This is a genomic window from Mycobacterium sp. NTMscope_MAC_12 (assembly GCF_976985675.1).
The window spans coordinates 5,303,423-5,361,093 of the sequence record NZ_CDRJYY010000001.1 but is presented as its reverse complement, the minus strand read 5'-3'; the positions used below and the strand labels follow the sequence as shown (position 1 = coordinate 5,361,093).

Below are 57,671 nucleotides of genomic sequence, written 5' to 3'. Positions count from 1 at the left end.
GCGCCCCTCCAGCTAGATCATTCGCGGTATTCGGTTTCTGGACAGCACCATCCGTGATGTCACCCCAAACGGCCGTGTGCGATGGGGGTTCGTCGACAGGAACTGATGCCGTGACGATGTCAGTTGACAGCACCCCAGTTTTCGTACCGTGGCCCGTCTGAGGCGGGCGGGGCCAGGGGCCTGCTCACGTGGACGCTGACAGGAACTGGAAAATCAACACCCATGAGAATTGCTTCTCCGGGGACTAGCCCTGGCAGTAGCCTCGTGGCTGAGTGATCAAGTTCAGCCGCGGCCTGCTCAACCCGCTGACGGTCACGCCCGTCAGCGAGTCGATGCACGACGGTCATGCCCACCTGACTAAGTACACCGGCAGGAAGATCTCCCGGCCGCTGCGTGGCGAGACAAACGGTGAGGCCATACTTCCGCCCCTCCTTGGCAATCGAGTCAAAGGCGTTCAACCGTGTGTTGGCGAACTCGTCACCGACAGTGACATCAAAAAACTGGTGAGCCTCATCGATGGCTACCACGACCGGAATGGCGCGAAAGACGCCGCTTCTTGCCCATCCGATCAAGGCCTGGCCAAGGATGTTCACCACGATCTCGCGTAGGTGGTTAGCGAATGTCAAGTTGCGCAACGAAATCCGAAGCAAGTGGCCGTTTGGCGCGTCAATCCAGGTCTTAATTTCTTCGAGGGCATCCAAGGTGCCGGGTTGCGGGTCGATGACGCCCATCACTTCCGGAGTTTGGATCAAATCATTCATTCTGCTGACGAGGGTGCTGACGTAACCAATTTGGGTGAAATCCATCGTCCCGAATTGGTCCGCAGCGTTCCGGTCCGTCGGCCAAACGCACTCCCACTGGATCTGCTTGGACAGGAGTTTTAGATCGAAAGGAGCATGTGAATCTTCCATCACCTCAACGTATTTACGGCAGGCGCTCCCGAAACGGGCAATTCGCACGCCAGCCTTGCTGATAGTGCCGTCAGGGGCCACGAGACTCGCGTGATCCGCCTCGGCCCCGTTGTCCTCTTGTATCGCTCTGGCGAGACGTAGGCTTCTGATCGCTTCGCGAAGTTTGGGCAGCTGTGTACCGCTTGATGGGTTCAGAAAGGCGTTACGATCAGACTCGCGCATCATGTGATGCGACAGCCCCACGAGTTTGGTTCCGTCGGGCTCGTCTGTGTCCGCCCCCAATGCGATATGGGCAGCTTGCGTTCCTAGGGTATGGAATTCACCAGTCGCATCGATCAGGATCATCTTGCCCCGCAGGCGGCCTACACACTCGGCAAGATGGCCGAGCGTCCAACTCTTGCCCGATCCGGTGGCTCCCACAATCGCGAGGTGACGTCCGAATAGACGCGCCAACGGCACAGCCACCTCGACGGACTCGTCAACCGAGAGTCGCCCCAAGACGAGCTGTGCCTGCGGGTCTGCGACGCTTGTCCCGAGAACGGCCATGATCGACTCTGAGCTCGCCGCGTAAACGGGGTCGCTGACTTTCGGGTACTTGAGAATCCCCCGAGTAGCGGTTCCGTCAAGACGCAACGTCGACAGAAGCTGAATGCGCCCGTCAACTGCAAGACGTCGCTCGGCGCGTGTGAGGGCATCGAAACTATCCGTCGCCGATCCCACACGCATGAGCCGCCCGAATACGCCGGCTCCCCCGACATCAACGACGACGAATTCGCCCACCTCGCCACGCCCGAGGTATTCCCCATGATGGGACCGCGGCAATTTGGCCGCAGCGGAGAACGTCACATCTGCAAACGATCCTTCTACCTGAAAGATGGCGCCTATTTGCCGTTCGGGCGCGAATGGGTGCAGTTTCACTACGCTTCTCCAGGCTGGCGAGGCGCCATCCGCTCAGCGTGTGCGTCTCGTTCTTCCTGCGGAGGGACATCCGGTAGGTGGCGCACAAGATCGTCAAAGGTGCCGCTGAAGATGGACAGTCGCCGGTCGCCCCGGGTAATGAGGTCTTCAATCCAAGCAATCGACGGTGCGCGCTCAGGATCCCGTGCACCGGGTGTGATGACGACTGCTCGAAGTCCAATATTGCTCCTCACTGAAGCAGCGATCGGTGCGTTGAGGTGCTCGTCGTTGAATCCGAAGCCGACTACGAGAAGACCGATATCCGGCTGACGCAACGCGATTTGGAAGCGGGACATGAACTCCAAATACGGTTGCTGGTAGGACATTTGGTACTTGGCTGCGGAAGGATAAATCAAAACCGGGTTGTCGGGCCTCCCGACGGTCTTATGCACCGTCGATCCGTTGGCTGTCCAATCGACGGATCCATGTAGCTTGAGTAGCTGAAATACGCTGGGCTCCAGTATCAGCTGCTCATTCGGCCGTCGCCGAACGTAATCGAGGTCAAATGACCCGCCGTCAAATTCACGCCCTCCGTATCCGAATCCATCAATCACGTTGAACCGCGCACGGCGGGCTGCCGTCTCGAACGCCAGGTCGTAGTTCGTCGTGAAGATTTGAGAACGTTGTAGCCGGGTCGAACGGCGCGCCACCTTCCTGAGGAATAGCTCGTGGGCGCCAACATCGGAGCTCTCGTCTATAAAGTTGCACCGTTCCCAGACGATGGCTTCGGCTTCAGCGACGAAGGCCTCCAGTTCCTTATCGGACGGTGTCAGGGCGAGGCGCGCTTGGGCGTCGGAAAGCACATGCTCAAGGTTCTTCGCTGCGACTACATCGGCGCTTAGCTTGCTTTCGACGTCCTTGAAGGCGGCGATGCCTGAAACCGCGGTCCACAAATCTGACATCCGGGGCGGAAGATGCTCCGCTACCTTTGAGGTGATTCCCAGGGACGTTCCTGACCCTGCCAGGACAACTAGCGTTTCGGCATTGACGACCGACCCCAACTCGTCACGAAGACTCGACTTCGCTGCTGCGCTGGCAGCCTTTGTGTCGTCATCCGCATTGCCGTCTGCCTCGAGGCTTTGCCAGGAACCGCCAGTGAAGCCGCTCAAGACTTCAGGCGTCGCGGCGGCGCTGTTCCCGCTAGACCCGTTCGTCACGGCCCGTCCTCCTCTTCACAGCGACGTCGGAGGGGAGCCACTGCTGCGCCTCCGCGACTTCGGAGAATCCGGTTCGCTTCCGTACTGTCGCAAAAGAGCACCGCTTACGCGCCACACTCATAGATTCGCCAATTGCAAACCTGCCGGAGGGCGTCGTACTGCTCTGCCGACAGATGTCTCATCGTTGCAGCAAGTGGGGAGAGTGTCTGGCGATACGCGCTCTTACACGGTCCCGACTTCGGTCACAGGGGAAGCCCATCGCTAACAGCGTCGCCGGCGCTTTGGGGATTTATTAATCGAAGTCCCCGGTACAGGTTCATCCAGCCCACAAAGCGGGCTGTCAACCCGAAACACAAAGGTCACGAACCCTTTCGAGTTCGTGACCTTTCGTGCTGCAGTTCGTAGAACCGCTCAATGTGGGCGAAGGGGGACTTGAACCCCCACGTCCCGAAGGACACTGGCACCTGAAGCCAGCGCGTCTGCCATTCCGCCACTCGCCCGGGAAAAACAACCGATGGACCATACCACTGTAATGGCCCGATTCCCGAACCGCCGAAGCGGGCCTCGAAGCCTTCCGGCGCCCTGGGCCTGACCGCGTGCACCCATCTGAGCTGCAGGGACGCAGTTCTCACGATTTCGAGAGTCCCGCACCGTCGCGATGTCCCGCTAGCATGCGGGAGTGAACCAGCACGCAGGTGATTCGTTTGCCGCGCACCGGCAATACCTTCTGGCAAGTGCAGGCGAACGGTAGGACATGAGTAGCCAACGGGGGCTGGCCGCGCGGATCGAGCGCAAGCTCGAAGCGACGGTGGACAATGCTTTCGCCCGCGTGTTCGGCGGATCAATCGTCCCGCAAGAGGTAGAAGCCCTGTTATGCCGCGAGGCTCGCGACGGAGTTCAGAAGCTTCACGGAAATCGCCTTTTGGCCCCCAACGAATACATCATTACCCTCGGTATGCACGACTTCGGAAAGGTGAGCGCCGATCCGGATCTCACGTCGAGCTCATTCGCGAGGTACTTGGCTGACTACATCCACGAACAGGGGTGGCAAACGTATGGTGAGGTGGTCGTCCGGTTCGAGCAGTCGTCGAACCTGCGTACCGGCCAGTACCGCGCCCGTGGTGCTGTCAACCCCGATGTCCAGCCCCGCCCGACGGTCGAAGACGCCGTCCGGCCACAATCAAATAACGCGTTCGGCGATGAACGAGGAGTAGCACCAATGACTGACAACTCGAGCTACCGCGGGGATCAGGGGCCCGGCCGGCCCGGCGACGAGTACTACGACGACCGCTACCGGCGTCCCCAGGACGACGCGCGCGGTGGCCCGGACCCGCAGGGTGCGCCCGACCCGCGGGGGGGATATCCGCCTGAGCAGGGCGGCTACCCACCTCAGCAGGGATATCCGCCGCCGCGCCAACCCGAGCAGGGCGGCTACCCCGAGCAGGGCGCCTACCCGGAACAAGGCGGCTATCCGCCCCCGCAGGGATACCCAGACCAGGGCGGTTACCAGGGCCAGGGCGGTTACCCCGACCAGGGACAGGGCGGCTACCCGCCTCAGCAGGGTTACCAGGACCAGCGCGGCTACCCCGACCAGGGGCAGGGCGGCTACCCGCAGTCGTATGAGCAGCGCCCGCCCGCGCCCACCGGGTACGGCGGCGGCCAAGGTTACGACCAGGGCTATCGCCAGGGCGGCGGCTATGGCCCACCCGGCGGTGGCCCCCAGGGCTACGGCGGCGGATACGGCGACTACGGTCGCGGGCCGGCGCGCCAGGATGAGGGCGGCTATGCGCCACCGGAACAACGTCCCGCCTACCCCGAGCAGGGCGCTGGGTATGACCAGGGCTACCAGCAGGGCGGCGGATACGGCCGCCAGGACTACGGCTCCTCCGAATACACCCAGTACGGCGAGCACGCGCAGGGTGCGACGTACGGCGGCCAGGCCGGGGGATACCCCGAAGCCGCCAGCCCCGAGTACGACTACGGCCAGCAGCCCGACTACGGCCAGCAGGCGGAGTACGGCCAGCCCGCCGACTACGGTCAACAGGCCGGGTACGGCGGATACGGTCAGGGCGGCTACGGCGCCGCGGGCACCACGATCACCCTTCAGCTCGACGACGGCAGCGGCCGCACCTATCAGCTGCGCGAGGGCTCCAACATCGTGGGCCGCGGGCAAGACGCCCAGTTCCGGTTGCCCGATACCGGCGTGTCACGGCGTCACCTGGAGATCCGCTGGGATGGGCAGGTCGCGCTGCTGTCGGACCTGAACTCCACCAACGGCACCACCGTGAACAACGCGCCGGTCCAGGAGTGGCAGTTGGCCGACGGCGACGTCATCCGTTTGGGCCATTCGGAAATCATCGTCCGAATCCACTAAGTCGCTGGGCTCAACGCTGCCGTGCTTCGCCCCGTGTCGACCACCGTCCAAGTATCGTGACGTAGCCGATGTGCTCGGAGTCACGGGCGCCGGGGACACGACGCTAGGACGGAAAGGACGCCAGATGCAGGGATTGGTACTGCAGCTGACGCGCGCCGGATTTTTGATGTTGCTCTGGGTATTCATCTGGTCCGTGCTGCGAATCCTGCGGACCGATATCTATGCGCCGACCGGTGCCGTGATGGTGCGTCGGGGTTTGGCGCTGCGCAGTACCCTGCTGCCTTCGCGCCAGCGCCGGCACGCGGCCCGCTACCTGGTGGTGACCGAAGGCGCGCTGGCGGGTGGGCGCATCACCCTCAGCGGTCAACCGGTATTGATCGGACGAGCTGACGACTCCACCCTGGTGCTCACCGACGACTACGCCTCAACCCGGCACGCCCGGCTATCTCAGCGCGGCTCGGAGTGGTACGTCGAAGATCTAGGATCGACCAACGGTACTTACCTTGACAGGGCGAAAGTGACGACTGCGGTACGAGTCCCGATAGGAACGCCAATTCGAATCGGTAAAACGGCGATCGAGTTACGCCCGTGACCCGCGCCAATGACAATGGTCCCGGCTTGGCCGATTTTCCAGCCGGGATCGAGGAGTGGCGCCCGTGACCCTGGTCCTGCGATACGCCGCCCGGAGTGACCGCGGGCTGGTGCGCTCCAACAACGAAGATTCGGTCTATGCCGGCGCCCGGCTGCTGGCTCTGGCCGACGGCATGGGCGGTCATGCAGCCGGCGAGGTGGCGTCCCAGTTGGTGATCGCCGCGCTGGCGCACCTCGATGACGACGAGCCGGGCGGCGACCTGTTGGCCAAGCTCGACAACGCGGTGCGCTCCGGCAACGCCGCCATCGCCGCGCAGGTGGAGGCGGAGCCCGAACTCGAAGGGATGGGCACCACCCTTACCGCGATCCTGTTCGCGGGCGACCGAATTGGGTTGGTGCACATCGGCGATTCGCGCGGTTACCTGCTGCGCGACGGCGAACTGAGCCAGATCACCAAGGACGACACGTTCGTCCAGACCTTGGTCGACGAGGGCCGGATCACCCGGGAGGAGGCACACAGCCATCCGCAGCGATCGTTGATCATGCGGGCGCTCACCGGCCACGAGGTCGAGCCGACGCTGACCATGCGAGAAGCGCGCGCCGGCGATCGCTACCTGCTGTGCTCCGACGGGCTTTCGGATCCGGTGAGCGACGAGACCATCCTCGAGGCGTTGCAGATTCCCGACGTCGCCGAGGCCGCCTATCGCCTCATCGAGTTGGCGCTGCGCGGCGGCGGGCCGGACAACGTCACCGTCGTGGTCGCCGACGTTGTCGACTACGACTACGGGCAAACCCAGCCGATTCTGGCCGGCGCGGTGTCGGGCGACGAGGATCAGATGACGCTGCCCAACACCTCGGCCGGGCGCGCCTCGGCTATCAGGCCGCGCGAAGAGTCCGCCAAACGTGTTGCGCCGCAACCGGAAACGACGCATCGGCCGCGGTGGTCCCGTCGACGGATGGCCGTCGTCGCCGCCTTGGCCGTACTGCTGGTCATCGCGGGCCTCACCGTCGGGTGGTGGGTCATCCAGCGCAACTATTACGTCGCCGAATACAACGGCAGGGTCTCCATCGTCCGGGGGATCCAGGGGACGCTGCTGGGCGTTCCGTTGCAACGGCCTTACCTGGTCGGCTGCCTCAACGCGCGCAACGAGCTGTCCCTGGTCAGCTATGGGCAATCCGGCGGCCACTCCACTTGCCAGCTGATGACCCTGCAGGATCTGCGCCGGCCCGGACAGGTCCAGGTCCAAACCGGGCTGCCGGGCGGCAGCTTGGACCAAGCGGAATCGCAGCTGCGCCAATTGCTGGCCGAATACCTGCTGCCGATCTGTCCGCCACCGCGCGCCACCTCGCCGCCGCCCGGATCCCCGTCCACCGGCGGCGGAACTCCCCAGCCCAGCGCCACCGCATCGCCATCACCACCCACCAGTTCCACCAGCGCCAGCCCCCCACCCAGCACGAGCGCCTCCAACGGCCCCGCGAATTCATCACCGGCAGGTCCGACGACCACGTCGCAAACGGTGACCGCGCTCCCCGGGCCCCCACCCCAACCGGGCATCGATTGCCGGACGGTGGCATGACAACACAGCTTCAGCCACCGGTCGCGGTCACGCCTCCTCTTCCTACCCGGCGCAATGCCGAGTTGTTGCTGCTGGGCTTCGCCTCGCTGATCACCGTCGCCGCGCTGCTGATAGTGGAGGCCAATCAAACCCGCGATCTGCACTGGGACGCGATCAACTACGGGCTGGTGTTTCTCGTCGTGTTCGGGTCGGCGCACATGGCCATCCGGCGCTTCGCGCCGTATACCGATCCGCTGCTGCTGCCAATCGTGGCATTACTCAACGGACTTGGGTTGGTGATGATTCACCGGCTGGATCTGGTCACCAATCAACTCAGCGGCCGCCACCACCCCAGCGCGACCCAGCAGATGTTGTGGACCCTGGTCGGTGTGGTGACCTTTGCATTGGTGGTCACCTTCTTGAAAGACCATCGCCAGCTGGCGCGCTACGGCTACATCTGCGGGCTCGTCGGCCTGATCTTTTTGGTGATTCCCGCCCTGTTGCCGGCATCGCTGTCCGAACAAAACGGCGCCAAGATCTGGATTCGCTTGCCCGGCTTCTCAATTCAGCCCGCCGAGTTCTCCAAGATTCTGCTCCTGATCTTCTTCTCCGCGGTGCTGATCGCCAAACGCGGCCTGTTCACCAGCGTCGGCAAGCACTTCATGGGTCTGACGCTGCCCCGCCCCCGTGACCTCGCGCCCCTGCTGGCGGCCTGGGTGATCTCGGTCGGCGTGATGGCCTTCGAAAAGGACCTTGGCACTTCGCTATTGCTGTACACGTCATTTTTGGTGGTGGTCTACCTCGCCACCCAACGCTTCAGCTGGGTGGGGATCGGCCTGGTGCTGTTCGCCGCGGGAAGCGTTGTCGCGTACTACATTTTCAGCCACGTCCGGGTGCGGGTGCAGATGTGGTGGGACCCGTTCTCGGACCCCGACGGCAGTGGCTATCAGATTGTGCAGTCGCTCTTCAGCTTTGCCACCGGGGGGATTTTCGGCACCGGGCTCGGCAACGGTCAGCCCGACACCGTGCCCGCCGCGTCGACCGACTTCATCATCGCGGCGTTCGGCGAAGAACTGGGATTGGTGGGCCTGGCGAGCATCCTGATGCTCTACACCATCGTCATCGTGCGGGGCATGCGGACGGCGATCGCCACCCGGGATAGCTTCGGCAAGCTGCTGGCGGCGGGCCTGGCGTCGACGCTGGCCCTGCAGCTGTTCATCGTCGTCGGCGGGGTAACGCAACTCATTCCGTTGACCGGGTTGACCACCCCGTGGATGTCTTACGGCGGTTCGTCGTTGCTGGCGAACTATGTCCTGTTGGCCATCTTGGCGCGGATCTCGCACAGCGCCCGTCGTCCCTTGCGCACCGCCGCGCGCCACGAGCCGCCGATCGCGGCGGCCGGCACCGAGGTGATCGAGAAAGTATGAACGCCTCCCTGCGCCGGATCTCGGTGACCGTGATGGCGTTGATCGTGCTGCTGTTGATCAACGCCACGATGACGCAGGTCTTCGCCGCGGACTCGCTGCGCGCCGACCCGCGCAATCAGCGCGTCCTGCTCGACGAGTATTCGCGCCAGCGCGGCCAGATCGTGGCGGGCGGACAGCTGTTGGCCTACTCCGTCGCCACCGACAACCGCTTCCGCTTCCTGCGCGTCTACCCCAACCCCGCGACGTACGCGCCGGTCACCGGGTTCTACTCGTTGCGTTATTCCAGCACCGGACTGGAACGGGCCGAGGACCCGCTGTTGAACGGCTCCGACGAGCGGCTGTTCGGGCGCCGGCTGGCCGACTTCTTCACCGGCCGCGACCCGCGCGGGGCCAACGTCGACACCACGATCAAGCCGCGAGTCCAGCAGGCCGCCTGGGACGGGATGCAGCAGGGCTGCGGCGGTCCGCCGTGCAAGGGCGCCGTCGTCGCCCTCGAACCGTCCACCGGAAAGATCTTGGCGATGGTGTCGTCACCGTCCTACGACCCCAACCTGTTGTCGTCGCACGATCCCGACGTGCAGGCCAAGGCCTGGCAGCGGCTGCGCGACGATCCCAACAACCCGATGACCAACCGAGCCATCTCGGAGACCTACCCACCCGGCTCCACCTTCAAGGTCATCACCACCGCGGCCGCGCTGCAGGCGGGCGCCTCCGACACCGAGCAGCTGACCGCCGCGCCCTCCATTCCGCTGCCCAACAGCACCGCAACCTTGGAGAACTACGGTGGACAGGCGTGTGGCAACGAGCCGACCGTGTCCCTGCAGCAGGCCTTCGCCCTGTCCTGCAACACCGCGTTCGTCCAACTCGGCCTCCTGACCGGATCCGACGCGCTGCGCAGCATGGCGCGCTCATTCGGCCTGGACAGCACCCCGAGCGTCATCCCGCTTCAGGTCGCCGAGTCGACCATCGGGATCATCCCGGACGCCGCGGCCCTGGGCATGACGAGCATCGGCCAGAAGGATGTCGCGATGACGCCCCTGCAGAACGCCGAGATCGCCGCGACCATCGCGAACGGCGGGGTGACGATGCAGCCCTACCTGATCGACAGCCTCAAGGGACCGGACCTGACCACGATCAGCACCACGGCACCTTATGAGCAGCGGCGCTCGGTGTCGCCGCAGGTCGCCGCTAAGCTAACAGAGCTGATGGTCGGCGCCGAGAAGGTCGCACAGCAGAAAGGGGCCATTCCCGGCGTGCAGATCGCATCCAAGACGGGTACCGCAGAGCATGGGACCGATCCGCGGCACACACCGCCGCACGCCTGGTACATCGCTTTCGCGCCCGCACAGACCCCGAAGGTCGCCGTGGCGGTCTTGGTGGAGAATGGCGCCGACCGCCTGTCCGCGACGGGGGGTGCACTCGCCGCGCCGATCGGACGGGCTGTGATCCAGGCCGCGCTACAGGGAGGACCATGAGCCCGCGAGTTGGTGTGACGCTGTCTGGCAGATACCGCCTGCAGCGCCTGATCGCCACCGGCGGCATGGGTCAGGTCTGGGAGGCGGTAGACAGCCGCCTGGGCCGGCGCGTCGCGGTCAAGGTGCTCAAGCAGGAGTTCTCCCAGGACCCCGAGTTCATCGAGCGCTTCCGCGCTGAGGCGCGGACCACGGCGATGCTCAACCACCCCGGGATCGCGGCGGTCCACGACTACGGCGAGAGCCAGCTGGACGGGGAGGGCCGCACCGCCTACCTGGTGATGGAACTGGTCAACGGCGAGCCGCTGAACTCTGTGCTCAAACGCACCGGCCGGCTGTCGCTGCGGCACGCCCTGGACATGCTCGAGCAGACCGGTCGCGCGCTGCAGGTCGCGCACGCCGCCGGTTTGGTCCACCGCGACGTCAAGCCGGGCAACATCTTGATCACCCCGACCGGCCAGGTGAAGATCACCGACTTCGGCATCGCCAAGGCCGTCGACGCCGCACCGGTGACCCAGACCGGCATGGTGATGGGCACCGCCCAATACATCGCGCCCGAACAGGCCCTTGGACACGACGCCACCCCGTCCAGCGACGTGTACTCGCTGGGAGTTGTTGGCTACGAGGTTGTTTCGGGCAAGCGGCCGTTCACCGGTGACGGCGCATTGACGGTGGCGATGAAACACATCAAGGAACCTCCGCCGCCGCTGCCCGCGGAGCTGCCGCCCAATGTGCGCGAACTCATCGAGATCACGCTGGTCAAGAACCCGGCGATGCGTTACCGCAGCGGGGGACCGTTCGCCGACGCCGTGGCCGCGGTGCGCGCCGGTCGCCGACCGCCCCGCCCCAGCCAGTCACCGCCTCCGGGCCGGGCGTCGCCGGCGGCGATTCCGTCCAGCCCGACGACCCGGGCGGCCGCGGTGTCGCCCCGCACCGCCGCGCCGCGCCGATCCCGTCCGAACACCGGCGGGCACCGCCCGCCGCCGGCCCGGCGCACCTTCTCGTCGGGGCAGCGCGCGCTGCTGTGGGCCGCCGGGGTCCTCGGCGCGCTGGCGATCATCATCGCGGTTCTCATCGTCATCAATTCCCGCGGGGATCAGCAGCAACAGCCCCCGACGGTCACCGACACCGGCACACCGCCGGCGTCGGCGCCGCCGCCGTCCAACACCCCGAGCGGATCCGCGGCGCGCCCGGGCATGCGGCTCGATTGGCCGGACGACGGCACGATAGGAATGTCGGGATTCCGTAGCGGACCGCCGCGACACGGGGCATCGCCGTGACCACCCCGCAGCACCTGTCCGACCGTTATGAGCTGGGCGAGATCCTCGGCTTCGGGGGGATGTCCGAGGTTCACCTGGCCCGCGACCTCCGCTTGCATCGCGATGTCGCGGTCAAGGTGCTGCGCGCGGATCTGGCCCGCGACCCCAGTTTCTACCTACGCTTCCGGCGCGAGGCGCAAAACGCCGCCGCGCTGAATCACCCGTCCATCGTCGCGGTCTACGACACGGGCGAGGCCGAGACGCCCACCGGGCCGCTGCCCTACATCGTCATGGAATACGTCGACGGCGTCACCCTGCGCGACATCGTGCACACCGACGGGCCGCTGCCGCCGCGGCGGGCGATCGAGATCATCGCCGACGCGTGCCAGGCGCTGAACTTCAGTCATCAGAACGGCATCATCCACCGCGACGTCAAGCCGGCCAACATCATGATCAGCACCACCAACGCGGTCAAGGTGATGGATTTCGGCATCGCCCGCGCGATCGCCGACAGCGGCAACAGCGTCACCCAGACGGCCGCGGTGATCGGAACCGCGCAGTACCTCTCGCCCGAGCAGGCCCGCGGCGACGCCGTCGACGCCCGTTCCGATGTGTACTCGCTGGGCTGCGTTCTTTACGAAATCCTCACGGGCGAACCACCTTTCGTCGGAGACTCGCCGGTCGCGGTTGCCTACCAACATGTTCGCGAGGACCCGGTCCCGCCGTCGCAACGCCACGAAGGCATCTCGCCCGACCTCGACGCCGTCGTGCTCAAGGCGCTGGCCAAGAATCCGGAAAACCGCTATCAGACCGCGGCGGAGATGCGCGCCGATCTGGTGCGGGTGCACAACGGCGAGAAGCCCGAAGCACCCAAGGTTTTCACCGACGCCGACCGGTCCTCGTTGCTGTCGTCGAGCCCCGGCAGCGCGGGCCCGCCCCGGACCGATCCGCTGCCTCGCCAGGTTCTCGCCGACGCCGGTGAGGACCGCACCGTCGGTTCGGTCGGTCGCTGGATCGTCGCGGTGGCCGCGCTGGCCGTCCTGACGATCGTGGTGGTCATCGCGTTCAACACCTTCGGCGGCGGTGCCCGTGACGTTCAGGTGCCCGACGTGCGCGGGCAGGTGTCCGCCGATGCCATCGCGGCGCTGCAAAACCGCGGCTTCAAAACGCGCACGCTGCAAAAGCCGGATTCGATCATCCCGCCCGACCACGTCATCGGCACCGACCCCGGCGCCAACGCCTCGATCAGCGCCGGCGACGAGATCACCGTCAACGTCTCCACCGGCCCGGAGCAACGCGAGGTGCCCGACGTTTCCTCGTTGAGTTACTCCGACGCGGTCAGCAAGCTCAAAGCCGCGGGATTCACCAAGTTCAAGCAGGCCAATTCGCCGTCGACGCCGGAGCTGCTGGGCAAGGTGATCGGGACCAACCCGCCGGCCAACCAGACGTCGGCGATCACCAACGTCATCACCGTCATCGTCGGCTCCGGGCCGGAGACCAAGCAGGTTCCCGACATCGCGGGCCAGACCGTGGACATCGCGCAGCGGAACCTCACCGTCTACGGCTTCAGCAAGGTGACCCAGGTGCAGGTGGACAGCCCCCGGCCGGCCGGTGAGGTGATCGGGACCAATCCGCCCAAGGGACAGATGATTCCGGTGGACTCGGTCATCGAGCTGCAGGTGTCCAAGGGCAATCAGTTCGTCATGCCGGATCTGTCCGGCATGTTCTGGACGGACGCCGAGCCGCGGCTACGGGCGCTGGGCTGGACGGGCATCCTGGACAAGGGCGCCGACGTCGACGCCGGCGGCTCCCAGTCCCACCGCGTCGTGTATCAGAACCCGCCGGCCGGCGCCGGGGTGAACCGGGACGGGATCATCACGCTGAAGTTCGGTCAGTAGCCGCCGGGTCGGCCGGGAAATACGGCCGCACCGCGGCGTGCACGTCGTTCTCGAGTCGGCGTATCAGCGTGTCATCGCGCACCAACCCGCATACGGCCAGCCAGTTCGCCAGCATGCGATGGCCGCCCTCGGTCAGGATCGACTCCGGATGGAACTGCACCCCGTGAATGGGCAATGCGGCGTGGCGAACCCCCATGATCACGCCGCTGTCGGTGCGGGCGGTGACCTCGAGCACCGGCGGCAGCGACTCGGGCAGGATGGTCAGCGAGTGGTAGCGGGTCGCCGTGAAGGGATCCGGAAGTCCTTGCAACACACCGACATTGGTGTGGTGGACGCGGCTGGTCTTGCCGTGCAGCAGTTCGGGGGCGCGGTCGACGGTGGCGCCGAATGCGACGCCGATGGCTTGGTGCCCCAGGCAGACCCCGAGCAGCGGAGTCTTCTCGGCGGCACACGCGCGAACCATCCCGATGGAAGCGCCCGCGCGCTCCGGGGTGCCCGGCCCCGGACTGAGCAGCACGCCGTCGAACTGCCGGGCGGCCGCGGTCTCGTCGGAGAGCCGGGCGTCGTCATTGCGCCAGACGTCCGCGTCCACACCCAGCTGCCCGAGGTACTGCACCAGGTTGAACACGAAGCTGTCGTAGTTGTCGACAACCAGGATCCGCATCGTGCCAGGTTACCGCCCGGTGGTACGCGCTCTGCTGGTCAGTGGGCCTCAATAGCCAATGGGGCCGTTGGGCTGCGCGAAATGCAGCCGGTCGGGCTCGGAGTGACCGACGGCCTGCACGTCGGACTTGACGTCTTCGCGGTAGCCGAGCCCGAACCGGACCACGTACTGCTTGTAGAGCGTCACCAGGGGAGCGGCGGCGAGCGCGGCTTGCATGGCTGCGGAGTTACCGATCGCGGTGATCGTGTACGGCGGGCTGTAGGTGCGCCCGTTGAGCAGAAGGGTATTGCCCACGCAGCGGGGCACTGAGGTGGCGATGAGCCGTTGGTCCTGCATCTGAATGGCCTCGGCGCCCGCGCTCCACAACGCGTTGAGCACGGCCTGGATGTCTTGCTGGTGCACCACCAGGTCGTCGGGTGACGCGTCGCGCGGGAACCGGCCGTTGGCGTCGCGCTGCGCGTCCTCGAGGGTGACCACCAGGCCCGGGCCGTGCACGGGGCTCATATCCGCCTGGCCGGCGAGCTCCGCGGAGCGCCGCAACATCGCGGCCAGCGCGGCGTCCGACGAGCGCCCGTGCGCCGCGTCGATTTTCTTCGCCAATTCCTCACGTTCGGCGTTGAGCCGGTTCACCGACGACTGGGTATCACGGACCAGGTCCACCAGCCGCGGGGCGTCGCTGCGGCGGATCTCGGCGCCGCCGGAAACCCCGTGCGTGGCGGCGAGCAGCAATCCGGCCAGCACGCACACCACCGGGACGCCGAAGCGCCATGGCGACTGGCGCGTCTGGATCATCGAGTCTCCCTTTCCTGGTCACCGTCCCAGGTGCGTTAGTCTCGTAGCCAAGCTATGGGTGCAGCTGCCGTGTCCATCGTTGCACCCCGTCCCGCTCACCGTGTTGTTGAGGTAATCCGCGAGGTAATCATGCCCAAGTCCAAGGTCCGTAAGAAGAACGACTTCACCGTCAGCGCGGTCAGCCGCACCCCGGTGAAGGTCAAGGTCGGACCGTCGAGCGTGTGGTTCGTCGCGCTGTTCATCGGCCTCATGCTGATCGGTCTCGTCTGGCTGATGGTGTTCCAGTTGGCCGCGGTCGGAACCCAGGCACCGACGGCCCTCAATTGGATGGCGCAACTGGGCCCCTGGAACTACGCCATCGCGTTCGCTTTCATGATCACCGGTTTGTTGCTCACGATGCGCTGGCACTGAGCGGCACGGCCGACGTAATGAATTCATTTTTGGGCTGATTTGTCACTGCGCCAGCAACTTTCTGACCACCCAATCACACGCGTGTGATTTATCCCCACTGTTGATAGAGATTGTGGATAACTGCATCGGCAGTGGTGGGAGGGGCTAAGGACCGCATGCAGCAAACACAATGGGAGCCGCACCCGGCCGGAATCGCAGGTTGTGGAGCCGTAGGCGTTCTGATGGCTATCGCCGCTGTGACCCTGATCACAGACCTGCCGGGGCGCGTTCTGGCGGGCGTTGCCGCAGTGGGTCTGATCTTGTTTGCGGGAATGTCTTGGCGCGCGCGCCCCAAGCTGGCAATCACGCCCGACGGCCTGGCGCTGCGCGGCTGGTTCCGGACGCAGCTATTGCAGCAATCCGACATCAAGATCATCCGCATCATCGAGTTCCGCCGCTACGGACGCAGGGTGCGGTTACTGGAGGTCGAAGCGGCCGACGGCGACCTCGTCCTGTTCTCCCGCTGGGACCTCGGGACCGACCCGCTGGACGTGCTCGACGCGCTCACCGCGGCCGGCTACGCGGGCCGTTCGCAGCCCTGAACGGCCCCGGGCGGGCGGGGCCCGGTTACGAGATGGTGATCGACTCGATGACGACCGGCTCGGAGGGACGGTCGTTGCCGTCGGTGCTCGTCGTCGAGATCGCCTCGACGACCTGCTGCGAGTCCGGGTCGGTCACTTCGCCGAAGATCGTGTGGCGCCGGTTGAGGTGCGGCGTCTTGTCGACCGTGATGAAGAACTGCGAGCCGTTGGTGCCCGGGCCCGCGTTCGCCATCGCCAGCAGGTAGGGCTTGTCGAATTGCAGTTCGGGGTGGAACTCGTCGGCGAACTTGTACCCCGGGCCACCGCGGCCGGTCCCGGTCGGGTCGCCGCCCTGGATCATGAAGCCCCGGATCACCCGGTGAAAGACCGCGCCATCGTAGAACGGGCCGGAGGAGCCTCCCGATGCGTTCTGGGTCGAGTACTCCTTGGTCCCCTGCGCCAGGCCGACGAAGTTGGCGACGGTCTTGGGCGCGTGGTTTCCGAACAACGCGACCTTGATGTCGCCGCGGTTGGTGTGGAGCGTGGCGGTAGCAGTCTGAAAGGGGCTGTTAGTCACGGCACCAGAGTCTGCCACTACGCGTCAGCGCGCCCGCACGCGGTGCCACCCAATCCGAACCGCTGACGAAAACGCCGCGAACACACATCGCGGCCCCCGACGTCCCTATGCTGGCAGTCTGTTCAGATATCGGGCCGGCCGTCGGGCCGGGTCACGACAGGCGTCACCAGCGGAACAGAAGGGCGGCAGATGAGCGCGAAGACGGAATCCCGGCTCACCCCGCGGGAGCGACTGGCCCGCGGCCTGAGCTATTCGGCGAGGGGACCGGTGGACGTCACCCGCGGAGTCGTGGGCCTCAGCGTCGAGTCCGCGCGGTCGACCGCCTCGGAGCTGCGTCGCCGGTATCAGGAGGGGCGCCTGGCCGCCGACATCGCGGCCGCCCAGGAGGCACTCGCCCAGGAGTTGGCCGCCGCGCAGGAAGTGGTCGCCGGCCTGCCGCAGGCGCTGCAGGATGCGCGGCGCGCGCAGCGTCGCGGCAAGCGCCCGTTGATCATTGCGGGCATTGCCGTCGCGGCCCTCGCCGGCGGCGCCGCGGCGTTCAGCATCGCCCGGCGCTCGGTGCGGGCGAAGCCTCAGGAGCCGCAGTCGCGGCCGCCGAGCGTGGATGTGCAACCGCGGCCCTAGGGTCGCCGCACGGCCAGCTGCAGCCGCTCGCGGCGCCGAACCAGAATGCTCGGCAGCCATTCTCCGACCTCGGCCGCGCTGATCCAAGTGGTGCGCTCGAGCAGCATCCGCAACACGATGTGGGCCTCCAAGCGTGCCAGTGCGGCCCCCACGCAGAAGTGCACGCCCTTGCCGAAGGTGACGTGACTTTTGCCGGCGACGCGGTCGAGGCGAAATTCGTTCGGGGCCTCGAAGTGCGCCGGGTCGCGGTTGGCCGCTCCCCACATCAACAGCAGATGTGAGTCGGCCGGCACCGCGACCCCACCGAGCGTGGTGTCGCGCCACACGTGTCGGTAATGGCCCCGAAACGGGGCCTCGAAGCGCAGGGTCTCTTCGATGAAAGCGCTCAGCAATTCCGGCTTTTCGCGGAGCTGCTGTTGGATCGCGGGGCGATCGGCGAGGATCCACGCCGCGCTTCCCAGCAGAGACGCCGTCGACTCGCCGGCCGCGCTGAAGAGGGTCAGCATGATTCCCAGCGCCGGCAGTTGCTCTAGTTCACCCGAGGCGTAGCGCGCGGCCAGGTCGGCGATCAGGCCGGATTCAGGCTTGCCGCTTGCCTTTTCGAAATGCTCCAGCACATAGCCGGATAGCTCCATCGCGGCGAGCCCAGCCTTCTCGAGTTGTTCGGACGTGACGATTCCATCTAGCAATGTCGTGGTGGCGTAGCCGAGCCGAATGAGGTTGTCGACGTCGTCGTCGGGGAGACCCAGGAGCTTGCAAACGACCATCATCGGCAGCCGATTCGCGACGCTGCTCATCCATTCGATCTGACCGTCGCGCAGGTTCTGTTCCCAGAGGCGGTCGGCGGTCCGGACCGCGAATTCCTCGATGATCCGGACGCGCTTGGCCGACAAATGGGGTAGCAGGATCTTCCGGTGCATGGCATGTACCGGATCGTCCGCGGTGGCCAACACCTGGGTCGGGCCACCCGGTGGCCCCATGTCGAACGGGGTGACGGAGCCGTCGTCGTGGAAGACCATGGTCGCGGTGAGGTTCGACGAAAAATCTTCGACCCGCTCGACGGCCTCTTGCACTGCGTCCCAACCGCACACGGCGTAGAAGACGGAATCGCCGATGCGGTGCACCGGCGCCTCGGCCCGCATCCGGTCATACAGCGGGTAGGGATCCTGTATCGCCGCGCTACCGAAGAACCGGGTCGCGCTGTCCAAGGCCGTCACGCGTCTCAGGCTCCGGTGCGCCTCGCCGCGGGGTCAATGGACCGCGGAGAAGTTGATGAGCGCTCGCGACCGACCGTGATCGGGGACAAAGACGTGGACCGGTCACAAGCTGCGCATTCGGGTGAAAGAAAGGCTCTGAAATTTCTCACGCTGCGAGAAGTATTTCGGCGCCCCGCAGCGTAGGGGAGGATGGGTGGATGCCACGTGACGACTGGTTGGTGGGCCGCGATCGCGGCAGCGAAGCCACCGAGCGGATCTACACCGCGGCGGCCGACCTCATCGCCCACCGAGGTTATGAAGGCTTCACGATCGAAGCCTTGGCCGCTCGTGTGCATTGCTCACCCGCGACGATTTACCGTCACGCCGGCGGCAAGTCAACCATCCGCGACGCCGTCGTCGGTATTCACGCGGCTCGCATCGTCGACGCCACACGGGAAGCCATCAAGGACCTTCGCGGCCCGGATCGCGTCGTCGCCGCCACGATCATCGCCTTGCAGCGCCTGCGGTCTGACCCACTGGCCCAGCTCATGCGGTCGATCCACGCGGCTCCGGTCAGCGACTGGGTGATCAGCTCGCCCACCGTGACGAGCTTGGCCGCCGAAATGCTGGGGCCCGACACCGATGATCCGCTGGCCGCGCAGTGGCTGATCCGCGTCTTCCTGGCGCTATGGGGTTGGCCCCTCAAGGACCCGGCCGCGGAACGGGAGTTGGTGCAACGCTTCCTCGGCTCGTCCTACACCTCGAGGAAAAGGGCGAATTGAACAGCGCGAAAAGGGGGATCGGTTTGTGGAGCCTAGGGGAATCGAACCCCTGACACCCGCCTTGCAAAGGCGGTGCTCTACCAACTGAGCTAAGGCCCCTCATCGTGACTGTGTGGTTGACCTGGGTCATCCACAGCCACGTGCCAGACCTCGACTCCACGTCGTGACCGCGCCACCGCTGCCAACACGGCGATCAGTCCCAGTGGCAGTGCGAGTCGTACGCAACGTCTTGACGGGCACATGGTTGTGGGCCTAGGAGGACTCGAACCTCCGACCTCTTCGTTATCAGCGAAGCGCTCTAACCGCCTGAGCTATAGGCCCGTACTCGCGTACGGCCGAGCGACGAGATTACCGCACCAGCCGCCCGACTCCCAAAAACGCAGCACCAGAGCTAGCCATCAGCTAGTCGCGATCGGCCAGAGTGACTTCGATGCCGCCGATCAGATCGGTGGTCAGGTTGTAGACGAACGCAGCGATGGTCGCCATCGCGGTCAGCAGCACGATGTTCACCAGCCCGATCAAGACAGCGCCGCCGAAAATCGTGCCGCTGGATACCAGTTCGCCGCTGCTGCCGCTGGTGTTGTTCAGCAGGTCACCGACGTTGCTGTTCAACTTCGACCACACACCCATGCCGCCGAGCACGAGGTAGAGGAACGCGACGGCGATCATCCACACAAAGAACAACGCCACCGAGAGCAGCAGCGACACCTTCAACGTGCTCCAGGGATCAACCCGGCGGATCTGCATGCTGGCCCGGACCGGGCCTCGCGTCCGCCGCGACACCTGCACCCGGTCGCGGTTTTCCCGGCCCTCCCGGCCTTCCGCCGGTGCCGGACGGCCGGGCGCCGACGAAGCCTCCGACGTCCGTTGTTCGGGTGCGGGCTTGCGGTGCGGGCCACGCGGCACCGGGCCGGACAGATCCGGCAATTCGCTGGCGTAGGCCTCGGCGGGAGATCCCTCGCCGCGGGCAGGCGCCGCGTCGGCGTCTTTCGAATGCGCCGCAGCGCCGGCTCCCGGCGCGGCGGTGCCCGAGATGAAGCGGTTCAGCCGGGCCTCAACCCCGCCGGCCGGACCCGACGGCCGCTTCTCGGTGGGCGGCTCGTTCTGGCGGGGCGGGGGCTGCTGGGGCCGGGCTCCGCCACGCTGCCACGGCGGACCGTCCCCGGCCTCCTGGGGACGCCCGCCCTGTGTGGGCGGCGCCGCGCGGCGCGCCCCGGCACGCTCGGCCGAACCATCCCCGTTGGGCACGTCTCCCTTTTTGGGGGCGCCCGGCTCGTTCGGTGAAGTCACCCCGGCTCCTTAGGTCTTCTACCCTGGCCGCGCAGGCGGTGCAGTCGCGTCGTGTCTGGTCGGGCTGAGTCTAAATGCCCAATTCCTCCTCGGGCCGCGCCGCGGCCCGCATCGTCATCGGGCTGAGTCTAGTGGCTTCGTGCCGACTAGCTCTCCGACTCCGCGCCACCTTCGATTTCCTCGACCGCTTCTTCCGCGTTCGCTTCGGCATTGCGGGCGATGGCCAACAGCGTGTTTTCTTCGCCGAGGTTCATCAGCCGCACGCCCTTGGTCTGCCGACCCGCCTTGCGGACCTGGCCCGCCGCGGTCCGGATGACGCCGCCTCCCGAGGTGATCGCGTACAACTCGCTGTCCTCATCGACGATCAACGCACCGACCAGCCTGCCACGCCGGCGGTCATACATCACCGTCAAGACGCCCTTGCCGCCGCGGCCCTGCACCGGATACTCCTCGATCGCGGTGCGCTTGGCGTACCCGCCGGAGGTCGCCACCAGCAGGTAGGTGCCCTCACGGACGACGTTGAGCGACAACAGATAGTCGTCGGCGTTGAAGCGCATGCCCTGCACGCCGGAGGTGGCGCGTCCCATCGGGCGCAGCGCTTCGTCGGTCGCCGAGAACCTGATGGACTGGCCGTTCGCCGACACCAGCAGCAGGTCCTCCTCGGAGGAGCACAGCACCGCGCCGACCAGCTCGTCGTTGTCACGCAGGTTGATGGCCACGATCCCGCCCGACCGGTTCGAGTCGAAGTCGGTCAGCTTGGTCTTCTTCACCAGGCCGTTGCGGGTGGCCAGCACCAGGTACGGCGCGTCCTCGTAGCCACGGATCTGGATGACCTGGGCGATGCGCTCCTCGGGCTGGAAAGCCAGCAGGTTGGCGACGTGCTGACCGCGCGCGGTACGCGAGGCCTCCGGCAGTTCGTAGGCCTTGGCGCGGTACACCCGGCCCTGCGTGGTGAAGAACAGGATCCAGTCGTGCGTCGAGCACACGAAGAAGTGCCGCACGATGTCGTCCTGCTTCAGCCCCGCGCCCTGGACGCCCTTGCCGCCGCGTTTCTGGCTGCGATACAGGTCGGTCTTGGTGCGTTTGGCGTAGCCGGTCTCGGTGATGGTGACGACGACGTCCTCGCGGGCGATCAGGTCCTCGTCGTTGACGTCGCCGTCGGCGGCGATGATCCGGGTGCGCCGCTCGTCGCCGTGCTTGTCGACGATTTCGGACAGCTCGTCGTGCACGATCCGGCGCTGCCGCTCGGGCTTGGCCAGGATGTCTTCCAGGTCGGCGATCTCGGCTTCGATCTTGGCGAGGTCGTCGACGATGCGCTGCCGCTCCAGGGCAGCCAGCCGGCGCAGCTGCATGTCCAGGATGGCCTGGGCCTGGATTTCGTCGATATCCAGCAGGTCGATCAGGCCGGCACGCGCGATGTCCACGGTCTCCGACGCGCGGATCAGCGCGATGACCTCGTCCAGCGCGTCGAGCGCTTTGACCAGACCGCGCAAGATGTGCGCGCGTTCGTTGGCCTTGCGCAGCCGGTAGGTGGTGCGCCGGACGATGACGTCGAGTTGGTGATTGACGTAGTGGCGGATCATCTGGTCGAGGCGCAGGGTGCGCGGCACCCCGTCGACGATGGCCAACATGTTCGCACCGAAGCTCGTCTGCAACTGGGTGTGCTTGTAGAGGTTGTTCAGCACCACCTTGGCGACGGCGTCGCGCTTGATCTCCACGACGATGCGCAAGCCGACCCGGTCGCTGGACTGGTCCTCGATGTTGGAGATGCCGGCGAGCTTGCCGTCGCGGACCTGCTCGGCGATCGAGGTGATGAAGTTGTCGTGGTTCACCTGGTACGGCAGCTCGGTGATGACCAGCGAGGTGCGTCCGCGTGAATCCTCTTCTATCTCAACGACTCCGCGCATCCGGATCGAGCCGCGCCCCGTGGTGTATGCGTCGTGGATGCCCTGCGACCCGACGATCAGGCCGTGGGTGGGGAAGTCGGGGCCCTTGACCCGCTCGCGGACCGCGGCCAGCGTGGCCTCCTCGTCGGCCTCGTGATTGTCCAGGCACCAGTAGACGGCTTCGGCCAGCTCGCGCAGGTTGTGCGGCGGGATGTTGGTCGCCATTCCGACGGCGATGCCACCGGACCCATTGGCCAGCAGGTTGGGGAACCGGCTGGGCAAGACGGTGGGTTCCTGCACCCGGCCGTCGTAGTTGGGGATGAAATCGACTGTCTCCTCGTCGATTTCGCGCAGCATTTCCATCGCGAGCGGCGTCAGCCGCGCTTCGGTGTTGTGGCTGACGAAACCGTTGGTGAGGAACGCATGGTCCTCGGTGTCGACGCGAAGGCTGTACACCGGCTGGACGCCGGCCTCGGTGACAAAGGCGACCTTCGCGTAATAGAAGCGTCCGTCGGTGAGTTCCGTTGCGATTGCGCGGACATCCCGGTCGGCGATGTGCGAAAGGATCTCCGCGCCCCGTGTGCGCCACCGCTGGATGCGGTCGATGTTGTGGCGGTTCAACCAGTCCTTGTCGGCCCAGCGGCTGCCGCAGTGTCGGCGGATGAACCGCGCCAGCCCGGGAACGTGGTCGCTGTCCATACCGGCACACGGCGGCATCGCGCTCAGGATACTGGTGAGCTTGGCTTGTTTGGCACCGCCGAAACCGATTTGCGCGGCGAACAGTTCGGCCTGGGCACGGTTCGTGACGACGATCTTGTGCTCCCCGACGGCGTGCCGGTAGCGGCGCGAAACGACGCCGAATTCCAGCAGCACCTGCTGGACGTCTTTTGCCAGCCGCTCGCTGCGCGTCGAGTACGAGATCTGAATCGTGTTGCGGGGCAGTACGGAGCACGACCCGTCGCCTTCGAACAGCGCCTGCAGGAACGCGCGCTTGACGCTGGCCGGCGCCTGCCAAAGCCATTCCGGTACAGCCTTGTCGGCTGAACGCTGTCCGACGACATCCCAAAGACGGCTACCCCGCAGGGCGTCGACATTGTGGATATCGAGTTCGTACAGCAGCGATCCCGACGCAATCGTCCGTTCCGACACATAACGGGTGCCGCCCACGACGGCGTCATACGCGGTGACCACCGTGTTGAAGAAGTCGCGATCGAGATTGTTGAAACCAGCGCGCGCTTCGGATACGAAGCCCTCGCTGATGAATGCCCCGAGCAGCAGGGCCTCCATGGTCGGCTGCCAGTCGGCGGGACCGATTTCCATTGGGGGAGTGCGCTGCAACACTACGCAGTCGTCGGGTCGGATCTCTTCGATCAGCTTCCACAGCAGGGTCGGTACGCCACCGACGTCGACCAGGCACAGCAGCGGGTGATTCGCTGTGCCCGTCACCTCGTAACCTTCGGCGGTGCGCACTGTGTAGGTCTGATGGTCGCCCGAATGGAACAGGCGATCAGCGGCGACGGGATTGCCGTGCCGATCGAGAACCTTCAACTCAGTCACGTTGTCCGTATTCGGCTTTGCGCCCGGGACGACGTCGCCGATCCGCACGGATTGCCCGAATGGCAACCGCACCAATGCATCCGCCGTGACGCAATACCTCATGGCCGCCGGCGGGTCGTTGCCGGGCGAACCGAAGTTGCCCTGCCCGTCGACCAAGGGATAGCGCAGCGACCACGGCTGCGCCATCCGCACCAGGGTGTCGTAGATCGAGGCGTCGCCGTGCGGGTGGTAGTTACCCATCGTCTCGGCCACCGACCGCGCCGACTTGGCGTGGCTGCGGTCCGGGCGGAACCCGGAGTCATACATCGCATAGAGCACCCGGCGGTGCACCGGCTTGAGACCGTCGCGCACCTCGGGCAGCGCGCGGCCGACGATCACGCTCATCGCGTAATCGATGTAGCTGCGCTGCATCTCCTGCTGAATGTCAACCGGCTGGATCCGGTCGACGGAGTCGTCACCTGGCGGCAGCGTGGTGTCAGTCATGTATTCCTCGTTGGTCGGTCAGCAGGGTCCAGTCCGGTGCGGCGATGATCGCTCAGACGTCCAGGAAGCGAACGTCCTTGGCATTACGGGTGATAAAGCTGCGGCGCGCGTCGACGTCCTCGCCCATCAGGATCGAGAACAGCTCGTCGGCGGCGGCGGCGTCGTCCAGCGTGACTTGGCGCAACACCCGGACGGTGGGATCCATTGTGGTTTCCCACAATTCCTTGGCGTCCATCTCGCCGAGACCCTTGTAGCGCTGAATGCCGTCGTCCTTGTTGATCTTCTTGCCCGCCTTCTGCCCGGCCTCCAGCAGGCCGTCACGCTCGCGGTCGGAGTAGGCGAATTCGGGATCGCTGCGCTGCCACTTCAGTTTGTACAGCGGCGGCTGCGCCAAAAACACGTGCCCGTGCTCGATCAGGGGCCGCATAAACCGGAATAGCAGCGTCAACAACAACGTCGAGATGTGCTGGCCGTCAACGTCGGCGTCGGCCATCAGCACGATCTTGTGATAGCGCAGCTTGGTGATGTCGAACTCGTCGTGAATGCCGGTGCCCAGCGCGGTGATGATCGCCTGCACTTCGGTGTTCTTCAACACCCGGTCGATCCGGGCCTTCTCGACGTTGATGATCTTCCCGCGCAGCGGAAGGATGGCCTGGAACATCGAGTCCCGGCCGCTCTTCGCCGAGCCGCCGGCCGAGTCACCCTCCACCACATACAGTTCCGACTTACGCGGATCCGTCGAGCGGCAGTCGGCAAGCTTGCCGGGCAGCCCACCGAGGTCGGTAGCGCTCTTGCGGCGCACCAACTCTCGCGCCTTGCGCGCGGCGATCCGCGCCTGGGCCGACGACACCGCCTTGTTGACCACCACCTTGGCGTCCGCGGGGTTGGCCTCGAACCAGTGCGTGAGTTGTTCGTTGCAGACCTTCTGCACAAACGACTTCACTTCGGTGTTGCCCAGTTTGGTCTTGGTCTGGCCCTCGAACTGGGGTTCGCTGACCTTCACCGAGATCACCGCGGCCAGGCCTTCACGAATGTCGTCGCCGGTGAGGTTCGGGTCCTTGTCTTTGAGCAGCTTCTTGTCTTTGGCGTACTTGTTCACCACCGACGTCAACGCGCTGCGGAAGCCCTCTTCGTGGGTTCCCCCCTCGTGCGTGTTGATGGTGTTGGCGAAGGTGTGCACGGATTCCGAGTAGCCGCCGTTCCACTGCATCGCGATTTCGACCTCGTGGCCCGGGCCTTTTCCGTCGAAGTCGATGATGCTCTGCTGGATCGGGCTCTTGGTGCGGTTGATGTGCTTGACGAAGTCGACGAGGCCGCCGGGGTAGTGGAAGGTACGCTGCTTAACCTTGTGCGGCGCAGTCGATTCCGCCGCCTTTTCCTGGGCCGACTTGGGCGCCTCGGCGGTGTCGCTGACGACCTCGTCGACGACCTCGTCCTGTTCGACGCGCTCATCGGTGAGGTTGATCGTCAACCCCTTGTTCAGGAACGCCATTTCCTGCAGCCGGCGCGCCACCGTCTCGAAGTCGTACTGGGTGGTTTCGAAGATGTCGGGATCGGCCCAGAACCGGATGGTCGTGCCCGTCCGCTTGGTGGCCTCACCCTGTTTGAGGGTGCCCGGTACGGCCTTCTCGTAGTACTGCGACCACTCGTGGCCGTCGCGGGCGATGTCTACCTCGAGACGGGTCGACAGGGCGTTGACCACCGACACGCCCACGCCGTGCAGGCCACCACTGACGTTGTAACCGCTGTTCTCACCGCCGAACTTGCCGCCGGCGTGAAGCTGGGTCATCACCACGTCGACGGTGGGGGCGCCGGTCGCGTGCATCGCCACCGGGATTCCGCGGCCGTTGTCGGCGACCTCGACACTGCCGTCATCGAGGATCCGCACGTCGACCTTGTTGGCATAGCCCGCCATCGCCTCGTCGACCGAGTTGTCGACCACCTCCCAGATGAGGTGGTGCAGGCCACGCTCGCCGGTGGACCCGATGTACATGCCGGGGCGTTTGCGGACGGCCTCGAGGCCTTCGAGCACGGTGATCGCTGAAGCGCCGTAATCGTCTTGCGCCTTCTTCTTCTGGGCAGCCACGGTCGGAATGCTCTCCTTGGGGTTTCATGCGGGCGGTTCCAGTCACCGCAACAGTCGCACACGGCTAGTCTAGCGTGATCCCCCGTCCGCACCGATTTTCTAGCCGCGTTTCTACCCAGCTAACCGCGCCGTGCGGGCGATTTTTTTATTCTGGCCGCGTCCCGACGTGCATCCAGGGTGTCCACGAGATTCTGGCCGATCTGAGCGGCCTGTGGATAAAGCCCTGTCCGGGGGTCGAACGGCGTCCCGAACGACGCTAACCGTAGGTGTCGCGCGGCCCTCTCCCGGAGATGTGGCGCGGCCCCTTGCGCCACGACGGCGCGGTCGGGCCGGTGATTTTCAACGACGTGACCACCCCGTCGCCGACCGCCGCGGCGATTTTGGCCAACAACTGCGCCTGAATCATCCGCAACTGCGTGGCCCACGCCGTCGATTCGGCGGCCACACTCAGCACACCGTCGTTGAGAGAGGTCGGGACCGCGTGGTCGGCGATCTGGTGGCCGACCACCGCTGTCCAGTTGCCCAGCACGGTGCCCTCGGCGACCTGCGCGGACCATCCCCGCTTTTTCGCCAGGTCGCGAGCCACCCTGCCCAACGGTTGGGGGTCACGAACGTCCGGCCCCGGGCCCGACCAGCTGCGCCGCCGACCCGCCACCCGGCGCGGGGACGGCGACACCGCGCGCCCGCGGCCGGCGTCTTTCCCTTGAGCCCGTGCCGCGGCCCGCGCCTCCTCGAGGGTGCGCCTGACCAAGTCGATGCCGCGCAGCTCGCTCGGCGGTCCGCCGGCCTCGGGACCCGGGCCCTCTCCCGTGCCGGTCACGCGCGCATCTCCGATACCCGCCCCGAGTCGCTGTCGCGTAAGTCGACGTAGACCTGTCGAATGTCCCAGCCCGCCGGGATGTCCTCGACCACGGCGGCCGTGACCAGCACCTGCTCTGCCGATTCGGCCACCGCGGCCAGCGCGCGGCGCCGCGCGGCGTCGAGCTCGGCGAACACGTCGTCAAGCAACAACACCGGGTCACTTTCGTCGGCGCGCAGCAACTCGTAGGCGGCGAGCCGCAGCGCCAACGCGAACGACCACGATTCCCCATGGCTGGCAAAGCCTTTCGCCGGCTGATCACCGAGCCACAGTTCCAGGTCGTCGCGGTGCGGGCCGACCAAACACATGCCGCGCTCCAACTCCGCATCGCGCCGCGCCGACAACGCCGCCAACAAAGCAGCTTCCAGGAATTCCCGGTCACCGCCGGCGACATCCGCCGCGGCGTCGGCACCGAGGCTGGATCGGTAGTTGATCGACGCCACCCGCGATCCCGGGGCCAACAGCTGATAGGCCTTCTCGACCTCGGGCGCCAACTGGTTCACCAAATCGATACGGGCGGCCATCAATTGGGCACCGTGTTCGGCCAGGCGACTGTCCCAGACGTCGAGCGTGTCCAGTGCGCCTCGATCGCCGCGATACCGCGCCCCGGACACGGATTTCAACAACGCGGTCCGCTGTCGTAGGACTTTTTCGTAGTCGGCGCGCACCGCCGCTACCGCCGGGCGACGGACCGTCGCCAGGTCGTCGAGATAGCGCCGCCGCTCTGACGGGTCGCCGCGCACCAACGCCAAATCCTCGGGCGCGAACAACACCGCGCGCAGGACGCCGATGACCTCGCGGGTGCTGCGCACCGGTGAACGGTTCAGCCGCGCCTTATTCGCCCGCCCCGCAGCGATTTCCAGATCGACCGCACATTCCCTGCCCTCGTTGACCACGATCGTGGAGACCACCGCCCGGGCGGCGCCGGCCCGGATCAACGGTGCGTCAGTTCCCACCCGGTGTGAACCCAAGGTGCTCGAATACCACAGCGCCTCAAGAAGATTCGTCTTCCCGAATCCATTCGAACCAATGAAGACCGTCCGACCGGGTTGCAAGTCGAGGTCGGCGTATGCCCAGGACCGGAAGTCGCGCAGTCCTAAATGCCGGACGTACACCTAGCCGGGCAACCGGACGGGCATCAACAGGTAGACGTAATCGGTCGGTAGCGCGCTGAAAGGGCCCGTGCCGGTCGGGTGGCTGTCATCGTCCAGCGCCGGGCGCAGCAGCGCGGGCTTGCCCGGGGTCGTGAAACCAAACGACACCCGCTCGGAATGAACCGATCCCAGCCCGTCGGTCAAGTACGTCGGGTTGAAGGCAATCGTCAGCGGCTCGCCGGCGAAATCGATCGCCAGGTCTTCCTCGGCCCGACCGACATCGTCGGCCCCCGCGGAGAGCCGCAGCGATCCCTCACTGAATTCCATCCGCACCTGAGCGCCTCGATCGGCGACCAGCGCCACCAACTTGATGGCCTCGGTCAACTCCGACACGTTGATCGTCGCGACGGCGGTGTGCTCGGCCGGCAACAGCTGGCGGAACTTCGGGAATTCCGCGTCGAGCAGGCGCGTGGTGCTGCGCTTGCCGTTCCCGCTGATGCCGAGCAAGCCGTCTTTGCCGACGCCGGCGCCCGCACCCAGCGACAAACGAACCTCAGAACCGTCGGTGCCGGCCCGGGCGGCTTCGGCCAGCGTCTTGGCCGGGACCAGGACCGCGGCTTCGATGTCCGGTGAGGCCGCCGACCAGGTCACCTCGCGAACCGCCAACCGGAACCGGTCGGTGGCGGCCAAGACCACCGTGTCTCCCGAAATCTCCACCCGGATGCCGGTCAACATCGGCAACGTGTCGTCGCGGCCGGCCGCGATGGCCACCTGGCTGATCGCCTCGGCGAACAGATCGGCGGGCAGCGTCCCCGTCTCGTCCGGCAGGGCCGGCAGCGTCGGGTAATCCTCGACCGCCATCGTCGGCAACGAGAACCTGGCATTCCCACAGTTCAGCGCCACCCGATTGCCGTCGACGTAGAAATCGATCGGCTTGTTCGGCAACGCCCGGACGATGTCTGACAACAGCCGTCCGGAGACCAAAACACTTCCAGGAGAAGCGATTTCGGCCGCTACCTGCGCTTCCGCGGATACTTCGTAATCGAACCCGGAGATCGTCAGGCCGTCATCGGTCCCGGACAGCAGCACACCGGACAGCACCGGCACCGCGGGTCTGGACGGCAGGTTCTTCGCCACCCACGACACCGCGTCGGCGAAAGTCTCCCGCACCAAACGAAACTTCAAGTCGCTGAGGCCAGCCGTTGTCGTCGCCGCGTCCATAGCGTCCCTTCACCTTCAGCGTTTTCGAATCCATTTTGGCTAGCCTCCCCCCGCTAGCACGGGGCCCCGCCACGAGCGCCGGTGACGCGATGCGCCGACGACGACCGTAACGGCAGTCGAAGAACAACCGTAGATCCTCCGGGGCCATCTTGAAAGCTAATCGCAAAGGCCGACAAAACGATCTGACGATGGCTCTGACGGGGGGTGTGCACCGAACGTCCCCAAGCCTGTATTTCAAAGAAGAACCGATGAAGAGATCTCAGTAACAGTATTAAGGCCTGTGCATTTTGGGGACAGAGCCGTCCCGGTGCAGCTAGCGCGACGATCGGGATGTGGATCGCGGCGCGGCGGGTGTGAGTCGTGTGTGGGTCCAGTTGGGGACGAACGACAGGTGTGTACCGACCGCCCAATATTGCACCGGTGTATGAGCGCGGTGTGCACAGGCTACGCACAAGCCCTGGGTGTGGCGGATGTGACGGACGCGCGAGAAGTTTCTCGAAAAAATTAGCCGCCGAGGCCTCGAAACGCAGGATTCAGCGCTTGGAGCGCTGCCGGATGCGAGTGGTGAGCTCCTTGACGTGATCAAAAACTTCACGCCGCTCGGCCATCTCGGACAAAATCTTGCGCTGCGCGTACATGACCGTGGTGTGGTCGCGGCCGAAGGCCTGCCCGATCTTGGGCAGCGACAGATCGGTGAGCTCACGGCACAGATACATCGCGATCTGGCGTGACTGGGCCAGCGCCCGCGTCTTGCCCGGGCCGCGGAGTTCCTCCACGGTGGTGTCGAAGTATTCGGCGGTGGCGGCCATGATGGTGGCCGCACTGATCTGCATGGTGCTCGCGTCGGCGATCAAATCGCGAAGCACGATTTCCGCCAGCGCCTTGTCGATCGGGGTTTTATTCAGCGAGGCGAACGCGGTCACCCGGATCAGGGCGCCCTCGAGCTCGCGGATGTTGCGCTCGATGCTGCTGGCGATGAGTTCGAGGACGTCGTCCGGGACCGCGAGGCGCTCCATCTGAGCCTTCTTGCGCAAGATCGCGATCCGGGTTTCCAGCTCCGGAGGCTGCACGTCGGTGATCAGACCCCACTCGAACCGCGTTCGGAGCCGGTCTTCCAGGGTGGCGAGCTGTTTGGGCGGCCGGTCCGAGGAGATGACGATCTGCTTGTTGGCGTTGTGCAACGTGTTGAAGGTGTGGAAGAACTCTTCCTGGATCCCTTCCTTGCCCTCGATGAACTGAATGTCATCGACGAGCAGCACGTCGACGTCGCGATAGCTGCGCTTGAAAGCCACCTTGCGGTCGTCGCGCAGCGAGTTGATGAAGTCGTTGGTGAATTCCTCGGTGGAGACGTACTTGACCCGCATCCCCGGGAACAGACGCTGCGCGTAATTGCCGGCGGCATGCAGCAGGTGGGTCTTACCGAGACCGGATTCACCCCAGATGAACAAGGGGTTGTATGCGCGGGCCGGGGCCTCGGCGATCGCCAGGGCCGCGGCATGGGCGAACCGGTTGGAGGCGCCGATGACGAACGTGTCGAAGGTGTAGCGGCGGTTGAGGCTCGTGACGGCGGCGACGGCGGGGTCGATGGCGTGCGGCCGCTCGGTGAAGTAGTTCGGCCAGCCGGGCTGGGCGCCGTCGACGGCCGCGCCGTTGTCGAACGGTTCGTCGGTGTCGAGGGTGGCGTCGTCACCCAGGACGGAGCCGTCGGACCCGGGGAAAGGTTCCGCCGGCGGGATCAACGCGTCCTCGACATCGTCGGGTGGGGGAGCGATGCGGACCCCCAGTTGGATCTGTTGCCCGAGCCGGCGGCTGAGCGCATCGGTGATCGGGGCCCGCAGATGACGTTCGATTTCGTTTTGCACGAAGCTGCTCGGTACCGACAGCAGGGCAAACCCCTCGACGATCGTCAGCGGCCGGACCAGATTCAGCCATGCCCTTTGCTGCGGGGTGAGGGGAGTAACCAGGGTGGTGCGGTTGGCGGCCACGCCGTCTGCGGTGGGGTCGCCGTTGAGCTCGGAAACGACCGCATTCCACACTGTCGTGAAGCCTGAACCCGGGTCATCGGTCAACGACGCATCTCCCTGGTTCTCGAACGTCCCGGGTCGAAGTACAACTCACGCCTGGCGACAAAACGGCTGTCCACATAGTTATACACAGGTGTGGACAGGGTGATCGTATGCGAGCCACAACCTACCGGCGACGGCTCGCGATCTCCGCGCTGGAAGAAAACCCAAAAAGGTTGTCTAGGCAGCTAGTCGATCCACCATCCTCGCTTCGTTGTCGAGCGCTGGTTCAGTCTAAAACGACTTGGGCAGAAGCTAACAGTTTTCCGTGCGGCTGCCAACCGTTCCGCTGCATTCCAATCGGGTCGTTTAGGGTCAGTGGGGCCTTGGTTCGGCTCGTCATCGTAGTCACGTCGGAGGTGAGTGTGACCGGAACGGAAAATCTCTCGCCCACCCCCCGCGGCTGCGTTGCGGCAGGCCAGGTTTGACCAGGCGAAGGCTCGTCAGTACCCTCAAACAGTCGCCCGAAAGTCGGCGATACGGCTGCGACCCAGAACCACATGGGGACCGCGCCGGCCAGTAGCAGCAAGACCACCTCCGGTCCGAACGCAGACGAGCCCGAAGCGAAACGTCTGAGCGGCCGGATGGCAAACAACGAGGAGAACGTCGTGGCCAAGGGCAAGCGGACCTTCCAGCCGAATAACCGGCGCCGAGCCCGCGTGCATGGCTTCCGCTTGCGGATGCGCACTCGTGCCGGACGCGCGATCGTGTCCGGTCGTCGCCGCAAGGGCCGCCGCGCGTTATCTGCCTGATCGCGGGTCAGGTCGTTCGGCGGTGCTTCCCGCACGCAACCGCATGACGCGGTCAATTGAGTTTGACGCGACGGTGAAACACGGGATCCGCATGGCACAGCCCGACATCGTCGTTCATTTCCGGCGCGAAACCGGCGCCGGCGACGGCGTGACGGCGCCGCACGTCGGACTGGTGGTCGGCAAGCCCGTCGGTTCGGCCGTGGAACGTCACCGGGTCGCGCGCCGGCTGCGACATGTGGCCCGCACGGTCCTGGGCGAGCTCCAGGAGTCCGATCGGCTGGTGATCCGGGCGCTGCCCGGTAGCCGGACCGCGTCGTCGGCTCGACTGGAGCAGGAACTGCGGCGGTGTTTGCGACGGATGCCTGCGACGGGAATCGCGCCGTGACGAGTCGGTTTCCGGTGGGTGCGCTCGCCCACACCGCCGGAAGGTCCGTGGCGCGGGGACTGATTTTCCTTATCCAGCTCTACCGGCATATGGTGTCGCCGCTACGTCCGGCGACCTGTCGCTTCGTTCCGACCTGCAGCCAGTACGCGGTCGATGCGCTGAACGAGTACGGGCTGATTCGGGGGAGCTGGTTGGCTGCGGCCAGACTCGCCAAGTGCGGACCATGGCACAAGGGTGGATGGGATCCGATACCGGATCGCCCCGGCTGCCAAGGGAATTGCCAAGATGCCAGCGACGCTTGGGCCGTCCGAGCGACGCGAGGGGAGAGTGAATCCTTTGTCCTTTGACGTTTTCAGCCTTGACTTCGTCTACTACCCGGTGTCGTGGATCATGTGGGTTTGGTACAAGCTGTTCGCCTCCATGCTGGGCCCGTCGAACTTTTTCGCCTGGGCGCTGTCGGTGATGTTCTTGGTCTTCACGCTGCGCGCGCTGCTCTACAAACCGTTCGTGCGACAGATCCGCACCACGCGCCAGATGCAGGAGCTGCAGCCGCAAATCAAGGCGCTGCAGAAGAAGTACGGCAAGGACCGCCAGCGCATGGCGCTCGAGATGCAGAAGCTACAGCGCGAACACGGCTTCAACCCGATTCTCGGCTGCCTGCCGATGCTGGCGCAGATCCCGGTGTTCCTGGGTCTGTATCACGTGTTGCGCTCGTTCAACCGAACCACCGGCGGGTTCGGTCAGATGCAACTGACCGTCGCCCAGAACCGTCTAACGGGTAACTACGTGTTCACCCCGACGGACGTCGCGCACTTCCTGGACGCCAATTTGTTCGGCGCACCGATCGGCGCGTCCATGACGCAGCGCACCGGTCTGGACGCGTTCACGTTCTTCGACCGGCCGGCCGTGATCGCCGTTGGCCTACCGGTGATGATCCTGGCCGGCGTCGCGACGTACTTCAACAGTCGGGCGTCGGTGGCGAGGCAGAGCCCGGAGGCGGCCGCCAACCCGCAGACCGCGATGATGAACAAGCTTGCGCTGTATGTGTTTCCGCTCGGCGTGGTGGTCGGTGGGCCGTTCCTTCCGCTGGCGATCATCCTGTACTGGTTCGCGAACAACATCTGGACCTTCGGCCAGCAGCACTACGTGTTCGGGATGATCGAAAAAGAGGACGAAGCCAAGAAGCAGGAAGCGATCGCACGACGGGCGGCGAACGCGCCGGCTCCGGGAGCCAAACCCAAGCGGAACCCGAAGACGACGTCGCCGGACGGGAGCGGCTCGGCGAAGGCCGGCGCAGACGTCGAGGCGCCCGGCTCCGCCGAGGCGGATTCCGAGGGCGCCGACGCGCAGGCGACGGAAACCACCGAGACGCCAAGCAATCGCACCCCGCGGCCGGGGGCGCGGCCGAAGAAACGCAAACGCTGATACGGGCGGACAAGCTATCGGGGCGACCCTTGGCAGGGCGGCCCCAACTGGGCTCAGACCCATGGATGAGGGAGAGAAAGACATGACAGACGCCGACACCACCGAACGCGACGTGGACACGGAACTCGAGACGCCGGCGCCGGCCGAGGACACCGCCCAGGGCGACGTCGAGGAAAGCGACGACCTCGAGGAGCGGTTGGTCGCCGAGGGCGAGATCGCCGGCGACTACCTCGAGGAGCTGTTGGACCTGCTGGACTTCGACGGCGACATCGACTTGGACGTCGAGGGGAGCCGGGCCGTCGTGAGCATCGACGGCAGCGACGACCTGAACAAGTTGGTCGGGCGCGGCGGTGAGGTGCTCGACGCGCTGCAGGAGCTGACCCGGCTGGCGGTGCACCAGAAGACTGGCGTGCGGAGCCGGTTGATGCTCGACATCGCCAGTTGGCGCCGGCGCCGCCGCGAAGAGTTGGCGGCGCTGGGCGACAAGGTGGCGCGGCGGGTGCTCGAATCGGGGGAGCGCGAAGAGCTGGCGCCGATGACGCCGTTCGAACGCAAGATCGTGCACGACGCCGTCGCCGCGGTCTCCGGGGTGCACAGCGAGAGCGAGGGCGTCGAGCCGTCGCGCCGCGTGGTCGTGCTGCACGACTGACGTTCCCCAGAGTTACAACGGTGTAGTTCTTCTGGTCCGGAGGGCGTCCGAAGGTTGAAAGTGCACGAGCCAACTAGAGGATGTTTCACGTGAAACATGGCGGTCCGGTCGAAGCCGCGGGGGAGCCCGCGGGCACCGGCGCCGCCGTCGGCGCCCCGCCGGATGTGGCCGCCGCGGTCTTCCGCGACCGCCTCGGGATCGCGCGGCGGTACGCCACGCTCCTTGCCAGTGCGGGCGTCGAGCGTGGGCTGCTCGGACCGCGGGAGGTCGACCGCATCTGGGACCGCCACATATTGAACAGCGCCGCGGCGGCCGAGCTCCTCGGCGCAGACGAGCGCGTGATCGACATCGGTAGCGGCGCGGGCCTTCCCGGGATCCCGCTGGCGATCGCGCGGCCCGATCTCGAGGTGGTGTTGCTCGAGCCCCTCCTGCGCCGCAGCGAATTTCTCAACGAGGTCGTCAACGAACTAGGGTTGGCCGTCGAGGTGGTCCGCGGGCGTGCGGAAGAGCCGGAGGTGCGCCGCCGGTTCGGGGAGAGGGATGCGGCGGTGTCACGAGCGGTTGCGGCGTTGGACAAGCTGACCAAGTGGAGCATGCCCTTGCTACGCCCGGGTGGTCGGATGCTCGCCATCAAGGGGGAGCGGGCGTCCGAGGAAGTTGAACAATTCCGGCGTGTGATGGCAGCATCGGGCGCCGCTGATGTCAGGGTGGTGACATGTGGCGCGACCTATTTGCGTCCCCCCGCAACCGTAGTTTCAGCGCGACGCGGACAGCCGCCGCACCCCAAGTCGGCACGGACCGGGAAGGCCCGAACGCGATGACATCTCCAGGAGATGGGCCCATGACTTCACCGGCGCCCGAGGCCGCCCCGGCGGCGAGGCCCGGGTCGCCGGTGGAGGGCTCCCCGTCCCGGCCGGTAGCCGCCCCGGCGCAGCCCAATGTTTCACGTGAAACAACGGCCGAATTCGATACCCCGATCGGGGCGGCCGCCGAGCGGGCCATGCGGGTCCTGCACACCACGTATCCGCCCCTGCGCCGGCCGGCCCGTCGCCGGGTCTTCACCGTCGCCAACCAAAAGGGCGGCGTGGGCAAGACGACCACCGCGGTCAATCTCGCCGCCGCCCTCGCGCTGCAAGGCCTCAAGACTCTCGTCATCGACCTCGACCCCCAGGGCAATGCGAGCACGGCGCTGGGCATCACCGACCGGAAGTCGGGAACGCCGTCGTCGTACGAGGTGTTGCTCGGCGAGGTCTCCGTCCACGACGCCCTGCGGCAGAGCCCGCACAACGAGCGCCTGTTCTGCATCCCCGCGACGATCGACCTGGCGGGCGCCGAGATCGAATTGGTGAGCATGGTCGCGCGCGAGAATCGGTTGCGCACGGCCCTGGCCGACCTCGACAGCCTCGACTTCGACTGCGTCTTCATCGACTGTCCGCCGTCGCTCGGTCTGCTGACCATCAATGCGCTCGTCGCCGCACCGGAAGTCATGATCCCGATCCAGTGCGAGTACTACGCCCTCGAGGGCGTCTCGCAGTTGATGCGCAACATCGAGATGGTGAAGGCGCACCTCAACCCGAAGCTCGAGGTGAGCACCGTGGTGCTGACCATGTACGACGGCCGCACCAAGCTCGCGGACCAGGTCGCCGAGGAGGTGCGCCGCTACTTCGGGAGCAAGGTGCTGCGGACGGTGATTCCGCGCAGCGTGAAGGTTTCCGAGGCGCCGGGCTACAGCATGACCATCATCGATTACGACCCCGGTTCCCGCGGGGCGATGAGCTACCTCGACGCGAGCCGCGAACTCGCCGAGCGCGATTGACCACCATCCGTGAAGGGACGACCATGACGCAGCCGTTACGCAAAAAAGGTGGCCTCGGCCGGGGCCTGGCTTCGCTGATACCCACCGGTCCCGCAGACGGTGATTCCGGACCGGCGACCCTCGGGCCCCGGATGGGGGACGCGGCCGCCGACGTCTTGATCGGGGGCCCGCCGCCCCAGGACGCCTCTGCCACCGCTTCCATGGGCGCGGTCTACCGCGAAATCGCGCCGGCCGACATCGAGCGCAACCCACGTCAGCCCCGCCAGGTCTTCGACGAGGAAGCGCTGGCCGAACTGGTGCACTCCATCCGCGAGTTCGGGCTCTTGCAGCCGATCGTGGTGCGGGCCGTCAAGGACTCGGCCAGCGGTGCGCGCTACCAGATCGTGATGGGGGAGCGGCGCTGGCGGGCGGCGCAAGAGGCCGGGATGGCGACCATCCCGGCGATCGTGCGCGAGACCGGCGACGACGACCTGTTGCGCGACGCCCTGTTGGAAAACATCCACCGGGTGCAGCTGAACCCCTTGGAAGAGGCGGCCGCTTACCAGCAGCTGCTCGACGAGTTCGGTGTCACCCACGATGAACTGGCGGCCCGCATCGGACGGTCGCGGCCGTTGATCACCAACATGATCCGGTTGCTCAAGCTGCCGATCGCGGTGCAGCGGCGGGTGGCCGCCGGCGTGCTGTCCGCCGGCCATGCCCGCGCACTGCTGTCCCTGGAGGCCGGTCCCGACGCCCAAGAAGAACTGGCCACCCGCATCGTCGCGGAGGGGCTGTCGGTGCGGGCCACCGAGGAGGCGGTCACGCTGGCTAACAGGTCGGGCGCCGCCACGCCGACGACACCGCGACGCAAGCCGATCCAGATGCCCGGCCTACAAGATGTTGCTGACCGGCTCTCGACCGCCTTCGATACACGGGTGACCGTGAGCCTGGGCAAACGCAAGGGCAAGATCGTCGTCGAGTTCGGGTCGGTGGACGATCTACAGCGAATCATCGACGTCATGACGCCGCCCAAGGCCTGACCTAGGACACGGTGTAATTACGTCACTGTGACACTGGGGTGGATTCGGCCGGAAATTTCCCCTGCCCTGGCGTCATGGCTCAACGAAACTGCATGGGTGGCAATGACTTTCGGGAATCGACGCCCAGCAACCGCCCGCTGTCGGCGGTTCGAGCGCCCGAACCCGCGTCGGCAGGTTAAAGCTGGCCCGATCACGACCACCTCTCCTATCCTGGAGGGGTTGTCGGTGCAGATGGCTGCAGTACCGCACAGGAGCAGGAGGCTAGTGTCCGCTCGAATCACGCCGCTGCGGCTCGAGGCCTTCGAGCAGCTTCCCAAGCACGCGCGCCGGTGCGTCTTCTGGGAAGTCGATCCGGCGACCCTCGGCAACCAGGATCACCTCACCGACCCCGAATTCGAAAAAGAAGCGTGGTTGTCGATGGTGATGCTGGAGTGGGGCTCGTGCGGTCAGGTGGCGACCGCGGTCCCCGACGAGCGAAGCCAGGCCGAGCCGCCGTGCCTGGGCTATGTGTTCTACGCGCCGCCGCGCGCGGTGCCGCGGGCCCAGCGATTCCCGACCGGACCGGTGTCCGCGGACGCGGTGTTGTTGACGTCGATGGGCATCGAACCCGGCCCGGCCGCCGATGACCTACCGCACGGCTTGATCGCACGGGTCATCGACGAGTTGGTGCGGCGCGGCGTGCGGGCGCTCGAGGCGTTCGGCCGCACCCCGGCGGCTTCGGAATTGCAGGATCCCCGACTGGTGGGCCCCGATGTGCGGGCGGTCTTGGAAGCCGTCGGCGATTGCTCGGTGGACCGCTGTGTGATGGATGCGGAGTTCTTGAAGGACACGGGTTTCGTTGTGGTGGCACCACATACGTACTTCCCGCGGTTGCGGCTCGAGCTCGACAAGGGTCTGGGTTGGAAGGCCGAAGTCGAGGCGGCCTTGGAGCGTCTGCTGGAAAGCGCGCATCTGGAGCAGCCGGTCGGGGCCGGTTCTACGGCGGGGAATGCGTCGGGAACCACCCTGGGTGGTTAGCGGGTGGTTACGATCCGCCCAGCTGGCTGGTGCGCTCCACCGACAGTTCGTGGGCCAACAGCTCGGCGAAAGTGAATGTGCCCGTGGGCCTGTCGTTCTTGCCCAGCAGGTAGAGCCGCTTGACCGCGGCGAGGATTCCCTCGGCGATGGCATCGCGGGTCTGGGTGGAGACCAGCATCGCGCGGTCGCGCGGGTTGGTGATGTATCCGATGTCCACCTGGACCGTCGGCATCCGGGTCAGACGCAGCAGATCCCACGTCCGGCCGTGCGTGCGGCAATCGCGTAAACCGGTGCGGGCCACCACTTCTCGCTGGATGAAGTCGGCGAGATTGCGGCCGATGGTGGACACCGAACCGTGGGAGTTGCCGAAGTGAAAGGACGCCACCCCGTTGGCCGCGGTGCTGAGCTGATTCTCGCAGCGCAGGCTGATCATCAGGTCGGCGCCGACATTGTTGGCGGTGGCCGCGCGTTCGGAGTCCAGGGGGCTGCGGTTGACCGGACGGGACAAAAAGGTTTCCATCCCGATGGCGGTCATGCGGCCCTCGAGTCGGCTGGCCAAGTCCCACAACACATCTGCTTCGCTGACCGGTCCCGACGCACCGTGCACGATGAGGCCGTGGTCGGCGCCGCCGCGGCCCGGATCGATGATGATCCGCTTGCCGGACAGTTTGGGGCCCGAGCGGCGCACCAATTCTTCTTCGCGCAAAGCGTGGGGCGAGCCCCCGGTGACCCGTGAACTCAGAAAGTACAAGGACCGCAACGTTTCCGGGCCGCAGATGCCGTCGGCGGACAACCCGTATTCGCGCTGATATGACATCAAAGCGTTGTGCGTCTGCAACCCGAAATGGCCGTCGACCAGGCCGGTGTAAAAGCCGAGATCCTGCAGCCGCGCCTGCAGCGTGGCGACGTCGTCACCGAAGAGGGGGGCGCCGAATTGGTGATACAACGTGCGCGCGCCAAGGCGGTACGACGCTTCCTTGAGTGCGCGGTAGGTAGCCTCGCCGACAATGCCGTCCACGAGCAGGCCGCGATGCTGTTGGAAAGCACGAACTGCCTGGTCAAGTTCGGCGTCGAAGAGTTCCAGGGCCACCTGCCGGCCGGTACTGAGATCCTCGTCGGAGCCATCCAGCAGGCCCAATGAGGCCAGCGTGGCCCGGATCTCGGTCACAGCGGCGCTGCGGTCACCACAGCGCAGCGCGTCGCCGTATTCGCGGCGCGGACTCGACATACCAAGGGCCCTCCGGGACAAAGGCTCATTTAGAGGCAACAGCTCACCGTATTGTCGCAGACGCTTCGCAAATTCCAGAAAACCCCAGGCTATGCACCGGGGTGTGGTGCGACGAGATCAAATGGCGATCAGCTGAGGCCCGGCACGGCGTCCGAAAGCTCGCGCAGCAGCGCCGCCTTGCCCTTGGCGCCGACGATCCGCTTCACCGGTTGGCCGTCTTTGAACAAGATCATGGTGGGGATGGAGACCACCTGGAAGTTCTGGGCGGTTTCCGGGTTGGCGTCCACGTCGAGCTTGGCGACGGTGAGGTGATCGCTACGCTCGCCGGCGATCTCCTCGAGTACCGGTGCAACCATCTTGCAGGGGCCACACCATGTAGCCCAAAAATCAACGAGCACAGGCTTATTGCTGGATAACACCTCGGTCGAAAATGATGCGTCCGAGACTTCTATTGTGGCCCCGGCCTTTTCGGCATCGGTCATTGTGGTGCTCCAATCAATGTGTCGGTACTGCCTGGAAATTCGGTGGCGTCGCCTTGGGCGGCGGCGCTGGACTCTTCGTGGTCGGCGAGCCAGCGTTCGGCGTCGATGGCGGCCGCACAGCCGCTGCCGGCGGCGGTGACGGCTTGGCGGTAGGTGCGATCCACCAGGTCCCCGGCGGCGAACACCCCCTCGATCGAGGTACTGGTGGTGCGCCCACGCACCAACACATACCCATCGGCGTCGGTCTCGAGCACCTCGCGCACCAACTCCGAGCGCGGGTCATGACCGATCGCCACGAACACCCCGCTCACCGCCAGCGTCGACTCCTCACCGGTCACCGTGTCACGCAACCGCAACCCGGTGACCGTCTCGGCGCCCTGCACGGCCTCGACCGCCTTATTGGTCACAAACGTGATCTTGTCGTTGGCCCGCGCACGCTCCAACATGATCCGCGACGCCCGAAATTCCTCGCGCCGATGCACCAACGTCACACTGCGGGCAAAACGGGTCAAAAACGTGGCCTCCTCCATCGCCGAATCCCCACCACCGATCACCGCGATGTCTTGATCTTTGAAAAAGAACCCATCACAGGTCGCACACGAGGACACCCCACGCCCCAACAACTCCTGCTCACCGGGCACGCCCAGATACCGGGCGGCGGCGCCCATCGCCAAAATCACCGCCCGCGCGCGCACCGTCTCGCCCTCGCTGGTGGTCACCGACTTCACCGCACCCTGCAGCGACACCGACTCGACGTCTTCCATCCGCAGATCGGCCCCAAACCGCAGCGCCTGCTCCCGCATCTGATCCATCAACTCCGGACCCGTGATCCCGTCACGAAAACCCGGATAATTCTCCACCTCGGTCGTCGTCATCAACGCCCCACCAAACGACGTCCCCTCAAACACCACCGGCGCCAACTGCGCCCGCGCCGTATACAACGCCGCGGTATACCCCGCAGGACCCGAACCAACAATGATCACGTCGTGCACAGTGTCGGGTGTCATGAAAACCTTTCGAGCGATCGTCTCTGGACCCGTATAAACGCCAGCGTAGGCACGGCTGTTCCCTGGTATTCGGAACAACACGGGCACCGCCCATGGCACCACATTAGGGGCGCGGCACCTGGGTATTGGCCAGCAGCCCGGTGTCGGCGGCGCTGCAGGTCGGAGACACGACGTAGACGGCCAGGACGTGCGGGCTGTCGCCGGGTATCACCAAAGCGATGCCGGGTCTGGCGTTGATCTCGACCGGACGCGCACCCAGTACCTGTGTGGCCGCCGGATAGCCGAGGCCGGTCAGGCAGGAGGCGCGCCGCGCGGGGTCGCCGAGGGTGCCTGCGGAAGAGCCGAAGTCGGGAGCGCGGTCGAGCAGGCCGAGGATCTCGTTTGGGGAGAGCGGGACCTCCATCGGCGGTGTCGACACCGTGATGTGTTGGACGTCGTCCGGGGTGCTCGGGGACGGTTCGGGAGCGTTCAGGAGTGCGACCGTGCCGAAGCCGATCGCGGCCAGCGCCGCGCACAAACCGGCGACCGCCGCAATAACGCGGGCCGGCCGGAGACGCGGGCGCGCGAAGTGAGCGGCCCGTCCGGCGGCTGTGCCGGGCGGGGGCTCCGCGGATCGCAGCGCCGCGGAGATGCGGGCGGCAACCTGCGGGGACGGGTCCGGCTCGCAGGCCGGGTCGGCGCCGACGGCGGCGACATCGCGACGGACACGGTTCAGCGCGGCGAGCACACCGGCGGCCTGCGGGTCGGCCCGAACCTGCCGGCGGACCCGGGCGGCCGCGTCGTCGTCGAGCGCGCCGGCCTGCAGATCGGCGAGGAGTTCGACGGTCAGCGGCGGGTCTGATTCCGCCTTGCGGTGATCCGCCCCATCGTTCTCCGCCGCATCCATCGGACCCAGTGTCCGTCATGCGCCAACGGATGGCCACGGATGGGCTCGCGTGGTGGATTGGTCAGGCCTGACCGGTGGCGCCCTCCGGTGTGGCGTGGGCGCCGGCGTTGAGGTAGCCCAGTAGTTCGGCGAGGCGGCCGCGGGCGCGGGCGCACCGGCTCTTGATCGTGCCCTCGGCGACGCCGAGCAGCCGGGCGGTGTCGGCCACCGAGTATCCCTGCATGTCGACGGCCACCACCGCCGCGCGCTGCTCGACGGGAAGCCGCATCAAGGCGCGCTGCACCGCCATCGTCGTCTCGACCTGGGCGGTCCGATCGGCGACCGGGTAGACGTCCTCCAGCGGAACGGTCGGGTGGGCCTTGGTGCGGCGCAGTCGGTCCAGGCAGGCGTTGACGACGATGCGGTGCAGCCAGCTGCCGACGGCGGCGTCATGCCGGAACGCGCCGGCGCCGCGGTGCGCGGAGAGCATGGCGTCTTGCAGCGCGTCTTCGGCGTCCTCGGGGGTGCGGGTGGTGAGCCGGGCAAGCCGGTGCAGGTGGCGCTGGTGCCGCAGGAAGAGCTCGCTGAAGGCGTAGCGGTCACCCGCCACATGGGCTGCCAGCAGCTCGGCGTCGCTGCGGTCCCGCTTGACGTTTCCCCCGAAGCCCACGGCCGGACATTAACCAATCCGGTATCGGGCGGCACTTCACTCGGCAGCGGTCATGTGAGTCTTGTGGAAGGCTCCGCGGATCAGGACGCGGCCTGGACCGTGATCTCGAAAAAGCCGGCCTGACTCTTGCCGTTCGTGGTTCCCAGCGTGGAGATCCAGACCAGCAGATTCGACGTCGGCGACCCGGCCCTGACCGGGATGACGTTGTGGCCGGGCTTGAGCGTGAAGCCCTGAGCCAGCAGTTTGGTGTCGTTGAGGGAGGCCGGCGACGACGAGGACGCCGCGCGGATCTCGACCTTGGTCCCGCTGCTGGGCGTGTCGATGCTGACCTGGCCGACGACGGTGGGGCTCGGAAGTTGGAGTATCAGGCCCTCACCCTGTTTGAAACTGGGGAAGGGGACGGCGTCGGTGTAGACCTCGGTTGCCCAGGCCGTGGTGGGGTCGCCGTCGATCGCCTGCCCGGCCGTGCCCGGGTTGTCGACCTCGCCGTCGGGGGAGTAGACGCTTGCCCTGGTGGGCTTGACGACGCTGCCGGCGGCGGCGGACGTGGTGGTCGACGGCGCCGACGTTGACGACGAGGGGCCGTTCAGTCCGAGTTCGTCCTTGTTGAGACCACCGCCGACGTTGCCGAAGATTTTGCTCACCACCGACGCCAGTACCAGCAGGGCGACCACGATGACGGCCAGGCCGGCGCCGGCGCCGATGAGCACGTTGCGCCGCCGACGCGCCAGGGTCGCCTCCTGCTCGGGCGGGACGAGCGCGGTCGACGGCGAGGGCGAATCGTCGATCGGGCCGAGCACCTCGGTGCGGTCAGCGACCGCGGTGGCCTGCTGCAGCAGGTTCAAAAGCGTTGAGGCGCTGCGTATTCCGCCGTCCTCCTGGACCGCGCGGACGGCGACCGCGGAGATCTGGAACGGGATGTCGCGGTCGACGACCATGGGTTCGACGGGGTTGCCCGAGGAGTCGCGGTCGGCCGCCGCGAGCCCGCTGCGCACCCCGCTCTCGAGCAACGGCCACCGATTGACCAGCAGGGCGTACAGCGCCGCCCCGATGCCGCGGATGTCGTCTTGGGGGTTGGCGTCGGGCATGGTCGCCGGGTAGGCCAGCACCACGTCGCCTTCGATGCTGACCCGCACGCGGCTGGGGTGGTCGACCGACAGCGCGACGCCGGCGCGGTGGGCCGCGTCGGCGGCGGCGGCCAGCGACTGCATGGCCCGCACGGCGCCCACCGGTGAGGGGGCGGTGTCGGCGACCTCCTGCAACGAACCGCCCCGGATCCACTCGGAGACCACCAGGCCACCGGAGCCGGTGTGCACCACGTCGAGCACGCGGGCGATGCCGGGTTTGTCGATGCGGCTGAGCCGCAGCGTGCGGGACAGGATCTCCTGCAATACCTCGTCGGGCAGGGCGCCGTCGGGGTCGACGAAGGTCAGCGCCACTTGGCGGTCCAGCGCGGTGTCCAGCGCCTGCCAGAACTGCAGCGGCGGGGCGCCGCCGTGGAACACCAGCAATCGGTACCGGCCGCCGGCGATCCGGGCGCCGGGCACCAGATGGACGTCGTCGCCCGACGAATCCACGGCGCGCTCGCGGGGCGCATCGAAAGGGGACGGGCCGCGGCGGGATTCGCCGGCGATGTCGGCGTTGGCCGGGTCGGGCAGGCGCGGCTCGGGCGGCCGCGGCGTCGGCCGTTGCGGCTCGTCGGCGGGAATGTCGGGCTGGAAGTCGTCGGCGACCGGCCGCGAAGTCCCTGACCCTGTGCCGGGCCCGGCGCTGGATGCGGGGCTCTCCATCGGGCGGTCGGTCACCTCCGGTCCTTTCGCTAGCCGGGCTCGGTTTGCCCGCTCCGGAGGCCTGCGCCGGATCGGCTCCTGGACCGCATTGACCCCAGGCGGGGACGAATTCCTCTGCTCAGGGTACGTGACCGGGCGCCGGTGAGACGATCGATCCGCTGCCTTCGGTTTGCGCGGCCGCGGCCCCCGGCCCGTGATGCGGAACCGCAGGGCATCCCACGCGGCCCGGGCCTCGGGAACCTGCGCGCGGAGCATGACCGCGGCCGTGATCGGCAGCATGATGAGCCCCAGCACGAACAGGCGAAGCAGGGAGCCGGCGCCGCCGTGGTCCGTCAGCCGGTCCAGCCCGAACAACCGATCGGCGACGTGGGCGATCAAGGCGGCCAGCATGGATGCGGTGAGCGTCACCAGGATCGTCCGCAGCTCGCCGACGCCGATCAGGTGGCCGCCCGCGGGCAGCAGCGTGCGTCGCAGCAACAGGTAGCCGATGAGCGCGCCGGCGAGGAAGCCGACACCGTTGGCCGAGCCCAGGAAACCGGCCACCAGCTTGGGGTCGTCGGTGAGGTGGGGCGCCAGCACCGAGCCGAGGATCTTGACCGCGGTGATGACGAGGATGATCACGATCGGCGTCCAGGGCTGTTCGCGCGCGTAGAACACCCGCAGCTGCAAGAGCACCAGGCCGTAGGGGATCAGGGTGAACGCCGAGAGCGCGATCGCGGCGCCCAGGTATCCGGCGTCGACGTTTCCGAAATGGCCGTAGGCGAACAGCGCGCTGCCCATCGCCGGGCCGCCGACGGTCATGAAGGCCACGATCGGGATCAGCGTGATCAAGGTCAGCCGGGTGGCCAGCGACAAGTCGGCGAGCACGGCTTTGGTGTCGTTGGCGGCCGCGTTGCGGCTCAGCCGCGGCATCACCACCGTCAACACCGTCACCCCGATCATGCCGAACGGCAGCATCAGGACCATCCAGGTGTAGTTGTAGATCGCGGGCCCGGATGCCGCCGCGGTGCTGGCGATCTGGTTGCCGACCACCAGGCCGAGCTGGCTGATCAGCACGTAGAGCACCATGGCTGCGGCCATGGTGCCGAAGCGTTTGAGGCGCTCGTCGATTCCCCACAGCGGGCGCAGGTCGACCCGTTGCCGGCGCAGCGCGACCAGCAGCACCCCGGTTTGCACGAAGACGCCCAGCGTGGTGCCGATGGCGAGCACCAAAAGCTTGGCGTTGCCCATCCGGACCGGATCGACCGACAGCTCACCGGGGGCGGCCGCATAGATCGTCAGGGTGACCAGCGCGACGACGTTGTTGACGACGGGCGCCCACGCGGTCGGCCCAAACACGTTGCGGGTGTTGAGGATTGCCATGAACACCGAGGTGAGGCCGTAGGCGAGGACCTGGGGGAGAAGGAGGTAGGCGAACGCGACGGTCAGCGCCTCGTTGACCTGCGGGGTGCGGCCCAGCATCAGCCGCACCAGCAGCGGGGCGGCCAGCACCGAGGCCGCGGTGGCGACGATCAGCAGCGCTGTCGTCAGCGTGACCAGGCGCCGCACGAACGCCGCGCCGCCGTCGGGGTCACCCTGCTCGGCGCGCGCCAGCACCGGCACGAAGATCGCGGTGAACGTCGCCTCCAGGACGAGGGCCGCCACCAGGTTGGGCAGCTGATTGGCCACCGAGAACGCGCTGGACAACGCGGCGCCCAGGATAGCGGCGAGCAGCACCACCCGGGCGAAGCCGGTGAGCCGGCTGATCAAGGTCGCGAAGGCCATCGCCCAGGACCGCGAGAGCAGCGCGGCATCGGACAGTTCCGGGCGCCGACGATCGATCCCGGCGGGCACGGGCGGCAGCGGTCCGGTGGGCGGTGAGCCCTGCATCCGGGAACGCCGCGGCGGCTCTGGCAGGCGGTGGTGGTGGGAGGGGGCCTGCCGGTAGGCGGGGGTCATACTCGGTGCTCTTGTTCGACCCGGTGGTCGGCGTCGTCGTGCGTGGCGCCGGATTCGACGGCGTGCCGGGGGTGGGGCGGGTCGGGCCGGTCCAGATCGGCGGGGTCGGGCTGGCCGCGGAAACGGTGCCACAGTCGCCGTCCCGCCAGCAGCACCAGCACCGCCGCGGCGGACAGTGTGATCGCGAACAGGACCTTGCCGTAGGCGTTGGAATGCACCGACAGCCGCACCGGCTCGCCCAGCCGCAGACCGTCCGGCGTGCGCAGCGTCACGTCGACGGCGACGCGTTGGGTGAAGTTGACTTCGATCGGAATCCGCAGCGGGAGGTAACCGGGCGGCAGTTCGATCTGCCCGACGTCGGTGACGTTCATCCCCGGCGGGGCGTCCACATGCACCCGCACCCGGATCGGAACGCTCAGGCCGTTGTGCAGCGCCAACGGCAGCGGGCTGTGTTCGGTGGCCAGCGTGTACGAGCCGCCCGGGTTGACGATCGTGACGGCGCCGAACAGGTCGTTGATCGTCTTACCGACCACGGCCAGTCGTTCCTGCGCCAACCCGTTGCGGGAATCGGGCGGTTCGGACTGGCTCAGGGCGCGCAGCATGTCCTCGCGCAGCGGGGCGGTGTATTGGATGCCGGTCAGCCCGGTGCGGTCGTCGGTCATCAGCGCGGAGGTCAAACCCCATAACCGGCCGACCTGCCCGGCGATCCCGGTGGTGACGTCGTCATTGAACTGCCCGCGCGCGGCGGTGGAGGCGCCGGGCTGCTCCGCGGGTTCGGCGCGCGTGGCGGCGTCGGCGACCACCGCCGGCAGGGGGCGCGGCACCGCCAGACCGGAGCGGATGGTGGTGCTCAGCGCGGTGAGCACGACCTGCGCGTCGTCGGCCTGCAGGTTCCACGTGGCCGGCGGGACCAGGATCTGGGTGCGCGGCTCGTCGTGCTGCAGCGCGTGCCAGAAGATCGAGCCCAAGGCGTCCTGGCGGCGCGCGGTCACCGAATCGTGCGCCAACCGGACCGACAGGGAGGGGTCCAGGTAGGTGGGCGCTTCGGGGCTGGATCCCGCTCCGGCCAGTGCGGCCCCGACGGCCGGATCGAACGGCGCGACGGTGACTTGCGGGGACAACCGCCGGGGTGCGGTGTCGACGCTGGTCTCGGTGGAGCCCTGCGCGTCGGCGGCCGACAGGTCGGCGGCGGCGATCGCGACCGTGCCCTCGTTGGCGTTGAGCAGCTTGACCGTGCGGCTGGTCAGCGGGGCGTCGGGCACGAGCGTGGCGCCGCGGGCGGACGAGACGTCCAGGATTTTGTCGACGATGCTGTTGCCGGTGGTGGTGGCGCTGGCGCTGAGGCCGGGATCGTTGACGCGCTGCAGGGCGTCCAGGTCGGCTTGCGCGTAGGGCAGCGGGGCCACGCAGGTCCGGTGCGCGAGCGCGCGCAGGCGGTTCAGCCATTCGGCCGCGGTGGCCTGTCCCGTGCCGGGGTGGGTCGGGGTGCCGGGGAGTTGAGCCGGGCCGTCGGGGGAATTGGACACGACGTAGCCGGCGGTCATCGCGTTGACGGTGACCAGCAGGTCGGGGTCGATCGCCAAACAGAGCGCGCGGCCGACGGCGCCGTCGGGGTCGACGTCGTGACTGGTCGCGACCTCGGCCGCCGACAGCAGGATGTCGAGCCGGCCACCGCTGGCCAGGGAGGTGGCCAGGTCGTCGTCGACCAGCCGGACCGGGATGGTCCCCCCGGGTACGCCGGGCGCCAGCCGGGGCCGGTCGGCCAGCGGCCACAGCATGGTGATCCACACGGGTTTGGAGGTGTCGGGCGCGACGGCGGAGCCCACGTCGTCGGCGCGGTCGGGCGGCACCCCGACGACGGGCAGCAGGAAGCGCGCGTTGTCCAGCCGGGCCGGGGCGCCGTAGTCGGGCGTGCCGTTGACGTTGACCAGGACCGGATAGATGCCGGGCTTTTCCACTCCCAGCGACGGCTTGGTCAGCGCGCGCAGCGGGGCTGACAGGGTGAAGCCGACTTTTTGCCCGCGCTGCAGCTCGGGAGCCACGGTGAGGAAATCGGCGGCCGCCTCGTAGCGGTCGGTGTCGCCGTCGAGGGTGGTGCGCAAGCCCGCGGAGCTGGTGATCGCGCCGGCGTGTTCGAGGCGGACCATGACGTCGCGAACGGGGCGGTCGCCGATGTTGATCACCATGCCGCTGACGGTCACGACGGGCGGGCTGGTCGTGGTGACCATGTCCGGGGTGACTTGATCGATGCGCACCCGGACGAACGGCGTCACCCCCGGCTCGCCCGCGGCCGCGGGGGGAACCACCGGCCCGGCGAGTACCGCGAGTCCGGCCACGATGCCGAGCACGGCCGCGATGCGCAACAAGCCGGCCCAACAGAGAAGTGGCGCCGTCACGGCCCCGGTCCGTGGCCGTTCTTCCGGCCCGTGGCCGGTTTGTCAGAATGCCGGGTCCGCGAATGCGTCTGCGGGCGGCGCCGCGGCGAGCTGGGCGGCAGCGGAGGAAGCGCGCCCGGGCCGTCGCTTTGCAGCTTGTCGATCAGCTCGTCGGCCACCCGGGCCAGGCGGCGTTCGTCGGCGTAGGCCAGCCGCGACGGCAGTTCCCGCATCGGAACCCAGGCCACCTCGGCGACCTCGAGGTCCTCGTCGGAGAGCTCTCCGCCGGAGAAACGCATTAAGTAGTGGTGCACGGTCTTGTGCACGCGGCGGCCTTCGGTGACGAACCAGTAGTCGATGCGCCCGAGCGCTGCCAGCACGCTGCCGCTGATTCCGGTCTCCTCGGCGACTTCTCTGATAGCGGTCTGCTCGGCGGTCTCACCCAGTTCGATGTGGCCCTTGGGCAGCGACCACAACATCCGTCCGCGGCGGTCGAGGCGGCCGATCAACGCGGCGACCTGCGAGTCACGCGGTCCGTCCAGGCCGTCGATGACCAGCCCACCGGCGGACGTCTCGTGCACGGTGCGCAGCCGATCCGGCCCGTGGCGAGACGAACGGGATCGGCGGGGTTTGGTGGCTGTCGAATCGCCGGTTACTTGACCGTTGGTCTGCTTCTCGGACGAAGCCGCAGCGCCACGACCGCGGCGCCGCCCCCGGCGCCGACGTGGTTTGCCTTGTTCGCCGTCCGACACCCAAGCGATAGTAGCTGGCACGACATGCTCTCCTGGACATACTCGCCGCTGGGTGAGTGCGCGGTGGTCATAACGGAATGCGTCTCGTCAGAGCGGGCCTATCGCATGGGCTACCGCCCACGCCGCACCGAAGAGAATTAGCGAGAGCGGTCCGGACAGGCTGCCGATGAACATCGCGCGACCGAGCCGGCCGACCACTCCGGGAGCGCACGCCCACGCGAGAAACGCGGAGATCGCCATGTAGACGAGCACAATCGGGAGCACGAAAACTATCGAATAGGGCATCAAGAGCCACGTGGCGAGCTCGACGACGAAGACGTGCAGCATCGCCACCACAAACGTGACTGGACCATAACCAAATTTCGACGTGTTGATCGTTGGCTCGGTGGTCATCACAGGGCCTTTCAGCGCAAAATCATGCAGGCGTAGAGGGTCCCGCCGACTATGACGACAACGGAAGATGCCGCAACGCTAAGACCAAGGCCGCGATTGCGCGCCGACCGCGACCGGAGCAATGCGGCGCTGACGGCCAGCGATACCAGAGCCGTGATAGCGGTGGCCGTGAACAACCACGTGCGTTCACTGCGCCCGCCTTCTGTGGTAAAAGTCCCCTTTCCCAAGGCCCACATTGCTACCAACTCCACAGCCAAGACGATTTGCACGACGAATGGGGCGGACAACGTCGCCGTACGCCAGGCGTCGGCATCGAGACTAGAAATCCGGGGCATTGACAGCATCATCTGTTGTCGCTCTTCGCTCGGCCGCGATCATGCGGGGACTGCACCACCGGTGGGAACGGGCGGAACCGACGGGAGGTCGGTAACCGGTCCGAACTCGGTAGATGGTTGTGGAGCTGGGACATCGTACTTTGGATTCCACCCACCGGTGTCGAACGGCGCGAACGCCTTTCCGCCCATGGGGCCTACATCATGGTGACCGGGCAAGTTAAGAGCAGGTCCCCACGATCGTCCCGACTGCGCGGGATCGATAAGTAGTGTGCGAGTCCCTCCACCTGGTAGGTCCTGGTACGCTTCCAAAGAGGGGTAATCAGTCCGCGTGCCATTGATCTGCACGCCTCCTGGTCCTGGGGTAAACACAAGGTCACCATTGACCGTAACGGTGTGGTCCACGAAAGGCCCGTTGGGATCCGCTGTGATGTTGGGCGCGAAGGGATTCCCCGCATCGTATTTGATACGGACGGATCCGTCGGGGAGCTGAGTCACGCTGCCCTTCGGGGTGCCAACTTTGACTTCGCCCGGCCCCCCGGTCGGCGATTCCTCTACGGACGGATTTTGCCGCAAGACCACAATGCCGTTTTCGTAGTCGATGTATGTGGTCACCTTTGTGTCCTCGGGATCGAAATTGGAATTGGGACCGCGGTTGTTCCCGAGGTCTCGCTTCCAGGGCGGAAAGCTCGTCACGTCCCGTTGTTCGATCCATTGCGAGACGCGCACCACTCCCTGGCCGGGCTCTGGCCGAATCTTCACCACCTCGATCTGCGATTTCACGCCCTTGAACTTGGGGTCGTAGGTCTGCGGGTCCAGAGCCGCAGCGGTCGCCCAATCAGCTTGCGATGTCGGTTCCCGACCAAAGACCTGTTTAAATGCCTCGATCTGATTGTGACGGCGTTGGTCTTCCGGCACGTCTCGCGGGGGCGCCTCCGGGATGTCACCGTCGAGGGCCTGGATCGGTGCCTCGTATCCGTCCTGCTTACGTAGGTTAGATTTCGAGGCTTGCAGCTGTTGAGAGTATTGCTCACGGAGTTGTTGCAGCTTGTTCAGCGATGCCTTGGTGTCGTTGATCGCATGCTTCTCGAGTCCCTCAATGTAGTGATCCAGCAGCTGCCTTTCCGAGGCGGTTAAATGCGGATCATTTTCGAGCTCGATGGCCTCGCCAATCTGATCGTCGAGACCTTGTAGCCCGCCTTCGAGCGCGGAAATTTCACCATTTCCGGATCGCTGGGCTTCGGCCAGAGCGGCCGCGATGTTTTCCAGATCAGCCGCAATCTTGGGAAGCTGTGCCGCTTGCACCCCGAGTGAAGTTTTGGCGCGCCGGACTTCAGCAGAATCGTTGATGGGATTCTCGCCGTTCTCGTGTGTCCAGGCCCGAGCGAAGCGGTCCCGCGCCTGACTGAATGCGGCTTCGGCTTCGGCCGTCGACTGGCCTGCGTCATGAAACGCTTTCGCAAGGTTCGAGATCTGTGCTGGCCGGCCGCTCTGCAAGGTGCTGTTGATCTTCCACGGGTCGCCGCCGGCGAACATGATCAGCGCGCCCTTGCTTATGTATCGGAGATGCACCGCATCGTCCCGTCGTTCACCCTTCTCGTCGCGCGTAACGCTACTACCGCGAATGGCCAGGTCAACTCACCTTCAATGCCCACTAGACATCGCCCGCGCAGGTGCGAGGCTCCTCACACGGGATTTTCGGGACTGGCCGACTAGGCTGATCGAACGTGCCTGACGCCGCCCAGGATGCCGAGCTGCTGACCGCCGCCGCGGTCGCGCTCAATAGGCATGCGCCCATGCTGCGGGAGCTGGGCTCCGCGTTCGAGGCCGCGGGCCACGAGCTCTATCTCGTCGGCGGTTCGGTACGGGATGCCTTGCTGGGCAGGTTGAGTCCCGACCTCGACTTCACCACCGACGCGCGCCCCGAGCAGGTGCAAAACATCTTGCGGCGATGGGCCGACAATCTGTGGGACACCGGCATCCAATTCGGCACGGTCGGAGTCGGCAAGGGCGACCATCGGCTCGAGATCACCACGTTCCGCGCCGACACCTACGATCAGGTGTCGCGAAATCCCGAGGTGCAGTACGGCGATCGCCTCGAGGACGATCTGGTGCGCCGCGACTTCACCGCCAACGCGATGGCCGTACGCATCACGTCCGAAGGTCCTGGCGAATTCCTGGACCCGCTAGGTGGTTTGGCGGCGCTGCGCGAGCGGGTGCTGGACACCCCGGCGGCGCCGGAGGTGTCGTTCGGTGACGATCCGTTGCGGATGCTGCGGGCGGCGCGGTTCGTCTCGCAGCTCGGCTTCGCCGTCGCGCCGCGGGTGCGGGAGGCGATCGAACAGATGGCTTCGCAGCTGGGCCGGATCAGCGCCGAGCGGGTGGCCGCCGAGTTGGACAAACTGGTCCTCGGCGATGACCCGACGGCCGGGATCGACCTGCTGGTGCAAACCGGCATGGGTGAGGTGGTGCTGCCCGAGGTCGGCGGCATGCAGATGGCCATCGACGAACACCACCAGCACAAGGACGTCTACCAGCACTCGCTGACCGTGCTGCGCCAGGCGATTGCCCTTGAAGACGACGGCCCGGATCTGGTGCTGCGCTGGGCCGCGCTACTGCACGACATCGGCAAGCCCGCCACCCGCCGCCACGAAGCCAACGGTGGGGTGAGCTTCCACCACCACGAGGTCGTCGGCGCCAAGATGGTCCGAAAGCGGTTGCGCGCCTTGAAGTATTCCAAGCAGATGGTCGAGGACATCTCGCAGCTGGTCTATCTGCATCTGCGGTTCCACGGCTACGGCGATGGGAAGTGGACCGACTCCGCGGTGCGCCGCTATGTCACCGACGCCGGGCCGCTGCTGCCGCGGCTGCACAAACTGGTGCGCGCCGACTGCACGACCCGCAACAAACGCCGGGCCGCCCGCCTGCAGGCCAGCTACGACCGGCTCGAGACGCGGATCGCGGAACTGGCCGCCCAGGAGGATTTGGCGCGGGTGCGCCCCGACCTGGACGGCAACCAGATCATGGAGTTGCTCGGCATCCCGGCGGGTCCGCAAGTCGGGGAGGCGTGGCGGTTTTTGAAAGAGCTACGCCTGGAACGCGGCCCGTTGGACACCGACGAGGCGACCGCGGAACTGTTGGCGTGGTGGCAGTCTCGGGGGAACGGTTAGCGGCACCCGCGCGTCCGAATACGCATGGATTATTGTCTCGCGGGCGACAACGGCGCCGCCATTTGGCACGGGCAACCCGACCTCGACCTCGACGGCGATGGGCGGTTCGAATCGATCGGGATGGATTTCGACCACGACGGACTGCGCGACGACGCGCTCGCCGACCTCGACGGCGACGGCCTCGTCGATCACGCGGTGCTCGACCTCGACAACGACGGCACTCCCGAGGCCTACTTCACCGACGACGGATCCGGAACGTGGGCGGTGGCCGTGGACCGCGGCGGCCAACTGCGCTGGTTCGGCCTCGACGGCGTCGAGCACACCGGCGGTCCGCTGGTCGATCTCGACGGCCACGGGCGCTCCGATGACCGGCTCCTCGATACCGATGGCAACGGGCTGGCGGATCGGGTGCTGCGCTCCGACGACAACGGTGTGACCGGATACGTCGACACCGACGGCGACGGCAAATGGAACGTCCGGCTGACCGACACCGACGGCGACGGTCTCGCCGACGGCGCGAGTTCCCTATGAGGTTGCTAGCGTAGCGGTTTCGTTTCCAAGGCCGCCGCGATGGAACTGCGCTACATCAGCACCCCATTCCTCGTCGCTGAGTCCGGTGGTGATCCGTGGTCGACCAACGCAGGCCTGCAATCCGGTCGTCCGGCGCGGATCTCGGATTTAGCGCGAGCATTCCGTGCAGCCGCAGCCAGCACAGGCGAGGCCGCCGCCGCCTTCGAGGCAGCCCGCCGTCGCTTCGAGGCGGCGTGGAATCACCGAAACGGCGAGCATCCCATCAACGACTCCGCCGAAGTGCAACGCGTGTCCCGGTCGCTGGGCCTGCAGACCGAACAATTACCGAAGATCGCAGTCGATTTGGAGAAGATCGCCGCGACCCTGGCCGAAGCCCAACGAATCTCCGCGCGGTACATCACCGCGCTGGAGTACGACCTGCAAGACATCGACGACGAGATTTGCGAAGCCCTCGCGGACGGTGACCACTGCGACGTCGACGATCTGCGCGAAGACGCCGTCGCGGAGACGAAAGCAATCGTGTTCGCGCTCGGCCAGATTCGCGACCGGTATGCGGCGGTGCTCCAGGCAGCGCTGGACGGACTGCGAACAGACGGTGCTGACCCGGCCGAGATCAGCGGCATCGACGAACTGCTGATCCCGCCGACCCCGACCAGCCCGGAGCAGGTCAAACGCTGGTGGGATTCGTTGAGCGCCAACCAAAAGCGACTGCTGGCCGATCAACATCCGCCCGAGTTGGGCAACCTCAACGGGATTCCCGCCGATGTGCGTGACTCGGTGAACCAGGCGGCGATGAACGACGATCTGCGCAGGGTCGAAGACGCCGCCCGTCGGCGCGGGGTGGTCCCAGACGCGCTTCGAGACAACGCGCTCAACAACCGGGATGCCGACGTATTCACCAACCCCGCGGAGTATGGCTTATGCGCCACCGACATCACCAGATACCAGAATGCGGCGAAGACCAACGATTTCCTCACCCGCGACAAGGGATCGGGGCTCGATCGGGGGCTCCCGCCCATGCTTTGGGCTTACGATCCGCTGGCGTTCGGCGGCAAGGGCAGGGCGGTCATCGCGATCGGAAACCCGGACAAGTCCCGCAACACGGCCGTCATGGTTCCGGGGACCAACAGCAGCGTCAGGGGAGGGTGGATGTCCGACGGGCCCGACGACGCCATCAACCTCTACCAGCAGTCGTTGAAGGCTGATCCCTTTCACTCCACCGCGGTGCTGGCGTGGATGGGCTATGACGCACCGGAATTCGATCATCCGCATTGGGAGCAGGCGCTCGCCGACCCCGCCAAACTGGAACAGGTCGGCACTCCGTGGAGGGCGCGGCAGGCCGCTGCGCTGCTGGCCGCCGACGTCAACGGTCTCGCGTCAACCCATGACGGGTTGGCGCCGAGTCGTGTGACCGTCCTCGGGCATTCCTACGGGTCGACGACGGTGGCCGACGCGTTCGTCCACAGCGGCATGCGCGCCAACGATGCGGTGCTAACGGGTTGCCCGGGAACCGATTTGGCGCATCGTGCCGCGGACTTCCATCTCGACGGCGGCAGGTTGTATGTGGGCGCTGCGTCGACCGATGCGATCAGCTGGATCGGGGAGACGGGCAGCGGGCTTCCGAATGGGCTCAACGAGACACTCGGCGGACCGCTGGGCCCGTGGGCCGGACTGGGCGCCGACCCGGCTCATGAGGGTTTCGGGGCGGTGCGCTTCCGCGCCGAAGTCGCCGGCTCGCACAGCCTCACCCCGTGGTTCACCGACCACGCGCGCTATTACGACGTCGGCAGCGAAGCGCTGCACAACGTGACCGAAATCGTCACCGGGCATGGCGATCGGCTGGCGGCAGAAGGCATGTTGGCTGCCGACCGGGCCCAGGCGCGGATCGCGATTCCTCGTCAGCTCCACACTCCCTTGGGAACTGTTTCGCTGCCCCATGTCGAGATTCGAATGCCCATATCCGTCGACCCGGAATGGGATCGCCCGGCGCGCACCGTCACCAACGGCCATGGGTTCTAGGAGCGATCGAGGCGGCGATTCGCCGGACCGACACCCGGTGAATTGACCACTGGCCAGCCTGCGTTTAGGCTGGTCAAAAGGCTATGAGGCCACTAGAGGCCTTGTCAGCCGAAGTTCGGAAGGAGTGCCGATGTTCGTCAATACGGAGCAATTGCACTCGGGAGGCAACCAGTCCCACCGCGCGGGTGGGCACGCCCAAGAGGGGGCCGATCACCTCGCCGGCGGGACCCTGGCATCGGGGATGTTCGGCGACTTCGAAGCGGCAGACTCCTTCCACAATGCTGTGACCGCCGCGCACGGGCAGCACGTTAAAAATCTGCAGGGACACAGCGAGACGCTCACCAGTGTCGGGACGAAGGCACACCACGCGGCCAACGGGTTCACCAATATGGATCAGCACAACGCTGCCGAACTGCGCGCAGTCCGATGCAGCTCCAGTACCTCAACCCCGCGGACCTGATCGCCGCAGCCGGTGACGACCCCTGGGCAATCAACAGCACCCTCCAGGCGGGTCGCCCTATGCAGGTCTCCAATTTGGCGGAGGCCTTTCGTGCTGCAGGTCGATGTACCGACGAGGCCAACGTCGCGTTTACCGAAGCCCGTCGTCGCTTTGATGCGGCTTGGAACCACGAAGGCGGGGAAAATCCGATCAATGGTTCTGCGGAGGTGCAACGCGCCACCGCGTCATTGGGGGTGCAGGCTGCCCAGTTACCCAAGATCGGTATCGAGCTGGAAAACATTGCCGCCGCCTTGGCGGAGGCGCAGCAGAGCGGCAAAACCGTGATCTCAACTCTCGAGAGCCAGCTGCGTGGAATCGACAACGAACTCGGCCGAGCCCTAGCTCTGGAGGACAGCGGCGACCTCACCCCTGCTGAAGAGGACCTCGTCGAGGACCACATCGCGGAATTGGTAGACGACGCGATCAGCGATACCAAATCTGCTGTGGTTCAGCTTAGGTCGATCCGCAACGGTTACTCCGACCACCTGCAGAAGTCGCTCGCCACGTTGAGGGTCCAGGACGGCTATGACCCTGCGCCCATCCAGGGGATAGACGAAGACGGCCAAAGCAGCCTCGGTGACCAAAACCGCAACGCCGTCAATAGCTATAACGCAACGCAGCGCGCTAGAGACGAAGCGCTGCTGAACAGCTCCGGGCCTATGACACCTGAAAAGGCTGAAGCGGCAGCGCGACTGCGCGATTACACCACGGCTACTAATCCTGCTGCCGATCCCGACGTCCAGCGACTTGCCAGCGAACGCCTCAGCGATTTCGTTACAGCGCGGATCGTCGGTCCGTTGCCGGTCGATC

At 66.4% G+C, this 57,671-nt stretch carries 49 protein-coding genes and 3 tRNA genes (2 of these 52 running past the window's edge); 26 read left to right on the top strand and 26 right to left on the bottom strand.

Annotated features, from left to right (window positions below; translation table 11 throughout):
- Positions 1–57, top strand: the end of a protein-coding gene (locus AC0KS4_RS24885) for an N-6 DNA methylase (protein ID WP_238955285.1). The gene continues 3,051 nt to the left of window position 1, outside the view; the window shows 57 of its 3,108 coding nt (coding positions 3,052–3,108); the start codon falls outside the window, past its left edge; its stop codon occupies positions 55–57.
- Between the two features lie 62 nt (positions 58–119).
- Here the strand turns inward: AC0KS4_RS24885 and AC0KS4_RS24880 are convergent, their stop codons facing one another.
- The 3 genes from AC0KS4_RS24880 to AC0KS4_RS24870 all read right to left on the bottom strand — a co-directional run bounded on the left by AC0KS4_RS24880 (position 120) and on the right by AC0KS4_RS24870 (position 3,525).
- Positions 120–1,829: an ATP-binding protein gene (locus tag AC0KS4_RS24880; RefSeq protein WP_238955283.1), complete on the bottom strand. Its 1,710-nt coding sequence runs from the start codon at positions 1,827–1,829 to the stop codon at positions 120–122.
- Positions 1,829–3,025, bottom strand: a complete 1,197-nt coding sequence (locus AC0KS4_RS24875) for an SIR2 family protein (RefSeq protein ID WP_238955281.1) — start codon at positions 3,023–3,025, stop codon at positions 1,829–1,831. The genes AC0KS4_RS24880 and AC0KS4_RS24875 overlap by 1 nt, the downstream gene beginning before the upstream one ends.
- A gap of 417 nt (positions 3,026–3,442) precedes the next feature.
- Positions 3,443–3,525, bottom strand: a tRNA-Leu gene (locus AC0KS4_RS24870).
- 254 nt (positions 3,526–3,779) lie between these two features.
- Between AC0KS4_RS24870 and AC0KS4_RS24865 the strand changes: the two genes are divergently transcribed.
- The 7 genes from AC0KS4_RS24865 (at position 3,780) to pknB (ending at position 13,602) form a co-directional block, all read left to right on the top strand.
- Positions 3,780–5,399, top strand: coding sequence for a DUF3662 and FHA domain-containing protein (locus AC0KS4_RS24865; protein WP_238955279.1), 1,620 nt, complete (start codon positions 3,780–3,782; stop codon positions 5,397–5,399).
- Positions 5,400–5,523: 124 nt separating this feature from the next.
- The gene (locus AC0KS4_RS24860) at positions 5,524–5,991 is read left to right on the top strand and encodes an FHA domain-containing protein FhaB/FipA (protein WP_007771646.1); all 468 of its coding nucleotides are present in this window, start codon (positions 5,524–5,526) and stop codon (positions 5,989–5,991) included.
- A 64-nt stretch (positions 5,992–6,055) separates the two neighbouring features.
- Positions 6,056–7,567, top strand: coding sequence for a PP2C family protein-serine/threonine phosphatase (locus AC0KS4_RS24855; RefSeq protein ID WP_225330558.1), 1,512 nt, complete (start codon positions 6,056–6,058; stop codon positions 7,565–7,567).
- Positions 7,564–8,973 carry an FtsW/RodA/SpoVE family cell cycle protein gene (locus AC0KS4_RS24850; protein ID WP_225330559.1) on the top strand — a complete coding sequence of 470 codons (1,410 nt, stop codon included), beginning with the start codon at positions 7,564–7,566 and terminating at the stop codon, positions 8,971–8,973. Before AC0KS4_RS24855 ends, AC0KS4_RS24850 begins: the two co-directional genes overlap by 4 nt.
- Entirely contained in the window at positions 8,970–10,448 is a 1,479-nt protein-coding gene (gene pbpA, locus AC0KS4_RS24845) for a D,D-transpeptidase PbpA (protein WP_225330560.1), read from the top strand. Before AC0KS4_RS24850 ends, pbpA begins: the two co-directional genes overlap by 4 nt.
- Entirely contained in the window at positions 10,445–11,725 is a 1,281-nt protein-coding gene (locus AC0KS4_RS24840; RefSeq protein WP_238955277.1) for a serine/threonine-protein kinase, read from the top strand. Before pbpA ends, AC0KS4_RS24840 begins: the two co-directional genes overlap by 4 nt.
- Positions 11,722–13,602 carry a Stk1 family PASTA domain-containing Ser/Thr kinase gene (gene pknB, locus AC0KS4_RS24835; RefSeq protein WP_225329892.1) on the top strand — a complete coding sequence of 627 codons (1,881 nt, stop codon included), beginning with the start codon at positions 11,722–11,724 and terminating at the stop codon, positions 13,600–13,602. Before AC0KS4_RS24840 ends, pknB begins: the two co-directional genes overlap by 4 nt.
- Here the strand turns inward: pknB and AC0KS4_RS24830 are convergent.
- Positions 13,580–14,266 (bottom strand): aminodeoxychorismate/anthranilate synthase component II, encoded by a 687-nt coding sequence (locus AC0KS4_RS24830; RefSeq protein WP_225329891.1) that lies wholly within the window; start codon positions 14,264–14,266, stop codon positions 13,580–13,582. The two genes, pknB and AC0KS4_RS24830, sit on opposite strands and share 23 nt — an antisense overlap.
- Positions 14,267–14,314: 48 nt before the next feature.
- Entirely contained in the window at positions 14,315–15,058 is a 744-nt protein-coding gene (locus AC0KS4_RS24825; RefSeq protein WP_238955276.1) for a DUF881 domain-containing protein, read from the bottom strand.
- Between the two features lie 129 nt (positions 15,059–15,187).
- On the opposite strand from AC0KS4_RS24825, the gene crgA reads away from it, so the two are divergent.
- On the top strand, positions 15,188–15,469 hold the full coding sequence (gene crgA / locus AC0KS4_RS24820; RefSeq protein WP_225329889.1) for a cell division protein CrgA: 282 nt from the start codon (positions 15,188–15,190) through the stop codon (positions 15,467–15,469).
- 155 nt (positions 15,470–15,624) lie between these two features.
- On the top strand, positions 15,625–16,050 hold the full coding sequence (locus tag AC0KS4_RS24815) for a PH domain-containing protein (RefSeq protein WP_225329888.1): 426 nt from the start codon (positions 15,625–15,627) through the stop codon (positions 16,048–16,050).
- Positions 16,051–16,075: 25 nt separating this feature from the next.
- Here AC0KS4_RS24815 and AC0KS4_RS24810 read toward each other — a convergent pair whose 3' ends face one another.
- Positions 16,076–16,624: a peptidylprolyl isomerase gene (locus AC0KS4_RS24810; RefSeq protein ID WP_238955273.1), complete on the bottom strand. Its 549-nt coding sequence runs from the start codon at positions 16,622–16,624 to the stop codon at positions 16,076–16,078.
- Positions 16,625–16,795: 171 nt separating this feature from the next.
- Between AC0KS4_RS24810 and cwsA the strand changes: the two genes are divergently transcribed.
- The gene (gene cwsA / locus AC0KS4_RS24805) at positions 16,796–17,230 is read left to right on the top strand and encodes a cell wall synthesis protein CwsA (RefSeq protein WP_225329886.1); all 435 of its coding nucleotides are present in this window, start codon (positions 16,796–16,798) and stop codon (positions 17,228–17,230) included.
- On the opposite strand, the gene AC0KS4_RS24800 is transcribed toward cwsA, so the two are convergent.
- The gene (locus AC0KS4_RS24800; protein ID WP_238955270.1) at positions 17,227–18,447 is read right to left on the bottom strand and encodes a cytochrome P450; all 1,221 of its coding nucleotides are present in this window, start codon (positions 18,445–18,447) and stop codon (positions 17,227–17,229) included. The two genes, cwsA and AC0KS4_RS24800, sit on opposite strands and share 4 nt — an antisense overlap.
- A 197-nt stretch (positions 18,448–18,644) precedes the next feature.
- On the opposite strand from AC0KS4_RS24800, the gene AC0KS4_RS24795 reads away from it, so the two are divergent.
- Positions 18,645–19,208 carry a TetR/AcrR family transcriptional regulator gene (locus AC0KS4_RS24795; protein WP_238955268.1) on the top strand — a complete coding sequence of 188 codons (564 nt, stop codon included), beginning with the start codon at positions 18,645–18,647 and terminating at the stop codon, positions 19,206–19,208.
- Positions 19,209–19,234: 26 nt separating this feature from the next.
- On the opposite strand, the gene AC0KS4_RS24790 is transcribed toward AC0KS4_RS24795, so the two are convergent.
- The 9 genes from AC0KS4_RS24790 to dnaA all read right to left on the bottom strand — a co-directional run bounded on the left by AC0KS4_RS24790 (position 19,235) and on the right by dnaA (position 31,753).
- A tRNA-Ala gene (locus AC0KS4_RS24790) sits at positions 19,235–19,307 on the bottom strand.
- A gap of 148 nt (positions 19,308–19,455) precedes the next feature.
- Positions 19,456–19,529 (bottom strand) — tRNA-Ile (locus tag AC0KS4_RS24785).
- 81 nt (positions 19,530–19,610) lie between these two features.
- Positions 19,611–20,498: a DUF3566 domain-containing protein gene (locus AC0KS4_RS24780; protein WP_225329883.1), complete on the bottom strand. Its 888-nt coding sequence runs from the start codon at positions 20,496–20,498 to the stop codon at positions 19,611–19,613.
- 146 nt (positions 20,499–20,644) lie between these two features.
- Positions 20,645–24,424, bottom strand: coding sequence for an intein-containing DNA gyrase subunit A (gene gyrA, locus AC0KS4_RS24775; protein ID WP_238955266.1), 3,780 nt, complete (start codon positions 24,422–24,424; stop codon positions 20,645–20,647).
- A 52-nt stretch (positions 24,425–24,476) separates the two neighbouring features.
- Positions 24,477–26,510, bottom strand: coding sequence for a DNA topoisomerase (ATP-hydrolyzing) subunit B (gene gyrB, locus AC0KS4_RS24770; RefSeq protein WP_225329881.1), 2,034 nt, complete (start codon positions 26,508–26,510; stop codon positions 24,477–24,479).
- Positions 26,511–26,766: 256 nt separating this feature from the next.
- Complete coding sequence (locus tag AC0KS4_RS24765) at positions 26,767–27,330, bottom strand: DUF721 family protein (RefSeq protein ID WP_225329880.1); 564 nt, start codon at positions 27,328–27,330, stop codon at positions 26,767–26,769.
- Positions 27,327–28,484, bottom strand: coding sequence for a DNA replication/repair protein RecF (gene recF / locus AC0KS4_RS24760; RefSeq protein WP_238955264.1), 1,158 nt, complete (start codon positions 28,482–28,484; stop codon positions 27,327–27,329). Before recF ends, AC0KS4_RS24765 begins: the two co-directional genes overlap by 4 nt.
- A complete protein-coding gene (gene dnaN / locus AC0KS4_RS24755) occupies positions 28,485–29,684 on the bottom strand; it encodes a DNA polymerase III subunit beta (RefSeq protein WP_238955262.1) in 1,200 nt (399 codons plus the stop codon). It abuts the gene before it with no gap.
- Between the two features lie 533 nt (positions 29,685–30,217).
- Positions 30,218–31,753 (bottom strand): chromosomal replication initiator protein DnaA, encoded by a 1,536-nt coding sequence (gene dnaA / locus AC0KS4_RS24750; RefSeq protein WP_338341723.1) that lies wholly within the window; start codon positions 31,751–31,753, stop codon positions 30,218–30,220.
- 602 nt (positions 31,754–32,355) lie between these two features.
- Here dnaA and rpmH point away from each other — a divergent pair.
- From rpmH to AC0KS4_RS24705, 9 genes are all read left to right on the top strand, one after another.
- On the top strand, positions 32,356–32,499 hold the full coding sequence (gene rpmH / locus AC0KS4_RS24745; protein ID WP_003874369.1) for a 50S ribosomal protein L34: 144 nt from the start codon (positions 32,356–32,358) through the stop codon (positions 32,497–32,499).
- Between the two features lie 22 nt (positions 32,500–32,521).
- A complete protein-coding gene (gene rnpA, locus AC0KS4_RS24740) occupies positions 32,522–32,884 on the top strand; it encodes a ribonuclease P protein component (protein WP_238957242.1) in 363 nt (120 codons plus the stop codon).
- Positions 32,881–33,231: a membrane protein insertion efficiency factor YidD gene (yidD, locus tag AC0KS4_RS24735; protein WP_238957241.1), complete on the top strand. Its 351-nt coding sequence runs from the start codon at positions 32,881–32,883 to the stop codon at positions 33,229–33,231. The genes rnpA and yidD overlap by 4 nt, the downstream gene beginning before the upstream one ends.
- Complete coding sequence (gene yidC, locus AC0KS4_RS24730) at positions 33,170–34,309, top strand: membrane protein insertase YidC (RefSeq protein WP_238957240.1); 1,140 nt, start codon at positions 33,170–33,172, stop codon at positions 34,307–34,309. Before yidD ends, yidC begins: the two co-directional genes overlap by 62 nt.
- 82 nt (positions 34,310–34,391) lie before the next feature.
- On the top strand, positions 34,392–34,958 hold the full coding sequence (locus tag AC0KS4_RS24725) for a Jag family protein (RefSeq protein ID WP_238957239.1): 567 nt from the start codon (positions 34,392–34,394) through the stop codon (positions 34,956–34,958).
- A gap of 80 nt (positions 34,959–35,038) precedes the next feature.
- Positions 35,039–35,779, top strand: a complete 741-nt coding sequence (gene rsmG / locus AC0KS4_RS24720; protein ID WP_238957238.1) for a 16S rRNA (guanine(527)-N(7))-methyltransferase RsmG — start codon at positions 35,039–35,041, stop codon at positions 35,777–35,779.
- Between the two features lie 20 nt (positions 35,780–35,799).
- Positions 35,800–36,774, top strand: a complete 975-nt coding sequence (locus AC0KS4_RS24715; RefSeq protein WP_238957237.1) for a ParA family protein — start codon at positions 35,800–35,802, stop codon at positions 36,772–36,774.
- A 23-nt stretch (positions 36,775–36,797) separates the two neighbouring features.
- Positions 36,798–37,793 carry a ParB/RepB/Spo0J family partition protein gene (locus AC0KS4_RS24710; RefSeq protein ID WP_238957236.1) on the top strand — a complete coding sequence of 332 codons (996 nt, stop codon included), beginning with the start codon at positions 36,798–36,800 and terminating at the stop codon, positions 37,791–37,793.
- 264 nt (positions 37,794–38,057) lie between these two features.
- A complete protein-coding gene (locus AC0KS4_RS24705; protein ID WP_238957235.1) occupies positions 38,058–38,810 on the top strand; it encodes an acetyltransferase in 753 nt (250 codons plus the stop codon).
- A 7-nt stretch (positions 38,811–38,817) separates the two neighbouring features.
- On the opposite strand, the gene AC0KS4_RS24700 is transcribed toward AC0KS4_RS24705, so the two are convergent.
- The 10 genes from AC0KS4_RS24700 to AC0KS4_RS24655 all read right to left on the bottom strand — a co-directional run bounded on the left by AC0KS4_RS24700 (position 38,818) and on the right by AC0KS4_RS24655 (position 52,178).
- Positions 38,818–40,038 carry an N-acetylmuramoyl-L-alanine amidase gene (locus AC0KS4_RS24700; protein WP_238957234.1) on the bottom strand — a complete coding sequence of 407 codons (1,221 nt, stop codon included), beginning with the start codon at positions 40,036–40,038 and terminating at the stop codon, positions 38,818–38,820.
- A gap of 128 nt (positions 40,039–40,166) precedes the next feature.
- Entirely contained in the window at positions 40,167–40,520 is a 354-nt protein-coding gene (trxA, locus tag AC0KS4_RS24695) for a thioredoxin (protein ID WP_008262471.1), read from the bottom strand.
- Complete coding sequence (gene trxB, locus AC0KS4_RS24690; RefSeq protein ID WP_238957233.1) at positions 40,517–41,527, bottom strand: thioredoxin-disulfide reductase; 1,011 nt, start codon at positions 41,525–41,527, stop codon at positions 40,517–40,519. Before trxB ends, trxA begins: the two co-directional genes overlap by 4 nt.
- Positions 41,528–41,630: 103 nt before the next feature.
- A complete protein-coding gene (locus AC0KS4_RS24685; RefSeq protein ID WP_238957232.1) occupies positions 41,631–42,413 on the bottom strand; it encodes a hypothetical protein in 783 nt (260 codons plus the stop codon).
- 61 nt (positions 42,414–42,474) lie between these two features.
- On the bottom strand, positions 42,475–43,062 hold the full coding sequence (gene sigM, locus AC0KS4_RS24680) for an RNA polymerase sigma factor SigM (RefSeq protein ID WP_225327986.1): 588 nt from the start codon (positions 43,060–43,062) through the stop codon (positions 42,475–42,477).
- 80 nt (positions 43,063–43,142) lie between these two features.
- Positions 43,143–46,721, bottom strand: coding sequence for a murein biosynthesis integral membrane protein MurJ (locus tag AC0KS4_RS24675; RefSeq protein ID WP_238957426.1), 3,579 nt, complete (start codon positions 46,719–46,721; stop codon positions 43,143–43,145).
- Positions 46,722–46,786: 65 nt separating this feature from the next.
- Positions 46,787–49,186, bottom strand: coding sequence for a hypothetical protein (locus AC0KS4_RS24670; protein ID WP_238957231.1), 2,400 nt, complete (start codon positions 49,184–49,186; stop codon positions 46,787–46,789).
- Positions 49,183–49,917, bottom strand: a complete 735-nt coding sequence (locus AC0KS4_RS24665) for an NUDIX hydrolase (RefSeq protein ID WP_225327984.1) — start codon at positions 49,915–49,917, stop codon at positions 49,183–49,185. Before AC0KS4_RS24665 ends, AC0KS4_RS24670 begins: the two co-directional genes overlap by 4 nt.
- Before the next feature lie 87 nt (positions 49,918–50,004).
- Entirely contained in the window at positions 50,005–50,310 is a 306-nt protein-coding gene (locus AC0KS4_RS24660) for a hypothetical protein (protein ID WP_238957230.1), read from the bottom strand.
- Positions 50,311–50,684: 374 nt separating this feature from the next.
- Positions 50,685–52,178, bottom strand: coding sequence for a putative alpha/beta hydrolase (locus AC0KS4_RS24655; protein WP_275254233.1), 1,494 nt, complete (start codon positions 52,176–52,178; stop codon positions 50,685–50,687).
- A gap of 191 nt (positions 52,179–52,369) precedes the next feature.
- Between AC0KS4_RS24655 and AC0KS4_RS24650 the strand changes: the two genes are divergently transcribed.
- The 5 genes from AC0KS4_RS24650 to AC0KS4_RS24630 all read left to right on the top strand — a co-directional run.
- The gene (locus AC0KS4_RS24650) at positions 52,370–53,812 is read left to right on the top strand and encodes a CCA tRNA nucleotidyltransferase (protein WP_225327980.1); all 1,443 of its coding nucleotides are present in this window, start codon (positions 52,370–52,372) and stop codon (positions 53,810–53,812) included.
- Between the two features lie 24 nt (positions 53,813–53,836).
- The gene (locus AC0KS4_RS24645) at positions 53,837–54,343 is read left to right on the top strand and encodes a pullulanase (RefSeq protein WP_238957228.1); all 507 of its coding nucleotides are present in this window, start codon (positions 53,837–53,839) and stop codon (positions 54,341–54,343) included.
- Between the two features lie 39 nt (positions 54,344–54,382).
- Positions 54,383–56,362 carry a putative alpha/beta hydrolase gene (locus AC0KS4_RS24640; RefSeq protein WP_238957227.1) on the top strand — a complete coding sequence of 660 codons (1,980 nt, stop codon included), beginning with the start codon at positions 54,383–54,385 and terminating at the stop codon, positions 56,360–56,362.
- A gap of 130 nt (positions 56,363–56,492) precedes the next feature.
- Entirely contained in the window at positions 56,493–56,822 is a 330-nt protein-coding gene (locus AC0KS4_RS24635) for a DUF2563 family protein (protein WP_238957226.1), read from the top strand.
- Positions 56,789–57,671: the 5' portion of a putative alpha/beta hydrolase gene (locus tag AC0KS4_RS24630; RefSeq protein ID WP_238957225.1), read on the top strand. 662 nt of this gene lie beyond the right edge of the window; only the first 883 of its 1,545 coding nucleotides appear in the window; the start codon lies at positions 56,789–56,791; the stop codon falls past the right edge of the window. Before AC0KS4_RS24635 ends, AC0KS4_RS24630 begins: the two co-directional genes overlap by 34 nt.

Excerpts from the sequence above, each read along its gene's own strand:
- cwsA (WP_225329886.1), top strand. The coding sequence starts at position 16,796 with ATGAGCGCGAAGACGGAATCCCGGCTCACCCCGCGGGAGCGACTGGCC.
- AC0KS4_RS24645 (WP_238957228.1), top strand. The coding sequence starts at position 53,837 with ATGGATTATTGTCTCGCGGGCGACAACGGCGCCGCCATTTGGCACGGG.
- AC0KS4_RS24710 (WP_238957236.1), top strand. The coding sequence starts at position 36,798 with ATGACGCAGCCGTTACGCAAAAAAGGTGGCCTCGGCCGGGGCCTGGCT.
- AC0KS4_RS24685 (WP_238957232.1), bottom strand. The coding sequence starts at position 42,413 with ATGGATGCGGCGGAGAACGATGGGGCGGATCACCGCAAGGCGGAATCA.
- AC0KS4_RS24865 (WP_238955279.1), top strand. The coding sequence starts at position 3,780 with ATGAGTAGCCAACGGGGGCTGGCCGCGCGGATCGAGCGCAAGCTCGAA.
- AC0KS4_RS24815 (WP_225329888.1), top strand. The coding sequence starts at position 15,625 with ATGCAGCAAACACAATGGGAGCCGCACCCGGCCGGAATCGCAGGTTGT.
- trxA (WP_008262471.1), bottom strand. The coding sequence starts at position 40,520 with ATGACCGATGCCGAAAAGGCCGGGGCCACAATAGAAGTCTCGGACGCA.
- AC0KS4_RS24795 (WP_238955268.1), top strand. The coding sequence starts at position 18,645 with ATGCCACGTGACGACTGGTTGGTGGGCCGCGATCGCGGCAGCGAAGCC.
- AC0KS4_RS24715 (WP_238957237.1), top strand. The coding sequence starts at position 35,800 with ATGACTTCACCGGCGCCCGAGGCCGCCCCGGCGGCGAGGCCCGGGTCG.
- AC0KS4_RS24660 (WP_238957230.1), bottom strand. The coding sequence starts at position 50,310 with ATGACCACCGAGCCAACGATCAACACGTCGAAATTTGGTTATGGTCCA.
- AC0KS4_RS24675 (WP_238957426.1), bottom strand. The coding sequence starts at position 46,721 with ATGCAGGGCTCACCGCCCACCGGACCGCTGCCGCCCGTGCCCGCCGGG.
- AC0KS4_RS24700 (WP_238957234.1), bottom strand. The coding sequence starts at position 40,038 with ATGTCGAGTCCGCGCCGCGAATACGGCGACGCGCTGCGCTGTGGTGAC.
- gyrA (WP_238955266.1), bottom strand. The coding sequence starts at position 24,424 with ATGACTGACACCACGCTGCCGCCAGGTGACGACTCCGTCGACCGGATC.
- AC0KS4_RS24655 (WP_275254233.1), bottom strand. The coding sequence starts at position 52,178 with ATGTTCGCCGGCGGCGACCCGTGGAAGATCAACAGCACCTTGCAGAGC.
- AC0KS4_RS24850 (WP_225330559.1), top strand. The coding sequence starts at position 7,564 with ATGACAACACAGCTTCAGCCACCGGTCGCGGTCACGCCTCCTCTTCCT.
- yidC (WP_238957240.1), top strand. The coding sequence starts at position 33,170 with ATGCCAGCGACGCTTGGGCCGTCCGAGCGACGCGAGGGGAGAGTGAAT.
- AC0KS4_RS24725 (WP_238957239.1), top strand. The coding sequence starts at position 34,392 with ATGACAGACGCCGACACCACCGAACGCGACGTGGACACGGAACTCGAG.
- crgA (WP_225329889.1), top strand. The coding sequence starts at position 15,188 with ATGCCCAAGTCCAAGGTCCGTAAGAAGAACGACTTCACCGTCAGCGCG.
- AC0KS4_RS24840 (WP_238955277.1), top strand. The coding sequence starts at position 10,445 with ATGAGCCCGCGAGTTGGTGTGACGCTGTCTGGCAGATACCGCCTGCAG.
- AC0KS4_RS24830 (WP_225329891.1), bottom strand. The coding sequence starts at position 14,266 with ATGCGGATCCTGGTTGTCGACAACTACGACAGCTTCGTGTTCAACCTG.
- AC0KS4_RS24635 (WP_238957226.1), top strand. The coding sequence starts at position 56,493 with ATGTTCGTCAATACGGAGCAATTGCACTCGGGAGGCAACCAGTCCCAC.
- AC0KS4_RS24825 (WP_238955276.1), bottom strand. The coding sequence starts at position 15,058 with ATGATCCAGACGCGCCAGTCGCCATGGCGCTTCGGCGTCCCGGTGGTG.
- trxB (WP_238957233.1), bottom strand. The coding sequence starts at position 41,527 with ATGACACCCGACACTGTGCACGACGTGATCATTGTTGGTTCGGGTCCT.
- pbpA (WP_225330560.1), top strand. The coding sequence starts at position 8,970 with ATGAACGCCTCCCTGCGCCGGATCTCGGTGACCGTGATGGCGTTGATC.
- dnaN (WP_238955262.1), bottom strand. The coding sequence starts at position 29,684 with ATGGACGCGGCGACGACAACGGCTGGCCTCAGCGACTTGAAGTTTCGT.
- AC0KS4_RS24640 (WP_238957227.1), top strand. The coding sequence starts at position 54,383 with ATGGAACTGCGCTACATCAGCACCCCATTCCTCGTCGCTGAGTCCGGT.
- AC0KS4_RS24860 (WP_007771646.1), top strand. The coding sequence starts at position 5,524 with ATGCAGGGATTGGTACTGCAGCTGACGCGCGCCGGATTTTTGATGTTG.
- rsmG (WP_238957238.1), top strand. The coding sequence starts at position 35,039 with ATGTTTCACGTGAAACATGGCGGTCCGGTCGAAGCCGCGGGGGAGCCC.